Origin of the sequence: Streptomyces sp. NPDC051907, assembly GCF_040681075.1 — a bacterium.
Classification (GTDB): domain Bacteria; phylum Actinomycetota; class Actinomycetes; order Streptomycetales; family Streptomycetaceae; genus Streptomyces.
Map to the genome: position 1 here is coordinate 115343 of NZ_JBFAYB010000008.1, position 55682 is coordinate 171024.

Annotated in this window: 52 protein-coding genes and 7 pseudogenes (2 of these 59 running past the window's edge); 22 read left to right on the top strand and 37 right to left on the bottom strand. The window is 69.3% G+C overall.

Annotation, left to right across the window (positions count from 1 at the left end; translation table 11 throughout):
• On the top strand, positions 1-217 hold the 3' portion of the coding sequence (locus AB0M39_RS08005; RefSeq protein WP_365361379.1) for an amino acid ABC transporter permease. It extends 704 nt beyond the left edge of the window; 217 of the gene's 921 nt are visible here — the last part of the coding sequence; the start codon falls outside the window, past its left edge; it ends in the stop codon at positions 215-217.
• 9 nt (positions 218-226) lie between these two features.
• Here the strand turns inward: AB0M39_RS08005 and AB0M39_RS08010 are convergent, their stop codons facing one another.
• A complete protein-coding gene (locus AB0M39_RS08010) occupies positions 227-3142 on the bottom strand; it encodes an AAA family ATPase (protein WP_365361381.1) in 2916 nt (971 codons plus the stop codon).
• Between the two features lie 272 nt (positions 3143-3414).
• Between AB0M39_RS08010 and AB0M39_RS08015 the strand changes: the two genes are divergently transcribed.
• Positions 3415-4020: a hypothetical protein gene (locus tag AB0M39_RS08015; protein ID WP_365361383.1), complete on the top strand. Its 606-nt coding sequence runs from the start codon at positions 3415-3417 to the stop codon at positions 4018-4020.
• A 103-nt stretch (positions 4021-4123) separates the two neighbouring features.
• On the opposite strand, the gene AB0M39_RS08020 is transcribed toward AB0M39_RS08015, so the two are convergent.
• Entirely contained in the window at positions 4124-5119 is a 996-nt protein-coding gene (locus AB0M39_RS08020) for a LysR family transcriptional regulator (protein ID WP_365361385.1), read from the bottom strand.
• A gap of 85 nt (positions 5120-5204) precedes the next feature.
• The gene (locus AB0M39_RS08025) at positions 5205-5795 is read right to left on the bottom strand and encodes a dihydrofolate reductase family protein (RefSeq protein WP_365361387.1); all 591 of its coding nucleotides are present in this window, start codon (positions 5793-5795) and stop codon (positions 5205-5207) included.
• A 415-nt stretch (positions 5796-6210) separates the two neighbouring features.
• On the opposite strand from AB0M39_RS08025, the gene AB0M39_RS08030 reads away from it, so the two are divergent.
• Positions 6211-6747: a hypothetical protein gene (locus tag AB0M39_RS08030; RefSeq protein ID WP_365361389.1), complete on the top strand. Its 537-nt coding sequence runs from the start codon at positions 6211-6213 to the stop codon at positions 6745-6747.
• Positions 6748-6805: 58 nt separating this feature from the next.
• Here the strand turns inward: AB0M39_RS08030 and AB0M39_RS08035 are convergent, their stop codons facing one another.
• Positions 6806-7339 (bottom strand): hypothetical protein, encoded by a 534-nt coding sequence (locus AB0M39_RS08035; protein WP_365361391.1) that lies wholly within the window; start codon positions 7337-7339, stop codon positions 6806-6808.
• 235 nt (positions 7340-7574) lie between these two features.
• On the opposite strand from AB0M39_RS08035, the gene sulP reads away from it, so the two are divergent.
• On the top strand, positions 7575-9302 hold the full coding sequence (gene sulP / locus AB0M39_RS08040; protein ID WP_365361393.1) for a sulfate permease: 1728 nt from the start codon (positions 7575-7577) through the stop codon (positions 9300-9302).
• Between the two features lie 61 nt (positions 9303-9363).
• Here sulP and AB0M39_RS08045 read toward each other — a convergent pair.
• The 4 genes and pseudogenes from AB0M39_RS08045 to AB0M39_RS08060 form a co-directional block, all read right to left on the bottom strand.
• Positions 9364-9480: pseudogene (locus tag AB0M39_RS08045) on the bottom strand (universal stress protein); the annotation flags it as partial.
• A 274-nt stretch (positions 9481-9754) separates the two neighbouring features.
• A complete protein-coding gene (locus tag AB0M39_RS08050; RefSeq protein WP_365361395.1) occupies positions 9755-10159 on the bottom strand; it encodes a hypothetical protein in 405 nt (134 codons plus the stop codon).
• A gap of 150 nt (positions 10160-10309) precedes the next feature.
• Complete coding sequence (locus AB0M39_RS08055; RefSeq protein ID WP_365361397.1) at positions 10310-10537, bottom strand: hypothetical protein; 228 nt, start codon at positions 10535-10537, stop codon at positions 10310-10312.
• Between the two features lie 65 nt (positions 10538-10602).
• A complete protein-coding gene (locus AB0M39_RS08060) occupies positions 10603-10935 on the bottom strand; it encodes a hypothetical protein (RefSeq protein ID WP_365361399.1) in 333 nt (110 codons plus the stop codon).
• A 417-nt stretch (positions 10936-11352) separates the two neighbouring features.
• Here AB0M39_RS08060 and AB0M39_RS08065 point away from each other — a divergent pair, with 417 nt between their 5' ends.
• The gene (locus AB0M39_RS08065) at positions 11353-12309 is read left to right on the top strand and encodes a helix-turn-helix domain-containing protein (protein ID WP_365361401.1); all 957 of its coding nucleotides are present in this window, start codon (positions 11353-11355) and stop codon (positions 12307-12309) included.
• Positions 12310-12335: 26 nt separating this feature from the next.
• Here AB0M39_RS08065 and AB0M39_RS08070 read toward each other — a convergent pair whose 3' ends face one another.
• Both AB0M39_RS08070 and AB0M39_RS08075 read right to left on the bottom strand, forming a co-directional pair.
• Positions 12336-13703 carry a family 43 glycosylhydrolase gene (locus AB0M39_RS08070; protein WP_365361403.1) on the bottom strand — a complete coding sequence of 456 codons (1368 nt, stop codon included), beginning with the start codon at positions 13701-13703 and terminating at the stop codon, positions 12336-12338.
• Positions 13704-14442: 739 nt separating this feature from the next.
• On the bottom strand, positions 14443-15876 hold the full coding sequence (locus AB0M39_RS08075; RefSeq protein ID WP_365361405.1) for a hypothetical protein: 1434 nt from the start codon (positions 15874-15876) through the stop codon (positions 14443-14445).
• Between the two features lie 740 nt (positions 15877-16616).
• Between AB0M39_RS08075 and AB0M39_RS08080 the strand changes: the two genes are divergently transcribed.
• The 6 genes and pseudogenes from AB0M39_RS08080 to AB0M39_RS08105 form a co-directional block, all read left to right on the top strand.
• The gene (locus AB0M39_RS08080) at positions 16617-17240 is read left to right on the top strand and encodes a hypothetical protein (RefSeq protein ID WP_365361407.1); all 624 of its coding nucleotides are present in this window, start codon (positions 16617-16619) and stop codon (positions 17238-17240) included.
• 258 nt (positions 17241-17498) lie between these two features.
• A complete protein-coding gene (locus tag AB0M39_RS08085; protein WP_365361409.1) occupies positions 17499-18518 on the top strand; it encodes an RNA-binding protein in 1020 nt (339 codons plus the stop codon).
• Positions 18519-18945: 427 nt separating this feature from the next.
• Positions 18946-19698, top strand: a complete 753-nt coding sequence (locus AB0M39_RS08090) for a thioredoxin domain-containing protein (protein ID WP_365361411.1) — start codon at positions 18946-18948, stop codon at positions 19696-19698.
• A gap of 264 nt (positions 19699-19962) precedes the next feature.
• On the top strand, positions 19963-20106 hold the full coding sequence (locus AB0M39_RS08095) for a type I-E CRISPR-associated protein Cas6/Cse3/CasE (protein ID WP_365361510.1): 144 nt from the start codon (positions 19963-19965) through the stop codon (positions 20104-20106).
• Between the two features lie 1047 nt (positions 20107-21153).
• On the top strand, positions 21154-22524 hold the full coding sequence (locus AB0M39_RS08100) for a hypothetical protein (protein WP_365361413.1): 1371 nt from the start codon (positions 21154-21156) through the stop codon (positions 22522-22524).
• 644 nt (positions 22525-23168) lie between these two features.
• Positions 23169-23390: pseudogene (locus tag AB0M39_RS08105) on the top strand (transposase); the annotation flags it as partial.
• Here the strand turns inward: AB0M39_RS08105 and AB0M39_RS08110 are convergent.
• Positions 23388-23723 (bottom strand): annotated as a pseudogene (locus tag AB0M39_RS08110) (ABC transporter substrate-binding protein); the annotation flags it as partial. The pseudogenes AB0M39_RS08105 and AB0M39_RS08110 overlap by 3 nt on opposite strands.
• Positions 23724-23773: 50 nt before the next feature.
• Positions 23774-24514 carry a carbonic anhydrase family protein gene (locus AB0M39_RS08115; protein WP_365361415.1) on the bottom strand — a complete coding sequence of 247 codons (741 nt, stop codon included), beginning with the start codon at positions 24512-24514 and terminating at the stop codon, positions 23774-23776.
• A 508-nt stretch (positions 24515-25022) separates the two neighbouring features.
• Between AB0M39_RS08115 and AB0M39_RS08120 the strand changes: the two genes are divergently transcribed.
• Positions 25023-26303, top strand: a complete 1281-nt coding sequence (locus AB0M39_RS08120) for a DUF6777 domain-containing protein (protein ID WP_365361417.1) — start codon at positions 25023-25025, stop codon at positions 26301-26303.
• 433 nt (positions 26304-26736) lie between these two features.
• Entirely contained in the window at positions 26737-27399 is a 663-nt protein-coding gene (locus AB0M39_RS08125) for a GPP34 family phosphoprotein (protein WP_365361419.1), read from the top strand.
• A gap of 50 nt (positions 27400-27449) precedes the next feature.
• Here the strand turns inward: AB0M39_RS08125 and AB0M39_RS08130 are convergent.
• The 4 genes and pseudogenes from AB0M39_RS08130 to AB0M39_RS08145 all read right to left on the bottom strand — a co-directional run.
• A pseudogene (locus AB0M39_RS08130) lies at positions 27450-27599 on the bottom strand (IS5/IS1182 family transposase); the annotation flags it as partial.
• Positions 27600-27899: 300 nt separating this feature from the next.
• Positions 27900-28139 (bottom strand): hypothetical protein, encoded by a 240-nt coding sequence (locus AB0M39_RS08135; protein WP_365361421.1) that lies wholly within the window; start codon positions 28137-28139, stop codon positions 27900-27902.
• 24 nt (positions 28140-28163) lie between these two features.
• Positions 28164-28268 (bottom strand): polymorphic toxin type 17 domain-containing protein, encoded by a 105-nt coding sequence (locus AB0M39_RS08140; RefSeq protein ID WP_365361423.1) that lies wholly within the window; start codon positions 28266-28268, stop codon positions 28164-28166.
• Between the two features lie 196 nt (positions 28269-28464).
• A complete protein-coding gene (locus tag AB0M39_RS08145; RefSeq protein WP_365361426.1) occupies positions 28465-29163 on the bottom strand; it encodes a nucleotidyltransferase domain-containing protein in 699 nt (232 codons plus the stop codon).
• A gap of 409 nt (positions 29164-29572) precedes the next feature.
• On the opposite strand from AB0M39_RS08145, the gene AB0M39_RS08150 reads away from it, so the two are divergent.
• On the top strand, positions 29573-30268 hold the full coding sequence (locus tag AB0M39_RS08150) for a hypothetical protein (protein ID WP_365361428.1): 696 nt from the start codon (positions 29573-29575) through the stop codon (positions 30266-30268).
• 332 nt (positions 30269-30600) lie between these two features.
• Positions 30601-31032 carry a DUF5958 family protein gene (locus AB0M39_RS08155; RefSeq protein ID WP_365361430.1) on the top strand — a complete coding sequence of 144 codons (432 nt, stop codon included), beginning with the start codon at positions 30601-30603 and terminating at the stop codon, positions 31030-31032.
• A gap of 783 nt (positions 31033-31815) precedes the next feature.
• Here the strand turns inward: AB0M39_RS08155 and AB0M39_RS08160 are convergent.
• Positions 31816-33423, bottom strand: a complete 1608-nt coding sequence (locus AB0M39_RS08160; RefSeq protein ID WP_365361432.1) for an alkaline phosphatase family protein — start codon at positions 33421-33423, stop codon at positions 31816-31818.
• 347 nt (positions 33424-33770) lie between these two features.
• A complete protein-coding gene (locus AB0M39_RS08165; protein WP_365361434.1) occupies positions 33771-34064 on the bottom strand; it encodes a hypothetical protein in 294 nt (97 codons plus the stop codon).
• A gap of 349 nt (positions 34065-34413) precedes the next feature.
• On the opposite strand from AB0M39_RS08165, the gene AB0M39_RS08170 reads away from it, so the two are divergent.
• Both AB0M39_RS08170 and AB0M39_RS08175 read left to right on the top strand, forming a co-directional pair.
• Positions 34414-34926, top strand: coding sequence for a GNAT family N-acetyltransferase (locus AB0M39_RS08170; protein ID WP_365361436.1), 513 nt, complete (start codon positions 34414-34416; stop codon positions 34924-34926).
• A gap of 10 nt (positions 34927-34936) precedes the next feature.
• A complete protein-coding gene (locus AB0M39_RS08175; protein ID WP_365361438.1) occupies positions 34937-35407 on the top strand; it encodes a hypothetical protein in 471 nt (156 codons plus the stop codon).
• A 564-nt stretch (positions 35408-35971) separates the two neighbouring features.
• Here AB0M39_RS08175 and AB0M39_RS08180 read toward each other — a convergent pair.
• The 4 genes and pseudogenes from AB0M39_RS08180 to AB0M39_RS08195 all read right to left on the bottom strand — a co-directional run bounded on the left by AB0M39_RS08180 (position 35972) and on the right by AB0M39_RS08195 (position 39312).
• A complete protein-coding gene (locus AB0M39_RS08180) occupies positions 35972-36583 on the bottom strand; it encodes a GDSL-type esterase/lipase family protein (protein ID WP_365361440.1) in 612 nt (203 codons plus the stop codon).
• A gap of 445 nt (positions 36584-37028) precedes the next feature.
• Positions 37029-37557: pseudogene (locus tag AB0M39_RS08185) on the bottom strand (transposase); the annotation flags it as partial.
• Between the two features lie 150 nt (positions 37558-37707).
• Positions 37708-38097 carry a hypothetical protein gene (locus tag AB0M39_RS08190; protein ID WP_365361442.1) on the bottom strand — a complete coding sequence of 130 codons (390 nt, stop codon included), beginning with the start codon at positions 38095-38097 and terminating at the stop codon, positions 37708-37710.
• A 252-nt stretch (positions 38098-38349) separates the two neighbouring features.
• Entirely contained in the window at positions 38350-39312 is a 963-nt protein-coding gene (locus AB0M39_RS08195) for a helix-turn-helix transcriptional regulator (RefSeq protein WP_365361444.1), read from the bottom strand.
• Between the two features lie 199 nt (positions 39313-39511).
• Between AB0M39_RS08195 and AB0M39_RS08200 the strand changes: the two genes are divergently transcribed.
• Both AB0M39_RS08200 and AB0M39_RS08205 read left to right on the top strand, forming a co-directional pair.
• Complete coding sequence (locus AB0M39_RS08200) at positions 39512-39670, top strand: hypothetical protein (protein ID WP_365361446.1); 159 nt, start codon at positions 39512-39514, stop codon at positions 39668-39670.
• A 77-nt stretch (positions 39671-39747) separates the two neighbouring features.
• Positions 39748-40068 (top strand): annotated as a pseudogene (locus AB0M39_RS08205) (hypothetical protein); the annotation flags it as partial.
• A gap of 101 nt (positions 40069-40169) precedes the next feature.
• On the opposite strand, the gene AB0M39_RS08210 reads toward AB0M39_RS08205, so the two are convergent.
• Positions 40170-41237, bottom strand: coding sequence for a hypothetical protein (locus AB0M39_RS08210; protein ID WP_365361448.1), 1068 nt, complete (start codon positions 41235-41237; stop codon positions 40170-40172).
• Between the two features lie 127 nt (positions 41238-41364).
• Here AB0M39_RS08210 and AB0M39_RS08215 point away from each other — a divergent pair, with 127 nt between their 5' ends.
• A complete protein-coding gene (locus AB0M39_RS08215; RefSeq protein ID WP_365361450.1) occupies positions 41365-41760 on the top strand; it encodes a hypothetical protein in 396 nt (131 codons plus the stop codon).
• 757 nt (positions 41761-42517) lie between these two features.
• On the opposite strand, the gene AB0M39_RS08220 is transcribed toward AB0M39_RS08215, so the two are convergent.
• On the bottom strand, positions 42518-42877 hold the full coding sequence (locus tag AB0M39_RS08220) for a DoxX family protein (RefSeq protein WP_365361452.1): 360 nt from the start codon (positions 42875-42877) through the stop codon (positions 42518-42520).
• Positions 42878-43048: 171 nt separating this feature from the next.
• Positions 43049-43543 (bottom strand): cupin domain-containing protein, encoded by a 495-nt coding sequence (locus tag AB0M39_RS08225; RefSeq protein ID WP_365361454.1) that lies wholly within the window; start codon positions 43541-43543, stop codon positions 43049-43051.
• Positions 43544-43624: 81 nt separating this feature from the next.
• On the opposite strand from AB0M39_RS08225, the gene AB0M39_RS08230 reads away from it, so the two are divergent.
• Positions 43625-44476 carry a LysR substrate-binding domain-containing protein gene (locus tag AB0M39_RS08230; protein ID WP_365361456.1) on the top strand — a complete coding sequence of 284 codons (852 nt, stop codon included), beginning with the start codon at positions 43625-43627 and terminating at the stop codon, positions 44474-44476.
• A gap of 378 nt (positions 44477-44854) precedes the next feature.
• Here the strand turns inward: AB0M39_RS08230 and AB0M39_RS08235 are convergent, their stop codons facing one another.
• The 8 genes and pseudogenes from AB0M39_RS08235 to AB0M39_RS08270 all read right to left on the bottom strand — a co-directional run bounded on the left by AB0M39_RS08235 (position 44855) and on the right by AB0M39_RS08270 (position 49743).
• Positions 44855-45841: an alpha/beta hydrolase gene (locus AB0M39_RS08235; RefSeq protein WP_365361458.1), complete on the bottom strand. Its 987-nt coding sequence runs from the start codon at positions 45839-45841 to the stop codon at positions 44855-44857.
• A 503-nt stretch (positions 45842-46344) separates the two neighbouring features.
• Positions 46345-46671, bottom strand: a complete 327-nt coding sequence (locus tag AB0M39_RS08240; RefSeq protein WP_365361460.1) for a DUF1048 domain-containing protein — start codon at positions 46669-46671, stop codon at positions 46345-46347.
• Between the two features lies 1 nt (position 46672).
• Positions 46673-47029: a DUF1048 domain-containing protein gene (locus AB0M39_RS08245; protein WP_365361462.1), complete on the bottom strand. Its 357-nt coding sequence runs from the start codon at positions 47027-47029 to the stop codon at positions 46673-46675.
• Positions 47026-47352: a PadR family transcriptional regulator gene (locus AB0M39_RS08250; RefSeq protein ID WP_365361464.1), complete on the bottom strand. Its 327-nt coding sequence runs from the start codon at positions 47350-47352 to the stop codon at positions 47026-47028. The genes AB0M39_RS08245 and AB0M39_RS08250 overlap by 4 nt, the downstream gene beginning before the upstream one ends.
• 658 nt (positions 47353-48010) lie before the next feature.
• Positions 48011-48469 (bottom strand): SUKH-3 domain-containing protein, encoded by a 459-nt coding sequence (locus AB0M39_RS08255; RefSeq protein WP_365361466.1) that lies wholly within the window; start codon positions 48467-48469, stop codon positions 48011-48013.
• A 130-nt stretch (positions 48470-48599) separates the two neighbouring features.
• Positions 48600-49157 carry a hypothetical protein gene (locus tag AB0M39_RS08260; RefSeq protein WP_365361468.1) on the bottom strand — a complete coding sequence of 186 codons (558 nt, stop codon included), beginning with the start codon at positions 49155-49157 and terminating at the stop codon, positions 48600-48602.
• A 48-nt stretch (positions 49158-49205) separates the two neighbouring features.
• Positions 49206-49472: pseudogene (locus tag AB0M39_RS08265) on the bottom strand (GNAT family N-acetyltransferase); the annotation flags it as partial.
• 109 nt (positions 49473-49581) lie between these two features.
• Positions 49582-49743 carry a hypothetical protein gene (locus tag AB0M39_RS08270; RefSeq protein WP_327383085.1) on the bottom strand — a complete coding sequence of 54 codons (162 nt, stop codon included), beginning with the start codon at positions 49741-49743 and terminating at the stop codon, positions 49582-49584.
• Positions 49744-49826: 83 nt separating this feature from the next.
• Here AB0M39_RS08270 and AB0M39_RS08275 point away from each other — a divergent pair, with 83 nt between their 5' ends.
• On the top strand, positions 49827-50009 hold the full coding sequence (locus tag AB0M39_RS08275; RefSeq protein ID WP_327383086.1) for a hypothetical protein: 183 nt from the start codon (positions 49827-49829) through the stop codon (positions 50007-50009).
• Here the strand turns inward: AB0M39_RS08275 and AB0M39_RS08280 are convergent.
• The 4 genes from AB0M39_RS08280 to AB0M39_RS08295 all read right to left on the bottom strand — a co-directional run.
• Positions 49964-50837, bottom strand: a protein-coding gene (locus AB0M39_RS08280; RefSeq protein WP_365361470.1) for an IS5 family transposase whose coding sequence is annotated in 2 segments (ribosomal slippage) — positions 49964-50651 and positions 50650-50837 — 876 coding nt in all. Because the reading frame shifts where the segments join, the coding sequence is not laid out codon by codon here. The genes AB0M39_RS08275 and AB0M39_RS08280 overlap by 46 nt on opposite strands.
• A 206-nt stretch (positions 50838-51043) precedes the next feature.
• Positions 51044-52084 carry a hypothetical protein gene (locus AB0M39_RS08285; RefSeq protein ID WP_365361472.1) on the bottom strand — a complete coding sequence of 347 codons (1041 nt, stop codon included), beginning with the start codon at positions 52082-52084 and terminating at the stop codon, positions 51044-51046.
• Between the two features lie 235 nt (positions 52085-52319).
• Positions 52320-54731: a bifunctional serine/threonine-protein kinase/ABC transporter substrate-binding protein gene (locus tag AB0M39_RS08290; protein WP_365361474.1), complete on the bottom strand. Its 2412-nt coding sequence runs from the start codon at positions 54729-54731 to the stop codon at positions 52320-52322.
• Positions 54732-55202: 471 nt separating this feature from the next.
• A protein-coding gene (locus AB0M39_RS08295) for a LysR family transcriptional regulator (RefSeq protein WP_365361476.1) crosses the window boundary here: on the bottom strand, positions 55203-55682 show its 3' portion. Its footprint extends 465 nt past the window's final position; 480 of the gene's 945 nt are visible here — the last part of the coding sequence; its start codon lies beyond the right edge, outside the window; its stop codon occupies positions 55203-55205.

The following is a 55682-nucleotide window of genomic DNA, read 5'->3' on the forward strand; positions in this document are numbered from 1 at the left end:
GGTCGACATCACCAGGGCCGGACAGGACATCGCTTCGAGGACCTTCGAGAACGTTCCTGCCCTGATCGCGGTCAGCATCTGGTATCTGGCCGTCACCTCGCTGCTCATGGTCGGCCAGTACTACCTTGAGCGCCGGTATGGACGATCCGACCACGCCGTGTCAGGGCCCCGGGAGCGGAAAGAGCGCCTGTCCGTTCGGGGCGGTCGCGCGGCGTAAGTCGGGAGCCTATCCGCTCACGTCCCGCCGCGGGACGCCGGACGGCCTTGTGATGAGGGCGTCGCGCGGAACGTCCAATTTCTTGAGAACGCGGGCGACATGGTGCTCGACGGTGCGGACGGACAGGGATAGAGCGGTGGCGATCTCATGGTTGGACGCCCCGTCGGCGAGGAGATGCGCCACCTGCTTTTCTCGAGGGGACAGATCTGGGCCGTAGCCGCGGCGACCGCGAGGGGCGGGGCGGGCAAGTCCCTTTTCCCGCAGGGAGAGCTGACAACGGGCTGCGTCCGCGCTGGCTCCCAGTGCGGTGTAGGCGTCGGCGATCTCCGTCAGCTTGCGCCCGGCTTCATGCGGTGCGGACGGCATGAGCGTACGCGCCAGAAGTTCATGGGCTGCGGCCGCGTGATAAGGACGGCCGATGGCGCGGTAGTGCACGTGCGCGAGATCGAAGTGCTCGGCTGCCGCCTCGAGTTCGCCCTGGTGCTCACGGATCATGCCGTGGGCCAGGTGCAGGACGGCGACGACGGCAGGGGAGTCCTTGCCGCGAATACTGTCCTCGACTGCCGTCGTCAGGCGCTGAGCCGTGGAGTGCAGGCCGCAGGACAGAGCCGCTCGGACGGCCATGGGAAGGAGACCGGTGGCCCATGGCCGTGGCGCGACGGGCAAGGGCTCCACCGCCGGCTCCACGGCCGCCCAGGCGGCCGCCGGTTCTCCCTGGGCCAGCAGCACCTTGGTCCTGCCGGCTACCGCCGACAGCACATCGCCCGCTTCGGCGAACTGCTCTTCCATGCGCGCGGCCCGGTCGAACTCGTCCAGGGCCCGAGCCCATTGTCCCCGCGCGGCCGCCAGGTTACCTCTGACCAGCGCGGCGGCCTTGGTGACGGGCGCCATGTCCGGGGCTTCTGCGCCGAGCCGGACGAAGGCTTCCTCGAGGCCTGACCACCGGCCCCCGAGCCAGTCCAGGATCAGCGACGCCGAGCGGCTGAAGTACTCCATCGTATGAAAGCCGGACTGCTGACTCAGGTCGCGGCACTCCGTCAGCAGGTCCGAGGCACGCTGATCGAGTCCCCGCTCCATGGCGGCGAGGCCCACGTTGTTCAGCGCGCGCAGGTACTGGCGCATCACCTCGCGGTCCTCGGAGTACCGGGGCAACTGGTCGATCAGCTCCCACACCACTTCGTCGCCGTCCAGCGCCATACGGTCCAGGCGCGTGGCCCAGACAGCGGCGGTCGCACTGGCGCCGTGGACATGGAACGCTGCGTGCTCGGCCCGATCCATCCACTGCAGGGCCTCCTCCGCAGAGAGATGCGGCTCGCCGCGCGCCAGGGCGACCATGGCACGCACCGACAGGTCCGTTCTGGCTCCCAGCTCTTCGACCGATCGCTTCAGCTCCGCGAACCCTCGCTCGTCGCCCTGCTGATTGATCATGAAGAGGCCCAGAGCGAGACGGAGCTGGCCGCGTGTCTCCTGCTCCAGTTCGGGGACGGTCACGACCCGCCGCAGGGCTGCGGCGCCTGCGGAGTAGTCCACGCTGTAGTGCGCTATGCGTGCCAAGGCCAGCGCGACGCGTGAACGCAGTCCTGGATCGAGACGAGGTTCTTTGAGGATGCTGTGGAGCAGCGCTACGGCAGTGCCGTCGTCGCCCATCGTGAGGGCTTGATCAGCGGCAGCCTCCGCCTCGCCCAGCCAGACCGCCGTGTCACCCAGCGCATAGGTGTGGTGGGCTATCTGTACGAGTGGAGGGACGGGCTGCGCCTGTAGGACCCGGTGGGCCCGGCGGTGAAGGTCCTCACGCAACGGTCCCAGGATGTCCCAGTAGACGGCTTGCTGGGCCAGGGTGTGGCGGAACCCGTAGGTCGCCGGCGACGTCTCCCGCAGTACAGCGGCCCGAAGGCACGCCGCGAGCGCCTCGGTCGCCTCTTCCGGCTCCATGCCGGCGACTTCGCCGAGCGTGTGGGAGGTCGCGGGGACAGTCAGCACGGCGGCGGCTTGGGCCAGGGCGCATGCCGATGGCGAGAGCCCAGCCATGCGAGTGACCATCGCTTCCCGTAGCGCCCTCGGTACCTTGCTGCCGAGCACCGCCACGCCCGCGTCCGCGTTCCATGCTTCGTCGGAGCCCGGTCGACCGCCTCGCTCCCAGTCGGCGATGGTGAGGAGGTCTTCCTCCACGATCAGCGGCAAGCCGGCGCTGCGTGAGTAGACCGTCTTCACCAGGGTTCGCGTCGCCTTGGCGCCGAGGACGGTCCGCACCAGTTCTTGGACGTGCGGCTCCGCCAGCGGTTGTAGGTGTATCTCCGCGCCGTTCGTGTCCGGGGGGCGCCGATAGGGGGCGCCGAGTACCGGCGTGCCGGACGGGAGGTCCTCGTCGCGATAGGTGAGTACCAGTCCCAGGTTCTTGGGCATATGGCGTGCGAGCCAGAGAACGAGTTCGCGGGTGTGCTCGTCGGCCCAGTGCAGGTCCTCGACGATCAGGATGGCCGGCGCGACTGCCTCCAGCACCGAGCGAACCGCGCCGAGCACCTGGAACCGACTCGATCGCGGGTCCAGGAATGCCTCAGGGGCCGGCGGAAGACGGTCGGCGAGCCCGGGGAGCAGGGAGGAGAGCGCGCCTGCCTGCGGGTTGAGCGCTTCTGGGGAGGGCAGCCAGTCCCCTGCCGCCGTCAGCGCTTCCAGGACAGGACCGAAAGGCAGGGGTTCGCGCAGAGGATGGCAGTAGCCCACGAGGACACGCACATCACGCTTGCGCAGTGATTTCGCCGCCTCGTGGACCAAGCGCGATTTGCCCACACCGGCCTCGCCCTCCACAAAGGCCACAGCCGGAAGGCGTGCGATCACACTCGAGAGTAGTCCCAGCTCCCGTTCACGGCCGACAAGCGCGAACTCTGCTTCCGCGTCGGTCGTCGTGTACCCAAGAGGATCACCCATGAGTAGACCTCCGGGCCGGGATTGTTCTCCAGGCTACTACGTATGGTCGTCCTCGGCCCGTGATCGATTCGCACACTGCGCACGGTGGTGATTGACGCCGAAGGGATGGGTTGCGCCAACGCGGCAATGTGTCGCGGACGTGTGCGCATGGACGCCGGTGGATGGGCCGAGTCCGGCGTACGGTCGAGCAGTCGGCCGAGCCTTGCCGCCAGTGCCGCGCCTCTGGCTGGGGCCGGCCCTCCTCGACGTCATGACCGGAACAGGAGCAGCCGATGCTTCTCTACGCCCAGACGCCAGCACGGCGGAGCCGCCAGATCCTCGCGGACCTGATCGCCGTAGTCCTCATCGCCGCCGCGGTGTGGTTCGCCCTGGCCGTCCACGGCGCGATCATGCTGCTGGCCGAGCCGGGACGCAAGGTGGAGAGCTCCGGCGAAGGCCTCGCCACCGCCCTCGACGACGCCGGCGACACAGCATCGAGGGTGCCGCTCGTCGGCGACGTCCTGAAGAAGCCGTTCCAGTCCGCGGCCGACGCCGGCACCGGGCTCGCCGACGCCGGGCAGTCGATGCAGGACGTCGTCAGCCAGGTCGCCACCCTGGCCGCACTCGCCCTGATCGTCGTCCCTGTGGCCTTCGTTCTGCTGCTGTGGCTCCCCCTGCGCGTGCGCTGGATCCGTCGCAGCGCCTCCCTCCGACGTCTTCTCGACGCGCCCGGAGGCGCCGATCTGCTCGCGCTGCGCGCCCTCACCGGGCGGCTGGGCGACCTCTCGGCGATCCCCGCCCCGCCGGGCGGCCTTGCGGACGCCTGGCGCCGCGGCGACCCGCAAGTCGTCTCCGACTTGTCCGCGATCGCCCTCAGACGAGCGGGCCTGCGGCCCTGACGGGCGGACCAGGGAGAACCGACTTCCACGCCTATGAAGCTGAGGATCCACCCCCACACCGGCATCGCGCCCGTCGGCGAACGGGAGCTGGTGGAGGCTGCAATCAGCAGCCGGCCGAGTCACCCTTGTCGGTTTGGGTCCCGCGAGCAAGCGCGATGTCGCCGCGCCGTCGCGCCGTCGCCCAGGACGGGAGCCAGACCGTCTCGGGAGGCCTTGGCAGGCTCCGTAGATGGGTGACGACTCCACGGAGTCCTGGATGTGGATTCGTTCTGGGGAGGATGAGCGAGATGGGGTATACGAGTGCCGGATTCACGACCGGGATGCGGCGTAGGTCGTGGTTCGTCGGCCAGGTGTACCGGTCGCGCGCCCCGACGAGCGTGGCCACGTCCGCGGAGTCCGCGAGGGTGTCCAGGAGTACGTCGTCTCCGAAGTGCGGGCCTGCCGCGTCGATGCGCAGGTCGAATTCGGTGGCGAGCTGATCGTAGAACTCTGCCCATTCGCTTCGGGGCGCGATGCCCGGCACCCATATCCGGTGCCCTCGCAGCTGCGGTGGCGTCAGTCTCCGCGCGGAGGCGAGCGGATGTCTCGGGCCGACGAGGAGTTCCAGCGGAGAGTCGAACGCGTGCATCATCTGCACGTCGGGCGGCAGTGTGTCCGGGACGGTGACGGTACGGAACGAGGCGTCGACATCGCCCGCTGCGACCGCGGCGACCGCCACGCGTGGGTCGTCGACCCGGAGGGTCACTACGTCCAGGCTGGTCTCGGGATGCGACCGCCAATAGTCGTGCAGAACAACCGCCTGCGCGCTTCGCCGGCCGAGAACGTCGATCCGAAGCGCCCGGAAGCCCGGCCTGACCGCGGTGACGGCGCGCTCGACACTCGCGACGATGCTCCGCGCGTGGGGGAGGAACGCCTGACCGTCGAGCGTCAGCTCAACTCCTCGAGCGGTACGTGTGAACAGACGGACTTCCAGCTCGCGCTCCAAGGCGGCGATCCGCTTGGAGACTGCCTGCTGCGTCACGCCCAGCTCATCGGCCGCATGCTGCAACTGTCCGAGCTCGGCCGCCCGGACGAACGATCGCAATGCCTTGGTGTCCACTGGTTCACCCTAGGCGCGCACAACTGGGCGTTGTGGCTCGCCGGGGACCGGTTGTCCGATCACGCTCCAGCGTGGCCGGTGTGATTCAGGCATCCAACCCTCTGTGCAGGGTGGGCCGGTAGACGAGCTCTTGGATGTGGCCGTCGAGCGTCCGGCACTCGATCAGCTCGAGGTCGAAGTCTGCCGCACCCTGGAAGATCGGGTCCAACCCGGTCTGACCGGTGATCACAGGGAAGAGCGTCACCTGGACGCGGTCGACCAGACCGGCGGCCATCAGCGCCCGGTTCATCGACAGGCTGCCGTGCGAGCGCAACGGCACCTCGGACTCCTCCTTGAGCCGAGCCACGACGTCGACGGCATCGCCGCTCACGATGCTCGCATCCGGCCAGTCGAGGGGTCCTTCCAGTGTGGTCGACACCACCGTGGCCGGCAGACTCCTCATCCGTGTGACCCATGGGTCGCGCACCTCGGACTCCTCGGTGCTCGAGGCCAGCATCCGCGCGAACGCCCGATACGTGTTGGCCCCGAGGACCATCCGCTGCTCCTCGCCGTACAGGGCGAGGCGGTGGTCGAGGAGCTCGGGGCCCTGCTTGCCCCAGTAGCCGGTCCAGTCGCCGCCGGCGGCGCCGAAGCCGTCGAGGCTGGAGAAGACGTCGAAGGTGTAGGAAACGGTCATGATGCTCTCCTCCAAGGACGGGAGGTCAGTGCGATCGGCGACGCGGCGGGCGAGCACAAGGGCGTGAGGCGCGGCACGTCGATCCCCACGTCATGACTATCCCCCCTGTTCGCCAGGGAGGCAGAAGACTCACCGCAAGACCCGGTGCCGGCGGCGCGGCCACTGTGGAGATCGTCCCTATGGACTCACCGCGCTTCATCATGACGGCGTGCCAGATATCCCGGGTCCATTCGGTGGCAGAGGGGTCAGCCCCGGTGCCGTATCGGCCGGTGACATCGGTCCATGCTGCTGTCTCGAAGCCGCCGCTATGCCCTATTCGCGGGGGTCGTGGCCGAATATGCCTCTGGCGCCTATCGGGAATGGGGCGAGAGCATTCCCCTCGTTCGCACAACCATCCGCGAGACAGGAGTAATCCGTGCCGTTACGAGTGACCCGCGTCGCCGTCGCAGCCGTCACAGCCCTGCTGGCAGCAGGTATGGCCAACACCACCGCGAACGCCGCCGAGCCCGCGGACAACTGCGTCGTCAACGTCGACTCGGGCAGCAAACAGTGCTTCACGACCTTCCGTGCGGCCATCACCGCCTCCACCCACGGCCGTATCACCAACGCCCCGCTGTCCGCCAAGGACATCGACCAGAAGCTGGCCGAGCGGCTCACAGCCTCCTCCAACGGGGCGCAGGACCAGCTCGGCATCGTCTACAAGGACTCCAACTACGGGGGCACCTCGGTGACCTACAGCGGCAGCGGATGCCGGAGCGGAAACGGCCGGGACTACCAGTTCGACATCACCGGAAGCATGGACAACGCTGTCAGCTCACTCGTCACGCTGTCCTGCTGGCTGGAGCTGTGGGACTCGCCCGGCACAGGCGGCACCCACCAGGAGTACCAGCAGTCGACCTCGTACGTAGGAGACACGATGAACGACCGGGCGAGCTCGATCGCGCTCCTGTAAATCCCCGGAGAGCTCGGGTGACCGCTCCTCGTTCAGGAATGCTTGAAGTCGTCTGCCTCTAGAAGCAGCTCATCCGAGAACCGTCGGACGCGGCCTCGGCGGACAACGAGAACCAGATCCGGGAGCCGGGCCCGGCGGGATACGGGCCCGGCTCCACTCCGTAGAACTCGCGGAGATACTCCGGAGACTCAAAGGCGAGCGTGACGCTGGGATGCTCGCCGGATTCGAAGCAGAAGACGGACATCCGGCCGTCCGGCCCCGTGTCGAGGCTCTGCATGGGGCGCCATCCCGCCGCCGGCGCTTCCCGACCGTAGTACTCCAGCACATCCGTACGACTCCCGTCGTACGAGTACCACCGCTCGGCGGTCAGCCAGGCGTCCCCACTGTCGTCGGTGCAGTAGGCCGCGGCCCCCTCGCCGTCCAGGGGCTTGGCCCCCTCCGGGCGCAGTTCCAGCGCTTTGAGCTCATTGAGCCTGGCCACGGCGGCCTCGGTCCCCTCGCATGTCGTGAACGGGGATACGAGGGAGCAGCCGCTCAGCGTCGCCCCCACGAACAGGGCCGCGAGCAGCAGCCGCAAACCGAGCGTGTTCATGACGGAAGTATGCGGGGCGGCCTGCTGACTGGGAAGATCAAAGAGACGTCAGGCTGCCGGAGCAGTCGAGGAGCGGATCCGTCGTCCCTCGGCGTGCTGCTCCGATTGGGCCAGTGAATCCCTTCCTGGGGCCGACTGACCCCATGTGCGCGTGCCCTCCCGCTCACCCGTCCGGTTGACTTGCGCGAGGACGACGACGGCTTGAGATGTCTCCGGCCCTCGTAGGAAGGCGCCTATGGACACGTCGCACCGCACTGCCCCCTTGCTGCGTCGGCTGACGCCGGGGCTGACTGTTCTGACCGGCTACCGGCGCGCCTTGCTCCGAGGCGATCTGATCGCCGGGGTGACCGTCGCGGCCTATCTGATTCCGCAGGTCATGGCGTACGCGTCGCTGGCCGGTCTGCCGCCGATCAGCGGGCTGTGGGCGGCCCTGCCCTGTCTGGCGATCTACGCGCTGCTGGGCTCCTCGCGACAGCTGTCGGTGGGACCGGAGTCGACCACGGCACTGATGACGGCGGTCGTGGTCGGCCCTCTGGCTGCGGGCGACCCCGGAAGGTACGCCACGCTGGCCTCCGCTCTCGCCGTCGCTGTCGGACTGCTCTGCCTGGCCGCGTACTTGGCACGCCTGGGCTTTGTCGCCGATCTGCTGTCCCGGCCGATTCTTGTCGGCTACATGGCCGGCGTGGGCCTCATCATGATCGTCGACCAGCTGCCCAAGCTGACGGGAGTCCCTGTCAGCGGGACCTCGTTCGCGCAGCAGCTGGGCTCCTTCGTCACCGGGCTGCCGCAGGCGCATGCGGCCACCCTCACGCTGTCCGCCGTGGCTCTGGGAGTCCTTCTGCTACTGCAGTGGCGGGCTCCGAGCGTCCCGGCCTCATTGCTCGTCGTCGTGCTCGCGACCATCGCTGTCAGCGTCTTCGAGCTGGAGCGGTTCGGGATCCGGGTGATCGGGGACATTCCCGCGGGACTCCCCACTCCCGAACTCCCCAGTCTCGCCGACGTCTCCGACCTCGCGCTGCCCGCCGTCGGCGTCCTGCTCGTGGGCTATACGGACGTCATTCTCACCGCGCGGGCGTTCGCCTCGCGCAGGGGCGAGAGGATCGACACCAATCAGGAGCTCCTGGCCCTCGGCGTCTCGAACATCGGCGCCGGCGTCCTGCGCGGCTTCCCGGTCAGCAGCAGCGCGAGCCGCACCGCCCTCGCCGACGCGGCGGGCGGCCGAACCCAGGTCTACTCGCTGACGGCCCTGGTCGGGCTGCTCGCGGTCCTCCTCTTCCTCAGCCCGGTCCTCGCGCGTTTCCCGGTGGCGGTACTGGCGGCGATCGTCGTCTACGCTGCCCTGCGTCTCATCGACGTCCGTGCGTTCCTTCGGCTCGCGAAGTTCCGCCGAAGCGAACTCCTGCTGGCCGTCGCCGCACTCGCCGGCGTGCTCGCCTTCGACATCCTCTACGGCATCCTGCTCGCCGTCGGACTGTCCGTGGCCGAGATGCTGGCCAGAGTGGCCCGTCCGCATGACGCGATCCTGGGGCTCGTCGAGGGTCTGCCCGGCATGCACGACGTCGACGACTATCCGCGGGCCCACACGATCCCCGGCATCGTCGTCTACCGCTACGACGCCCCCCTGTTCTTCGCCAACGCCCAAGACTTCCAGCGCCGCGCGCTGGCCGCCGTGGACGAGCACAAGGGGGCGGTCTCCTGGTTCGTCCTCAATACCGAGGCGAATGTCGAAGTCGACATCACCGCGCTCGACTCCGTCGAGGAACTCCGTCGTCGACTCCACGAGCGTGGCATCGTGTTCGCGCTCGCCCGCGTCAAACAGGACCTGCGCGACGATCTGGACGCGTACGGGCTCACCGACTCAATCGGCGAGGATCTGCTGTTCCCCACCTTGCCGACAGCCCTCGAGGCCTACGACGACTGGATCCGCCGCCATGCGCGTCCATCAGGGCCCGCGACGGATTGAGCCAAGGGCGTCGAGCCCATGTGCCAGAGCCGTTCCACCTCTCGCCGGCCGCGGTTGTCGCCTAGCTCTGGCCCGCCTTGCTGTCAGGACGGACGATGACCACCGGACACGTGGCGTGCAGGGCGCACTGCTGACTCACCGAGCCGAGGAGCAGGCGGGCGAGCCCGTCCGGCCCCCGCCGGGGCCTGTCTCCGGTCCCGGCGGAATGGGTCACCACCATCCGCGCCCCCCCACGCACCCGTCGCCGAGCTCGTCGCCTTCTGCCACCAGCGGTGGGAGCCGTACGGGACGTCATCCGCAGGCGCCCGGGTTCCCGCGGCGTGTCCCGTCCATGACGACGGCATCACCTCGTGAGTGCCCGGCCGCGGCAGGAAACCCCGTGGCGTGAACCACGGGGTCCCTGGGTGCTGTGCGGGCCGGCCGGCGGCCGGCCCGCCGGGCGGGTCACCGCATCAGATGGACGTTCCGCAGGTGGCGGAGACGTACCTGACGTAGCCGTAGTAGTGGATGGCGTACCACTGGTCGCCGGCGCTGTCGCAGGCGGTGATGTGGCCGCCCCTGACCGTTCCGCACCCGGCCGTCGAGCAGGGCCACGACTCGCCGGGCTTGATCTCGCCGACGATCTCGGAGTCGCCGCGTGCGTACGCCCGGATCCGGGCCAGCTCCCAGCCGGCCTTGACGGTGACCCGGCTGCCGGCCGCGGCCGAGCCCTCCTCGACGCTCGCGACCGCGGCCGTCGTGGTCGCGGCGGGTGTCGCGGCTCCTGCCGCGGCGGGTGCGGCCAGTGACAGCAGCAGGGTCTGCGTCAGCACGGCCCCGGCCAGGGCGAGTCGGCGCATCGGCTTGTTCGTGTTCATGTGTCCTCCAGAGGTGTGAGTTGTTGTGGGGAGGGGCCGCGCGCCGGGCCGGGCCGTTCGGGGCGGCGCGGCGCGGCGCGCGGGGATGGAGGGGGACAGGCGGGGTCGGTCGTGTCGGTCAGGGCCGACCCCGCCTGTTCCGTGGGGCGCTCAGAGGTCGCGGATGTCCGCGGAGACTCCGTCGACGCCGATGCCGATGCCGACTCTGACGCCCAGGGCCGAGCAGCGAGCGCTGGAGCCGTCGGCGCTGACTGTGAAGGTGCACCCCTCGCCGCTGCCGGGCGGACGCACCGTGGGGGCTTCGGCCTGCGCCAGCTGCATGGCCGTGGCGAACGGCAGCACGGCCCCCAGGGCGAGCGCCCTCAGTTCTCTGCGCATGTCTCCTCTGTCTCTTGCTGCCTGTCTTGCTGCTTGTGCGGATCGGGGTGCGGCGCGGACCGTGCTCAGAGGTCCCGGACGTCGACCGCGATGCCTCCGACGCCTTCGCCGCCACAGGTTCTGGTGGCCCCGTCGCTCTGACCGGGCGCGAGGGTCATCCAATGGCTGTGCTGGTCGGGGTACCACCCGCAGACGACGACGATCTTGAACTCGATGGTGTGGTCGCCGATGTTCTTGCAGACGCCCGTGCCGCTCATCCCGTCGGCGCTGACCGCGTACGAACACGCCTCGCCGCTGCCGGGCGGACGCATTACGGCGGCTTGGGCCGGCGCCGCCTGTGCGGCGGCGCCGCTGAGGAGCAGGGCTCCCAGGGCGAGGGCCCGCAGTGTGGAACGCATGGTTCTCCTTCGGTACGTGGATGGGTCGAGGCGCACCCGTCACTTCACGGGCCGTCAGGCACGGCGGATCCCGGGCGGTGGTCTGGGGCGCCCGCCCCGCGGCGACGGCGGCCCGAGCCGGTCGGCGTCGACCTGTCCGGGGTCCGCGGGCGGTGCGGAGATGGGGCTGGTGCGCCGGCTCGTGAGGCGATCGGTCCGGTGCGCAGGGGTGCGCAGACAGCGCCTGAAGGGGCGGCTGCCGGGCTCCGGTGAGCTGGCGGTTCCGAGTTTGTGGCGGTGCGTCAGCCTTCGCAAGCTTGTCCCGGTTGCTTCACCGATGTCGGGATCCCTAAGGTTCTGACCTGCTGGGACGTGCTCGTCCCGGGACGAGGGACAAGCCGGCTGGAGCATCAGCCGCCAGGAATGGACGACGCCGACATGGCCGCAGACAAGGCGCCCGACACCGATGCCGCCCGCCGACTGGGCAGCGCGTTGCGGGCGCTCCAGCAGGGCTCCGGCTGCACCCTGCGGGATCTGGAGACACGGGTACGGATCAGCGACTCCTCCCTGTCGCGCTACTTCCGTGGGAGCACCGTCCCGCCCTGGGCCACGGTCCGGGACCTCTGCCGGGCGCTGGGCGCCGACCCGACGGAGTACCGCACGCTGTGGGAGGCCGCCGACCGGAGCCAGCCGCTACGGGAGGCCGTGGACCGGGGACGGGCCGAGCCGCCACGGGAGCCTTCGGACCCGGAGCAGGCCGAGCCGCCACGGGAAGCCGCTGAACAGGAGCGGGCCGAGGCGCGCACCGGCCCGGCGACGTCCGGCCGCAGGCTCGAGCCATGGCGTCGTATCGCCGCCTCCTTGCTGCGGACGCGGCGGGCGTGCGCCGCGGCCGGGGCCGTGCTCGGCGCGGTCGTCGGGGCGCTGTTGACCGCGGTGCTGCTGCCGGCGGACCAAGCCCTCGTCGGGCAGGGGCCGCAGACCCGGACGGCGGGCGCCGAGTCCCCCTCGGGCAGCGGGCTGGGGTCCTCAGAGACGGAGCGGATCTTCGTCAGCCGGGCGACCGGCGCCTGTCTGGACCACAGCCTCGACAAACAGCTGCGCAGCTACGCCTGCAACGGGATGAGCTACCAGCGGTGGACGGTCCGGCGCCTGCCCGACGGCACGCACCGGTTGAGGAACCACGCCACCGGCGCCTGTCTGGACCACGGCGAGCGGGGGCTGCGGGCCCTTCCGTGCGGATCCTCCGCGTCCCAGAAGTGGTCGCTGACCATCTGGTCCGACGCGTCGGCCGAAGTCAGGAGCGCGCACACGGACGTGTGTCTGGACGACAGCAGCCTCGCGGGGCTGCGCGCGCTGCGCTGCGACCGCACGGACCGGCAGAAGTGGGGCTGACGGGCCGCGTACAGCGGCCCGTCGGATCAGGCGACGTCGATGCTGTCCAGCTCGGTGTACAGCTCGCCCTTGGCGAGCCGGACGGTGTTCCAGCCGTCCCGAAGGGTCAGGGCCGCCTGCACCGTGTCCCAGCGGTCCCAGCCGGTGTGCGGGTAGGCGACGACGCCCGCGTCGCGGCCGTTGACCGAGAGCCGGTGCGAGGCGGCGGCGGGGCTCCCCGCGCCGTCGAGGGAGCCGTTGCCGAACCGTACGGACAGGGTGTGCGCGCCGGCCGAGGCGGCGAAGACGGCGAACTCGACGTAGCTGTCGGGGTGGTCGATGTGGCCGACCGCGCGGCCGTCGCCGGCGCCGACGGCGTCGCGGACGAGTGCGTTGTGCACGCGCGCGTTCTCCGCCTGGTACAGCACCTTGCTGCCGCGCACCACCGGGAGGCCGTTCGCGAAACCGAGGTCCGCGACGTACATGGCGCGGTGCCGGGCGCCGTCGCCGCGCCATCCGTGGAAGACGATGCGGTCTCGGCCGTCGGGCCCGGTCACCACGTCCTGGCCGCCGGGGCCGACGACCGTGCCGGAGAAGGAGGCGGTCGTCATCAGAGGCGCCGCGGCCTTGGTGTACGGGCCGGTAAGCCGGTCGGCCACCGCGTAGCTGGTCTTGTAGCGCTCGTCCACGTACGCGTCGGCGGAGTAGAACAGCACATAGTGGCCCGCGCGCTTGACGAGGGTGGGCGCCTCGACGAGTTCGCCCTCCCAGTCGCGGTCCTGCTTGACGAGCCGGACGGGCTCGCCGGTCGTGCGGGCGCCGTCCGGGGTGGTCTGCTGGAGGTGGAGCCATGTCTCGCCCTTGGAGCAGCAGTTGGCGTCGTTCTTCCAGAGGACGTAGCGCCTGCCGTCCTCGGTGTAGCTTCCGGCGTCGATCGCGCCGTCCTGGGCGACCGGGCAGACCAGGGGCCCGTCGCCGACCGGCCTGAACGGGCCGTCCGGGGAGGACGACAGGGCGGCTCCGATGCACTGCTTTCCGCTCGCCCGGTCGCGGGCGGTGTACTGCAGGGTGTAGCCGTCGCCGTTGTCGAAGACCTCCGGCGCCCACACCTTCCCCCGGGGCTCGACCGACGCCCAGGCGCCGAGGACCGGGAGGACGTCGGCCTCGTCGACGGTCCAGTCGACGAGGTCGCGGGAGGTGGCGTGCTGGATGTTCCTGCCGTACGCGTTGGTGGCGTAGGCGTGGTACGTGCCGTTCACCGCCAGGAGGTCGGGGTCGGGGAAGTCCTGGTCGAGAACAGGCCCGCCCGCCGCGGCCCCGGCCGGAGCGGCGGCGAGGCTCATCGCCAGGGCGAGTCCGCAGACGACCAGGGCGACCAGGCGCTCGAGCCGTCGGGCGGCGGTACGACGATGCACGGGACCCACTCCTTCGAACCGACCAGTCCAAGGAGAGCGTGGCACAGCGCGCGGGTCGACGCCGCGTGACAGCCGTACCGAGGCCGTTCGGGTCGCCCGGTCGGCTGACATCCCGAAAGCCCGTCGTAGACCCACCCGTTCGGTTCCCAGTCTGGTGAACACCGAGGACAGCGACTGCGACACCGACTGCTAGCCCATGGCCAACCCGGCGGCGCTCGCCGCGTCGTCCGGGCCGAGCGCGGCGCGACGGCTGCCGCTCACTACAGGGGTGTATGCGCCGACAGCAACTTCTCTAGCTGGGATGAAGGAACGATCAGCCCTGATTGAGCCTGATCGCCCAACGCCCAGTGAGGGTCGCTGCTGCCGGAGCCTCGTACTGCTTCCTCGGCCCGTCGCACCAGATGTGCGCTGCCGTCCGGGGAGGCGCTGCCATCCTCTCCGTCGCCGCGGCACAGCCTCCGGCGCGCCGGTCTCAACCGGCTGCGGCGGGGGCGGGATCCGGTCCGGCTCGAGTCCCATCTGTGCGGGTGCACGCACGCCGGTGTCCGCCGCCAGAGCAACACGAACGAGAGCGGCGCTCACCCCACAGCGACACGGGGTGAGCGCCGCTCGCTCTCACGGGCCCCGGGGATCAGCCATGACTGCCCCGGGGCCCGGCTCGGGGGGGCACACCGTCCGACCACGGTGCATCCCTCGTGTCACGCAGGGACTGGTTGCGGCTCCTCCAGTCCCCCCGGCGTCAGGAGCCTGATGCCCAGAACTCGATGGACATCGGCGGAACGGTCACCGTCAGCTTCGGCCCCTTCTTGGTTCCGATGCTCTCGTTGTTCGTGGACGGCCCGTAACGGTGGCCCTGGAAGTCGCCCTTGCTCTGGGTGTCCACGGTGTAGGTGAACGGCTTGCTGGCGCGGTTGGTCACGACGAAGGCGGGCTTGTTCTTGGGTGTGCGCCAGGCCATGATCCGGTGCTCGGTGTACGGCTTCTTCCCGGAGTGCTTGGGTTCGTCGACGTGGTAGCGGACGGAGTCCCAGGGCATGTACTTCAGGAATCCGGCCACAGCGTTCCAGTGCAGTGGGTTGAAGTCCCAGTGGCCCGTCTCAAGGCGCGGCGCGCCGTTGATGGGCTTGCCGCCGCCGTTGGGCCCCCAGTAGCCAAGCGCGTAGCCTTCTGCCTCGCCGTTGGTGACGGGCTTGAGGGCATGCAGCCAGAACCAGGTGGGCGCGTTCTGGAAGGTCATCCAGTTCATGATCGACTGCGCCGTGTTGATCGTATGCCAGGGCCCGATCTTTTCCTTGTCCCAGTGCAGGTACTCGAACTCATTGTTGAACACGGGCTTCCCGGCTGCGCCGGAGGTGTAGTCGCCCGTCAGCTGCTTCGTGCTGTCATGGCCTATCTTGTGGAACGCCCAGGCGTCCACGTGGCCGAGTGCTTCGGGGTCTGCCTTGAGCGCTTTGCCGATGTCCTCGGTCCAGCCGTGGTCGCTCTCCGCGATGATGAGTGCTTTCGGGTACTTCTTCTTGATCTTGGGCGCGATCGCCTTGAAGGCCTTACGGTACTGAGCGGCCGAGTACTTGCAGGAGGAGTACCCCGTCTTGGTTTTCGTGGGCTCGTTCTGGAGCCCCCACATGGAGATCGGCACGCCCTTGCCGGCGAGGAAGTCCAGGTCGTCCACCATGGCGTCGCCGAGGGCGTCCAGGAAGTCGGGTTCGAAGGAGGCGAGTCCTCCATCGATGTACTTCTTGTTGCTCTTCCAGCCGGGGGCGGGTGACCAGTACTCGACCGAGACGCCCTCGATCCGGGACTTCGCAAGCATGTCGGCCAGCAGCGCGGTCTGGCCCTTGTACCGGTCGACCATGCGCTTCTTGTCCTTGTCCAGGCCCCGGTGGTACAGCCCCATGGCCAGCCGGCAGTAACGGAACCCGCGGTCGCCGGTGCCGGCCCTGAGCATCTGGTCGTAGAAGCGTTGCCGCTCGGATTCGGTGAGGTCGTACGGAACGCCGCTCACCAGCTTGTCGTCCATGCCGTTGTTGCCGGAGCGGATGGAGTCGGACTGGATCTCGAACCCCAGGCCCCAGATGGTCTGCTTGCGGTCCTGGTCGAAGCGGATGGTGTAGGAGCCGGAGGTGATCTCCTGCCCGCCGATGGCGTTGGTCTGTTCGAGCAGGGGCCACACTGCTGCTCCGGCACCCGCTACGGCGGCTCCGCGGAGTACGGCCCTACGGGGCATTGGCTTGTGGGACGGCATGGTCATCTCTCCTAGTGGGGGATCGCGGTGGCGGGGGGCGGAGTCTGCGACTGTGTGCGTCGCTGGGGACCGGGGCGTTGGGCATGCCCGGGAGCGAGCGGCACGGCGTCTCTCCTTCGCCATGCGATGGGGCAGGGCGGCTGCTTGGTGGCCGGAAACGATTGGGCGCAACAGTATGCGATATACGAAGTTGTCGCCAGGGGTGTGACGGCTGGATTTCAAGGCGGCTTCCGGCGTTTTTCTGCGACGTGAACAGACATACGTGCAAGCCGCCTGAGGGGGCGTCACAGGGCATGGCGCCCCCGCTGCGGCCGCAGCTTGCCCGCGCGGACGCCGCGCTCATGCCGACGGGCGACGGCTGGCGAAATCCCGCCACTTTGCGACTTCTTTGCCATCGGGTGTGTCGACGCACGCCTGGCGAGAGCCAAGCCTTTGACGGCGGGCGGCCGACGAAACCAACAAGGGACGTGCCGACAGGGCGTCAGGCCGGGCAGGGGGCAGCGCGATAGAGCCGTCCGCCTACGAAGCGGCCCTGCTGGGGGTATGAGCTCTGATGACGTTGGTGATACTGACCTGGCTCCGATCGGAGGACGGTCGTCGGCTGGGGTCACGCTCGACTGGACCTGCCCGCATCGGGCTGTGTCAGTGGCTGGTGGCACTCTTACGGCGTGCTGATTCAGGGATACGACGACGGCCCGCTGGTAGCCGGGGAGCCGCTGCTGGGGCGCCCGGGCTTCTGGTCGAACTACCTCATGGCGATGTGTGCTGGCGGGACGTGTGCTGAGCGTCCACTTCCGGAGTGGTTCGGTGACGACGGCGCTGACGCCGATGCCTTGTCCGAGACACTCTTCGACCCCGAGCGCTGGCCTGTCTTCCGCGTGCCCGCCGCCGACGGTCCCGGAGTCGTAGTGATCTACCGCAACCTGGTCGGCGACTACGGCATCGACTACCTGCTCACCCACCCAGGCCGGAGCTACGCCCAGCAGATCGCCAACTGGGAAGGGCACCTGTCGGGGAGCGGGCTGACGTGGCAGGAAGTGGTACGTATCGCCGACACCCCATCGTGCGCGACCGAAGGGGTCTGGGACACGGCCGCACGCCTCCTCCTGGTCCTCCCGCTCTTCAACGACCTGGACATGACGTCGGCGGCGCTGACACGGATCAGCGCTGCCCTGACTGATGCCGGAGCACCGCTTGACACCGCGACCGAGACGGCACAGCACCTGATGGCCCACCTGACGAGAAGGACCACACACGATCCCAGGTGGGGTTCGCCGCTGAGCAACGGATAGAGGGCGGGCCAGCCTTCGCGCACGGCTTCGGCAGTCCGATCGAGGACCGGCCCGCGCGGCACGGAGCACAGCCATGATGGAGGCGCTGGCAGACCTGCCGCCCATGGTGATCGCCGATCTGTTCGGCATCCCCCCGGCACCGCCGCCCGGTGGGCGAGGTCCGCCGACGACAGCTGGGCCGACTATCTGACCACGCCTCCCAGCTGACGACGCGAATTCCCTCGACGTGGGAAGAGGTCTGTGCGGGAGGATGAGGCCATGCTGGCCTACGTCTACCGCGTCACGAAGTACGACCCCGCCGACCGCAACGAGCACGGCCACTACACCGGCCCAGAGGACACCGACAGCGACCACGGTGAGGTCGAGGCGGCGTATCTTCAGTCGGTCGCGGCGTTCGCCACGGAAACTGGCGTCGATCACCTGGTCATCCGTGAACCGGGGGTCCCTTCCGTCGCGCACTTCGGCGTCGAACCTCCGGTGGACGGCTACGGGCTGGACGGACTCTTCCCACCCGCTCCCAGCGCCGCAGCTGGCCCCAGTCTTCCGCCCGGCTTCCATGACGGGGCCCAGGTGTCGCTCCGCACCGGTCTTGAACTGGTCAGGGGCATGCTGCGCGGCAACGGGGCATGGTGCCGACTCGAAGCCGAGGGTGTGTTCGCGGTCAATGTGGGCTGGGACCAGTACCTCTACATCGGCAGCAACCGCCCCTGCGAGGAGGCGCTCGACGAGACCCGTGCGATTGGCCTGTTTCCTGAGCGCGTGACGTCTTCCCCGTACGACTTCGACTCGGACGCTGACGGGGCCGACCCTCCGCGGCCGGGAGACGACGACTTCTGGGACGGTCTGGGCTCGGCGGTTGCCTCCGGTCGTGCCGGGGTCTTGGAAGAGACGTTCGTCGAAGGTGCGACACGCTGGCACTGCCTCACCCACGACACCATCGCTGCGGTTCGGGCCGGCATTGCTCCCCGTGCCCGTCTGGCTGTGCGGCCCCCTCTGTCCTCTGACATTGACGCAGTTCTTGCCTCCCTCCCCGCAGACGGTCTCGTTGAGGGTGTCTGGCAGGACAAGGATGGCCGTATCCACAGCGCCATCTGCGACGAGGATGCGTTCCCGGAACTGGCCTCCCGGATATCGTCGGCCTCTGCTGCCGTACTCATCTCCGGCTATGAGGGCGAGGACATGCCTCTGTACACCGCTGTCATGCCTGACGACGACGGCGTGGTGCGAGCGCGTTGGCGTCCGCAACCCGCATCGGGCGACCAGGCCAGCAGACGATGAGCCAGTCGCACTGACGACGGGGCGGTCGCATCAGGCAGTCTGCGCCGGGCAATACCGGAAACGTCGCGTCGTTCGGTGGGACTGTCTGCGACGGCCCTCTCCCAACGCATCTCCACTGGCAGGTACGGCGGCCGCGAGATCTCGAACCACTCGCCGCCGACGTTGGTGGCGGCACAGCACCGGGAACAGGACAAGATCTCCAGTTCCCACGCAGTCGGCGACAGAGGGCATCGCCGCATCGTCCGCCCCCACACATCGCACTCCACGAGCGGATCTCACACACCTGCATGCGCGGCTCCAACCCGCCGGCATGGCGCGAGCAGCCGAACACCCCGCCGGACACAACCCACTTCAAGACACCTCCCTCGAAATCATGTGTAGATCGCACGCGGAGGAGCCTAGAGTCGGGTTTTTCAGGGAGGGGATCATGCAGGCGAAGAGCGTTCGAAGACCTTGTGCAGTGGCGGCGTTGGCGACTGTGGGGGTGATGCTGGCTGGCTGTGGGCCTCAGGCTCCGGCGGCCGCCACACCTGCGACCCCGGCCCCGTACGCGGGGGTTGCGGAACTGCCGGAGGCTCTGGATCCGGACGGCACGACGATCGTGGTGGGGGATCCGCGCGCCGAGACGAAGGTACGAGTCTATGAAGATCCGCGCTGCCCGGTCGTCGAGGAATACGAGCGAACCGGCGCCGGCGCAGCACAGGAGATGGCCCTTGCCCGCAAGGTGAGGAAGGAGTACGTCTTCGCGTCGTTCAGGGACGAGAGCCTCGGCGGCGACGGCTCCAAGCGGGCGGTCAACGCCCTGCGCGCCGCGCTGGACGCGGGCAAGTTCGCCGAGTACCACGCAGTGCTGTTCGAGAACCAGGAGGAGGTCGAGCTCAATGGAGGCTTCACCACGGCCTCCCTGCTGAGACTCGCCGACAAGGTGAGCGGACTGCGGAGCAAGACCTTCGACTCCGCCGTCACGACCATGAAGTACCGGTCGTTCGTCACCGCCTCCCAGGACGCCTACCAGGCGGTCGACGGGTCCGTGGGGGACGGGCCGGGCACTCCCTCCGTGACGATCAACCACAAGGAGGTCCCGGAGGACATCGGCGGCGTGATCATGGAGAGGGAAGTGTTCAAGATCCTGCTGAACGACGTCCACATCAGGCCCTGGGCCTGGAGGGCCAACCCGTAGCACCAGCCGCGGGCAGCCTCCCCGGACGGCCGCAGCGGGGAGGCCGGTGGCCGCCTCGCTGGTCCCCGCTCCGGGGAGGCGACGCTGAGACGAAGACCAGACCAGCACGTCGCCCAGGCTCCAACACTTCGCGGAACGACTCGAACTCCGCGGCGGCGGTGGCCTCGGGGCCGTCGGCCCGCCCGTAGATCGCGGACTGTTCGCGCTGAAGGGCCTGGGGGGAGCCTCACCCTCCACTCCCAGCCCCTCGGCGCCGCCCAGGGCATCCGCGGCAGCCGCAGCTCCGGCACACAGCAACGCGTACACCACGCATGCGTCCACTTCGACGGCACCGCTGCGATCATCGACCCGGACCCGCGCCGCACCAAGCTCATCGACGGCATCGAACGAGGAAAGGCCTACGGCTGAGTCTTCCGCCGGCCGGCAGCCGTTGCGGTACGGCCGCGCCGCCGCCCGGCGCGAGCCCGGCCGCGCCCTCGTCCCCGGGTTGCCGCCAGAGCATGTCGGTGAGCTCCAGGTCCGCGGGCCGCCCCGCCTGGAACTCTGTCCGGGACATGTCCCGGACAGGGCCGGCGGGCGCCGGAGCGGCTGCTTGCTGCGCACCGTACGAAGTGGCAGGCGTCACCGGGGCCACCGGCCCCGGGAGCGTCGGACCATCCGGCCGCCGGCCCGATCCTGGCCCGCCATGGGCGCCACTCGCAAAAGCTCCAGAACTCGTCCCGACCAGGGCCAGCCGACCATCGGCCTTCACTCCGCTCCCACCACCGGCTTCACCCCCTCACCAGCGCGCTGCGTAACGACAGCACCAGCATGACCAGGCGCGAGCTGATCGAGGTCAGTCGCTCCACATGCTTCCAGGCACCAACACCGCGGCGGTATGGCCACCGCTGGAGACCCGAGCCCTGCACCGTGAGCACCTGATCGAGCGGCAGCACAGCAGAAAGCCCCGGGCTCGCGCCCGGGGCTTCTCTGTTCCTCCTGGGATTCACCGGCGGTGGCCGGCGCCCCACGCGAAGGCCAGGTCGTCCAGCAGGACCTCCTTCAGCTCGGATGTGAGCGAGCGTCGCTGAGATTGCTCACGGTCGCTGAACTGGCCCAGAGAGGCTGCTGCTGCGGGCGGCTGACCGGGCCGGGCCCCGACCCGTGGCCTCGACGTCGCGGAGCCGTTCGGGGCTAACGCCGACGGCCCAGGAGGCGCACGGGGGGCGCAGGGCCCGATCTGTCAATGCCCCTTGGCGCGGTGCGCGCCCCAGGTGTTGCTGCGGCCCGGACCTGATCAGTGCACATACCTTCCCTGTTGGCAGGACCGCGCGAGCCATCGGTGATGCGACACCGAGGCCGACGCAGGCGCGGGCGCACCCGGGCAGCCGGAACCGCCACCGCGTCGCGGAGCCCCCCGGCCGACAGGCGGTCCCTGCGGTTACTCATCCGACAGACAAGGTAAGGCGGCAGTACATGGCTATGCGCAGCAGCGAGCCGAGGGTCGACGTCAGCACCGATCCGTGGACGGACGCGGACGGCGCCGAGGAGTCGCAGGGCAGCAGGCCGGAACCACTCAGGCAGGGAGTGCTGTTCACGCCCGCGCTGCGGGCGGACACGGCCCGCAGGGTGAACAAGCCGAATAAGGTGTGGGAGCTCACCGGCGCGTGGGACTACGCGGGGGAGACGGCCACCGGCACCGCCGCCGTCTACTACGGCCTCGCCCCCGACGGCACGCCCCACGAGGGCCTGGTCAATCCGATGATCTTCGCGGACGGGTTCAACTACGGCGAGAGCGACCTCGGTGATCTCTACGCCCACCTCGACTCGCCCTACAACGCCGACGGCAAGCGGCTGCTCAGCCAGCTGCTCGCAGCGGGCGTGGACGTCATCCTGCTGGGCTTCAAGGAGCGCCACACCCACATCCAGGCCAACGCCGCCGTCGCGGTCAGCGCCATCCGCAAGGCCATCGCCGACCGGCAGGAAGGCGGCGCCCCCCTGATCGTGGGCGGCGTCAGCATGGGCGGACTCATCACCCGATACGCGCTGGCCTGGATGGAGAACGAGGGGGAGGACCACAAGAGCCGCATCTACCTTTCCTACGACTCCCCGCACAACGGCGCCTGGATCCCTGTCGCTCTGCAGCAGCTGGCGTACTTCTTCGAGTCCGTCCCGGACCCCTCCGGCAAGCCGAAGCAGGCCGAGCTGATCAGGAGCGCCGCCGCCCAGCAGCTCCTGTGGGCCTGGGTGCCGAACGCCAAGGACTCCGGCGCCGTCGCGACCTGGAGCGACAAGCGCGGCCGGTTCCTCCAGGACCTGAAGGACGTCGGATGGTTCCCGTCCAAGCCGGGCCTGCGCAGGATCGGCGTCGCCAACGGCACCGGCGACGGCACCGCGGGCCCGCTGCTGCCCGACGAGCTGGTCTTCGACTGGACATCCCCGGGAATCGCCCGCGCGGTACTGCGCACCCAGCCGGCCTTCGGCCAGCTCCAGGAAGTCGTACGGATGTCGGCCCTGTTCCTCGGCTACCGTACGAGCCGTACCAGTGAGATCCCCCCGCTCGACGGCGCGCCCGGCGGCACCCTCGCCTCCTACGGCATGCTTGCCGACGCACTCGGCGCCACGATCGACGACCGCCACCGCTCCGGCTGCTTCGTACCCTCGGTCAGCGCCGTCGCCCTCAAGTACGACCCCGTCACCTGGGACGTCGACCTCACCACCAACCTGAACGACCTCCCCGCCGGCCGTAGCGAGCTGGACGCGTTCCACTGCGACACCGCCAACTCCGAGCACAGCCTGGTGACCGAGAGCCTCGCCGAGTGGATCCTCGCCGAACTCATCGGCTGACCACACCGGCCACCAGTGCGATATGCCGGTTCGGTGTCAGTGATGGCATGTCAGGTGGTGCTGGTGGCAGTTGGTTTTGGGATCGAGCCCTGACGCGGGGCGGTGTTCGTGGAGTGGCGCGGCGGCCCTGCCCACGAGCTCAGCGCCGCCTGACGTCCGAGCGACCGCAGCCGGGCAGGACGGCCCTGCCCGGCTGCGGTGGCTACTCCCAGGGCCGCGGTAGCGCGTGCCACAGGGGTCTGAGCCGGTCCGGCGGATGGGTGAGGAACGTGTCCACCAGCCGGGCCGTGATGGACCGCGCGACGAGCGTGGGCGGTGTCTTGGGCTATCGCGGCGGTCAGACCGGCACCGACAGCGGGCTGCTGCGGGACAGGCGCGGGGCCGGGCGGCTGGACGGGCACGGGAACGTTGTCCCGGGCCACGGTGCTGCTTCCCTTGAGAGCAGAGGGATCGAGAACAGAGGACACCTGTTGTGATGTTGTCCGCGTTGGGGAGGCGAGCGCCTCGCGGTCGGCGGTCCCGCTGCGGCTCTCTGCCTGGGAGCGTCACTGTGTAGCGGTGGACATAGCAGGAGCAGGCGGCCGTCCTCGTCGGTCTTCTTGATCCAGGTCTGTGGCCGGGACGGGTTCTTCCCCAGCCGGGCCCGCGCGGACCATGTCACGGGCCGCACCCGGGGTGCCAAGGGCGCGACTCCTATCGTCCGCCGCACCGGGAACCGGTTCTCCGTGAACCCGATGTCCGCGATCAGCACCCGCGGCCGGATGCACTTCATGGTCTTCACCGATTCGTTCGACGCGAAGGTTATGTGCCGCTTCGTCGCCCGGACAGTCGGGCAGTTCGACCGGAAGGTCCACCTGATCGTCGACGTCCGTGTCGATCTGCTGCGCGGTCGTCGCCAGACCGGCCTTGAGATCTCTCACCGAGCCCCCTCTCGTACTGGTAGGCGAAGTCCTGGAGCGTCACCTGGTACGCGCCGCCGTCGGCCTGTGCCGGGGTGGTGTTCGACTTCGGATGCTGCGCGATCTCGATGAACGCTTTGACTCCGGGCTCGATCTCAGCTTTGGCGACTTGAGCGACTCCAGTGTGGAGGGCACATTGCGGATCACGTTGGAGAAGGCCACAACCGTCTTCGTGTCGGACGGGTAGCCCTTGCCGTAGTCGGCGATCTGGTCGTCGGCAACGGGCAGCGGGGCGGGCCCGGGAGCATGAAGGGCGGGCGTCTGGGGCGCGGGCGTCCCGTCGGCTGCTGCTACCACCAACGGTGGCGGTCGCTCGCGATACGCCGGTCGCCGAGTGGTTGTACCGCGCGCGCGTTGCCTCTGGGGAAGAGCGTGCGGTAGTGGTCCAGCGCGGCGGCCGACGCCTGGACGGGATGGGTCAGCACGTTCCAGCGGACTCCCGGCGTGTAGGGGCAGACGGTGGTGGAGCCGAGGTAGCGGTAGGACTCGGTGCAGGCCGGCAGCAACGCGTCGAGCTCCACTGCCGGGACGTCCCAGGGGTCCTCGTCCCGGCGCGCCGAGGAGAGCAGCCGGTCCAGCGAGTCGTTGGACTCGCCGGGGTGGACGAAGACGCCGATCACCGCGTAGTCGCCGTCCCTGGCGGCGGACCCGCTGCCTTCCGTGGACCGCACGTATTTGAGGTGCTGCTCCATCGGGAAGGTCACTCCGCTGACGGTGTGCTCGGACGGGGTGTGCCAGTGCACGTCGACCAGCCGGTATGAGTCGCCGCCGATGCTCAGCCGACATTCCTGTCCGGGCAGCGGCTCGGCCTTGACCGTGCTCTCCTCGCCCCTTTCGCGCTCTGTCCGCTCTTCCTCGGGGCGCTGCTGCCGCGCACGCTCGAAGCGCAGCCGCATCGCGAGTGTCGCCGGGTGGTGGAATCGCAGAGGAGGAAGGACCGAACTGTCGGTGGCCTGCGGGCGGATGTCGACGGGGCTCTGCGAGAGCAGCGGACTGCTCGTGGTGGAGGGCGAGGGGGCGGTCAGAGACATGGGCGAGTGCACACCTTCGGCTGGGGCGGACGGCCCGGAGACGGGCCACGGATGTCATCTCCCCTCGACAGCGCCCGTGTCCGCACCCGTAACGGGCAAGATCACCTGTAGTGCTGAACCGGGCCGCCGCGGATTGACGTCCCGTACGTCTCGTACCGCAGTTCCGGCGCCCTGCGATCCGGATCCGGTCCGACAGCGCGGGCACCGGGACGTGCCAGACCCCGATCCAGAAACACCGGCCGAACACCCCCGGTCCTGGGCATCGCCGACGCCCTGGACACCCGGACACCCAGGGACTTCGATCAGGCCCTGCAGCTACGGTCGGCGCCGAGAGGGGGCGAGGTCGCCGCCCGCGTCGCGGTATTGGGACGAGACGACGTCCCAGGAGCGGGCGCTGCGCGCCCCGTGCGCAACCGAACGCTGTCGAGTGCGCCGGTACGCGGATGGCGGCGGCGGGTGCGCCTCCAGGACCATCGATGCTCCGTAACGCGGATCACGGGGGGACGTCATGGCGCGTGGGACCACTTCGGCATGCAATCGGCGGATTCTCGCGGTCTGTCTGGTGCTGTCGCTCTTCCTGGGAGCGACGGCGATGGCCTGCACGGCCAGGAAGGTCGTCAAGGTCGCCGCGGAATCGGTCGCCTACGCCACGGCGGACGCCTTCTTCACCGGTGGCCTCGGCTTCGGCAGGAGCATCGCCCCCACTCTGGCCAAGGGCGGTGTCTACAAGGGCGACAGAGCCGGCCTGTACGGCGGCACTCTGCGCAAGTCCAGCTGCGACGTGCGCGCTCTCATCTCCTTCCTCAAGAAGCCCGAGAACCGCGAGAAGGCCCGGGCATGGGCCGAGGTCCTCGACATCGACGGCGTCGACGAGATCGGGGCGTATCTCAAGAAGCTCACCCCGGTCCTCCTCGGCAACGACACCCTCGTCCGCAACCACGGCTTCAAGAAGGGAGAAGCCCACGCCTACGACGCCGTCCTCGAAGCCGGAACCGCAGTCCTCATCGACCTGCTCGGCCTGCCCGTCGTCAAGTGCAACTGCGGCAACCCCCTCGCCTCCACGCAGACGGGCCTCGGCGACTTGGAACTCGACTTCAAGGGCAAGAAGTGGAAGTACGAGAAGAAGCGGGCCGTGAAGGTCGAGGAGAGTCCCCGGAAGCAGTCCGTGGTGGTCCTCGCCGACGTGGAGGAGGCGGGCAAGGACATCGAGCGCCAGCCCGGCGCCGACGGCGTCGAGGACGACGAGCGGATCGCCTCTGGTCGGCCAGTCGCCGTACCCGACCTGCGCGGCCGTACGGAGGCCGATGCGCGCACCGAGCTGGGGCGGCTGGGCCTGAAGACGAGGACCGAGCCCGTCCCCGGCTCCGACGCCGAGCACGGCAGCGTCGTGGGCCTCGACCCCGAGCCCGACACGGAGGTTCAGGCCGGCTCGACGGTCACCTTGGAGGTGGCGGGCGAGGGCGCCGGAACGCCGCAGCCCGGGACAACGCAGCTCGGGACGGTGCCCGACGTCAGGGATCTGACTGAGGCTGAGGCGAAAGAGCGGCTCGCCCAGTTCGGACTGACCGCGGTCGTTCAGTACCAGGATGCCGCCGACGTCGAACGCGAAGGAGTAGTCGGGCAGGCCCCGGCACCCGGTGCGGAACTGCCGGAGGACGGCTCGGTCACGATCAATGTACGCCGTCCGTCGGGCCCGGATCCCTCGCCGACCGACGGGGGGAGCACCATTGCGGAGACCCCGTCGGAGCCTGGGGACGCGTCCACCGGCGGTGCCGACGGCGGGCAGTGAGCAATGAGAGCGGGCGCTCGACGGCGCCGCCCGCTGCTCGACGACGTCCTGATCCCGATCGACTGGCAAGGGGCGTCCGCCCTGCACGGTGGGCGCGCTGGGGCAGCCGTGAGTCCCTCGACCCGGTCCACGTCGTCCCGACGTGGTCGCGGAGATCAGCGCTGACACGGCCCAGGCCTGGCGTGCCACTGCGGTTCGGGTCCCTGGTGAGCTTGGGCGGCTCCGTGGGCAGGGGCACGGCGGAGAGCCTCGTCTGTACGTGTCCTGTGTGTAGCGGAAGTCGGGGGCTAGGCCGTTTCGTTCGGATCAGTCAGTGGGTCAGACCTGAGGTGAGAGGGGTACGACCAGGAGCCGGATTCAACGGGGAACCTCTTAGCGGCTCCGGGCGTCTGATCATGAGAGAGGATCACGGGCGTATGCGGGGGTAGTACGTATGGCGATCACGTTGGCTGAGGAGATCATGCTGCTGTCGCTGGACGATGAGTCCGGGTCGGCGAAGCAGCGGCAGGCCGCTGGGTGGGCGGTGTCGGGCGGGATCCTGCTCGAACTGGTTCTGGCCGGGCGGGTTTCCGTTGTGGGCAAGCACCTCGAACTGACAGACACGACGCCGACCGGGGACCAGCTGCTCGACAGCCGGACGGTATTGATTGAGACGTGGCTGCGCGGTCGCAAGCAGCGACGGGTTACGGATTGGCTGACGAGAGATCAGGCCAAGGCTGTCGGTGCGGCTCTAGAGAGCTTGTGCAAGCGCGGAGTGGTTGTGGAGGAGAAGCACAAGGCACTCGGCGTCTTCCCGATGCGGCGCTATCCCGAGGCCGATGGCGCCGTGGAGACCGAGTTGCGGGAACGGCTCCGCGCCGTCGTACTGGGCGGTGCCGAGCCGGACACACGGACTGCGGGGTTGATCGCGTTGATCCACTCCGCCAAGCTGCACCGCCTGGCCTTTCCCGACGGTCCGCGCAAGCAGGTCGCCGCGCGGATGGGAGAGGTGGCCGCCGGGCAATGGGCGGCCGAGAGTGTCCGTGCTGCCCTCCGCGACATGCAGGCGGCTATGGTCGCGGTCACCGTGGTCACGGCGACCATGGCCGGGAGTTAGACCATTGCTTCGGATCATCGGGCGGACCAGATGAAGATGCCTGCGGTGTAGAGTCCGGTGAGGTAGATGGTTGCGGTCTTCTCGTAGCGGGTGGCGATGCCGCGCCATTGCTTCTAGCCGTTGATGCACCGCTCGACGGTGTTGCGTTGTTTGTATGCCTCGCGGTCGAAGGCGGGTGGTCTGCCGCCTTGGTTGCCTCGCCGTAGGCGGTGGGCCGGCTGGCTGGCCGGGACGGGGATAACCGCGCCGGATTCCGCCTGCACGCCTACAAGTGCGGGCAGTCCAGCCGCCGTCTCTTTCAACCGAGCACGGAATTCTGCCATGCGTTGGTCGGCCTCGCCGAACGCTCGCCGACGCCGTCCCCCACGTGAAGGGACGTTTCCCGTCGGGCAACCGAGACCTGCCTGCCACAGTGAATGTGGAGCGCGCGGCCGGCCGGGCACCGCGGGCTCAACGCGTCCGTCAGGAATTCACAGGCACGCCCCGCCTCCCGAATACGCTCAGTAGTAGTCGCCCCGCTCGCGGTCCTGTCCCGTCGGTTCCAGTTCTTCCCGCTCGAACTGCACCAGGAAGTCGTGGTCGTCCAGCATCACCGCATAGGCCGGTGGAGTGTCAGGTCTGGTGGGCTCGGTGATTCCGAGGATGGCCCCCAGCTGGCCCATCAGTTCCGGACGCCTGGGCGAACTGACCACCCGGACTTCCGCATAGAAATGGAACGCGTCCTCCGCCGCCTGCCCCATGCCGAGGTTCCAGCCCTTCCCTTGTCACTTGTGCGTGATCTCTCCGTCGAGGGAGACATTCAGATGACTGCCGTCCCGGCTGAGCCAGCCCAGCTGGGCCCGCCCCTTCTTGCTGAGTGCATGTCCCACTCGAAGGGCTGCCCAGCGGTCCGTGCCGGACGTCCCCCCCGGGTGCCGGACCGCGAGATGATGCGTGAGGTGTACCCCGCATGCGGCTCAGGACAGGATCGCGCTTCTCCGGAGCGATGTCCCGCACGAACAACTGGCCTTAGCAGGCTGATCGCGGTCATGCCCGCCCGTGGCGGTGTGATCGCGCCCCACCGGCTCATCGGATGGCAACCCCGTCCCACAGCGGGCCGCCAGCCAGGTCTAGCACCTCTGACACGACTGTGGTGAAGACCTTCGCATCCCCGGCGATCGCCTGCGCGGCAGCTTGGGACAACGCTCGGTGCACCCCGGGGTCGGCCGCGGCCAGCCGCCGCGACAACCACTTGCCTCCGCCGAGCCAGTGCCCGCCGACCAGCAGGACCAGCTCCGAGGCGCGCTGCAGCATGTGCGAGACCAAGTACACCCGCTCTGCAGGGTCCGCGCAGCCACGCAGGTCATCGAGCAGGTCGGTCAGGACGTATCGCTGGTAGTCCCGCTCACGGTCCGAGAGCGGCGGCGGGCCCGCGGCCCAACGCTTTCGCGCCTCGTCCTGGAGCGAAGCGCCCAGCCCATCCGTGTCTACCAGGAGCATGCCGTCAGCACACATGGCGAGCAGCGGCGAACTCCGCTTCGCGGTCTCCTGGTCGGCGAAGCTGTGCCAGACGGCCTCGGTTTGCACGAACAGCTCCACCGGCCAGCCGCGGTACACCAGGTTCTCCCGGTTAGGCGCGGGCGGTCCGTCCAAGAGGACCACGATGTCCAGATCAGACGTGGGCGTCCGGCGGTCGGTCAGCACGCTGCCGGCGAGGAAGACCGCTCGGGCGGCGGGGAATCGGTCCCGCGCCAGCTCGTGGGCGGTGAGCACGGGGTCATCCATGATCGCAGCGTACGTGCCAGCGTTGGTCCCGTAGGAGGGTGGGTCCACCCACCACAGCGGGTGCACCTGCTCCTCATCAACTTTCATGCGTTCTATGGACAGCGAGTGATGCCGAACCCACCGACAAGTGCTTCGTTTCTTAGCCTACGCAGCCAATGGCGTCCTCGTGCTGCAAAACGTCTGCCAAGTTGGGGAGGTCGCAGCGTCACTTCTTGTGTGCGAAGGCGTCCGCGAGTTCGGCTGTCGGTTGGCGTGCACGGGTGGGCGGCATGTCCCTCGCATGCGCCCGCAGCGCAGGACGGCCTCTGCCAACACCACAGGCAGGCCGCGCTGTTGAGCGCCCACACACAATCTTCACGACGGGTGGGTTAGAGTCCGCCCCTACACCCACACATGTTCAGGAGCCCTCATGCCCGTGCAGGAGAACACCGACCTCAAATCCCAGTACGCCGACAAGGTCGCCGCCGACCTGGATCAGAACACGGCCGAACAGGGCCGCATCCGCGCCGAACTCGAAGCCCTGCAGACACAGCTCGCGACCCTGGAGCAGGACCACCTGCTCCTGCAGCGTATGAGCGACGCCCTCGCCGCCGCCAAGGCGGTCCCCGAGACTGAGACTCCCGCGACGCGCCACGGCGGCAAGCCCTCGTCCGCCCCGGCGGCCGAGGAAGCGCCGAAGAAGCCCGCCGCGAAGACGGCTACGGCGAAGAAGCCTGCGGCGAAGAAGGCGGCCGCCAAGAGGGCACCGGCCGCTCCGGCGCCCGCGGCCGCGAAGCAGAAGGCTGTGAAGAAGCCCGCGGCCACGAAGCAGACGACGGCGAAGACGACCGGCGGAAACGGTCCTGCGCTCGCCGACCTGATCCACGCACACCTCAGCTCCGAGGACGAGCCGCGTACGGCGGGCGAGATCGCGAAGGCTCTCGCCGCAGCTCACCCCGGCCGCAATGTGAACGACAACCTCGTGCGGACCACGACTGAGCGTCTGGTGGCCCGCAGCAGGGTCGAGCGTGCCAAGCAGGGCTCCACGGTGTACTACACGGCTCTCCCCGCCAGTGCCGCACCCTCCCCCGACGCCGCTGGGGGATCCGCAGCTGCCGCCGTTTGACCGGACGCGACTGGGCGGCCGGACGGCGGGGACAGCCGTGGCCGGGACGGTTGGGCGTACGGTGCGATGAGCCCTGACGGCCACTGCCTGTCAGGGGAGGAGCCCGGACTCTCATCCGCCCCTGCCGTACCCGCCCAGACGGTTGCCGTGCCGGGCTCGACCTTCTGGCTGTGTCGGTGTCTTCGGGAGCCATTCGGCAGCGAACCTGGAGTGGGAGTCCTGCGGCACCGCCAGAGGCTCGCGGGAGCGGACTGTTCCCGGTTCCCTCCCGCGCGGCTCTAGCGTGTGGATACCGGATTCCCCCGGAACCGTCATCGTGAAAGCATCAAGCGATGACCGAGACGAGCAGCGACGATGGCCGCACCTTCCTGCGCGAGACCGAACGGGTCGTCAACGAGATCGCTCAAGGGCTCCGCACGTTGGACGCTGGTGTGGGCTGGTTCTCCTGCCTCGCCCCGACAAGCCAGCAGGAGGTACTGCAGGAAGTCGCCGGCTATGCGATGCAGGCGCACGTTACAGCTGCGGACGGCCGTGCGGGGGTGGCGCGGTCCGGAGTGAAGCCCACGGCTAACCCCTCGGTAATGATCTGCATGGACCCGCCCCGCTACGGGTTCGCGGGCCTCCCCGCCGCCGAGTACGTCAAGGCATTCCGTGTTCTGGTTTCCGTGTTCGCCATTGCCGACACTCGCCGCCGCGAGACGTACTGCAAAGGCGTCTGCGGACATGCATGGCACAACCTGCCAGCTGCAACCGAGCAGCCGTAGCGGCCATTCCGGCTCTGGCCGGGCTGGATATCGGGCGGCTCCTCTCGTGTGACGCCCGGTCGGCTGGCCTGGGCTTGTTCGGCCTGGGCCTTGGTGTGAGTGAGGCGGTACGACTCAGTGCCGATCTGGATGATGGTGCCATTGAATTCGCGGAACTTGTACAGCCGGTGAACATCGAGGCCGGCGTGATGGCGAAGCCGGTGTCGGCTTGTGCGACCTGTCGCAATGCCTTGAGTCCGCCCTACCGGATCCGCCTCGAGTGCTCGGCGGCTCGGCAGGGCCTGTCGGCGATGGTGGCGGTGTCGGCGGTAGCGGGGCAGGTCGCTCCGCCACGTCGGTGAGCGCGGATCACGCTGCCGAGGGGCAGGCGCGACGCCTGTCCTGTAGACGTGTTCACTGTGCGATTGCCCGCGCTGATGGGTCATGTGGGTCAGTTGCGTCGGTCAGCATCCGCGCGAACCGGGGCGACGGGGCGAGGCCCCGGTTCCTCCTGCAGCTCGCCAGCGGAACGCCCGGTAATGACGCACCGCCTATTGCGCGGCACCGAGGCGAACACATGAGTCACGAAGAGCGCCAACGTCGCCCGTACACGGTTCACTTGGTGTGTATTCACACCCTCAACATGCTCCTGAACAAGCCCGACCGGAAGACCTGGCGGAGTCCTGCTAGGCACTGGGCGCGAGAACGGAGTGCTGGCCAAGAGAATGATCGACAGCGAGGATGGGGGACTGCGCTCCTCCATTCGTCAGTCAGCCCCCCCGCGAACATCGGGCGCCGGCAAGGTCAGTGACCGATCGCGGTCCTGGCGACTGCTGTCAGGGGGATGTCGACGCCTGGCCAGGAGACGCCCTGCCGGACGGTGACTTGGTCGACGGTCCAGAAGGCACTGTTGGCGCCGGTGTAGCGGAAGCGGAGCTGGAGGGTGCTGGCGCCCCGCGGAGGGGTGAGTCTCAGCTTTTCGTAGGTGTTCACTGCGTTCCGGTACGACTTGACGAGGACGGGTTCGCCGTCGTCCCACACCGCGTAGACCTCGCCGGTCTGGGGGCCGGCGAGCCGGTAGTGGCTCGCGTAGCCGACGGTGACGGGAGCGGCGCTGATCAGCTGGTGGTCCGGGCTGATCAGCGTCGAGTCGAACCGGCCCGCGTCGTGCCTTCTGTCGTCCCACTCGTCGGAGTCGGCGACGGCGAACACATTGCGTGCGCGAACGTTGGCCTCCCTGCCCTGGCCCAGTTGTGTGTTGGTCCAGAACTCGTCGGTGGCGAACGACCAGCCCCGCCATTCGGTGACACCGCCGGCCGGCGTCCTGGAGTTGTCGACGGTCCAGCCCTTCGGCGGTGTCGTGGTCCAGCCCTTGACGTCCGCGCCGGGGCGGGTCTCGTCGGCCCGGGGCTTGAGAGATCCGCGCAGGGAGTCGAAGGCGTCGGGGGCGAGGGCCGGGATCGCCTTGCCGTCGAGGTTCCATGCCGGACTGGGTGTGACGCCCTGGTGGGCCAGGACGGTGGGTGCGATGTCGGTGATCTTGACGTCGTGACGGACAGAACCGGCGGGAATGCCCTTGCCCCGAGCGATGACGAACGTCTTCCGCTCACCCGGAGTGTTGCCGCCGTGTCCGCCGAGCGGGGTGTGGCCGTGGTCGGCGGTGACCAAGACGAGCCAGTCCTCCTTGGCGTGGCGGGAGCGTGCAGCGACGGCGTCGAGCAACCGACCGATCCGGCGGTCGGCCTGCTTCAGCGCCGCGGTGTACTCCGCACTCGCGCTGCCGGACATGTGCCCGGCGAGGTCGACCTCGTCGAGGTGGACGAACACGGAGTCCGGGTTGCCGTTGCGCAGGTAGTCCGCTGCCGTGGCTGTGGTGGCCGTGTCGTCGTCGCCCATGAGGCGGAGGTCGGTCTTGGCGCCGAACACGTCCGTGGAGATCTCCGGCCAGTTGCCTACCACGAGGGTGGAGAAGGCCGGGTCGGCCGCCTCGAGACGGGTGGAGTAGTCGGGGTACTTGTCGAAGGCCGCGCCGGAGAAGTTGTTGTCTGTGACACGGTGCTTGTCGGGCCATACGCCGGTGGCGATGGACGACCACCCCGGTCCGGAGTAGGTGCCCGCGAGTGGGGCGGCGTAGAGGTTGCCGGTGCCGGTCATACCGCTCGTCATCAGTGACTTCAGCCGCGGCAGCTCGGTCTTGGCCAGGACGTCGAACGCCGCCCCGTCCACTCCGATGACCAGCGTCTTGGTGCTCCTGGTGCCGTTGGGCAGGGATTTGTACGTCATGGCGTCAGCGGCGGGCCTGTCCGCTGTCGTGGCCGGGGCGCCGGCCTGCGCGGGGCCAGCCGGGGACAGTGTGGCAGCTGTGACGACGAGGGTGGCGAGCGCGAGCCGGGCGCCTGGACTGAGAGCCATGGGCAGTCCTTCCGAAAGAGGGGGGATCGGGCGTCAACGACGCCCCGAGACAGAAGACTTCCGGCCCCCACTGATGAAACGGATGCGAAAGGATCACCGCCTGGTGAACAGACAAGGAAGGTCGGCCCAGACCCGTTACATATCGGTTATCACAATCTGCCTCGGATGCGAGCGCAGATGCAAGAGGCTGAGTCCCCGTCAGAACACCACCGACGAGGCTGCAGTTGTGGAAACGTGCGGCGCGCGCGCCACCGGTGCTGGGCCGGGATCCGGGCGGCCAGCAGTTCAGCGATGTCCTCGTCCTGGCCCGCTCCCTCGGAGACGTCTACCAGAGCCGTGGCGAGGAGTCAGTCTTCGACTCCGGCGCTCAGCCGTACAAACGCCTCGTCCTGCCGGCCGTGCCGGGCCGGCAGCCGCGCGAAGAACCCCAGCGCGGACCCTCCGACCGCTGCGTACGGCCGGGCCAGCGCGATCGCCCCCTCCGCCCGCCCCCAGCTCTGAGGCAGTTCCGCCTGGGCCAGGGCAGCCGGCCACCAGCGTATGGCGACGTATGGAGCGAGCAGCTCCGACGCCTCCGCCTGCCGCCCCTGCTCACCGAGCAGCCGCGTCCGCTCGCGCGTGGACAGCCTAGAAACCACCACTGCCATCGCGGTACGCAGCCGAGGCGGCCGCATCTCACCCAGCTCGCCCAGGCCTGCCCGCCACGACCGTCGTCTACGAACCCGCCCCTGGACACAACCGAGGCAGAGCAGGGGGATCCGTTGGCTCGGCTCCTGGCCGTGGGCGCCGAGCAGACCGGTGCTGCCTCGGGGCGGCTGTGTAGGTGAGACGGATGTGGGAGCGCACGTCGGCAGCGGCCGGCAGCCGGTTCTCGCCCGAGAGACCGGGGGTGTCGTGAGACGTTGCGGCGGCAGCGGATTTCACCACATGGCGGGGACCTGAACATGAAATCCTTTGGCCCGCAGGCTCCTTGGGTGGTCGGATGGGCGTATGAGTCTTCCTCCTGTCAGGGTGGCCGAGGTCGTCGTGCCGGTCTTCGTCCGTGACTTGACGCCCACTGATCTGCCGGCCTGTACGTGGTCCGGCTCGACCGCGCATCTGATGCAGGTGGAACGGGAGTTGGTACGTGCGGCAGCGGGGGATGTGGACTATCTGGCGGTGTGCACCCGACGCGCCGATGTTCCGGTGGCGATCGGGGGCGTCGACTACCGGGTCACGGCCGGCGTGGGCACACTCTGGCAGCTCGCGGTACTTCCGGCCGTGCAGTCGTGTGGTCTGGGCGCCGTGCTTATCCGGGCCGCGGAGGACCGCATCAGGTCACGCGGTCTGCACAGGGCCGAGCTCGCGGTGGAGGAGAGCAATCCACGGGCCCGGACCCTGTACGAGCGACTGGGCTACCTGGCCCACGGTCGCCGACCGGACGCCTGGGACGTCCAGGCGCCGGACGGCTCACTGCTCCGGTACGAGACCATGTGCACGCTGATGCACAAGGACTTGTCGTAGGGGGCGCCGGGTGGCGATGGAAGTATGGGCACCGATTTTCTCACTCGCAGGCGTTGCCCTCGGCGGCGGCCTGACGGCGCTCTCCCAGCGCGCCGCTCAGCGCTCCGCCGAACGGCTGGAGGAACGCCGCCAGGCAGCGGCCACCAGCGAGGCGCGCCGAGCAGAGCAGATGCAGGCGATCAAGGACTTCATCGCCTGCGCCCAGGATGCCGAACGGGCGGCCTACGGACGTCCTGAGGCCTGGGGCGACGACGAAGACTGGAACAGTACCGCCTCGGGCGTCATGACCAGGCTCTGGATCGCTGAACGGCACCTCGTGCTGCTCGGCGACGCGGACCTGCACGGCCCTGTGCACACGTACGGTCGGGCGCTCAACCAGGCGGTGTGGCGAGAGATCGGCGACGTCGAGGTCAACGAGCACATCGAGGAACACAAGATCGCCTTCATGGCCGCAGCACGCGCGAGCCTCGCATCCCCTTGAGTCCAGGCAGATAGGTGGGCCCCGTTAGCGGGGCCAGATGCCTTCAGCGGGGTCGAGGTCGGGTGCGTACGGCGGCAGGTTGTTAGATGGTCGGCCAGTCCCGGAGTGCGGCGAACTCCCGCAGGCCGGCGGCGGCCTTGTGGACGTTGAGACTGCCCCTATGTTGCGTCAAGCGGCAGAAGACGAGGAAGCAGGGCGACCGCGGCTGGATCTGACGGTAGATCTCGCGAGCGACGTATCCGACGCGGGACTTTGGAAGACGACTCAGGAGTTCCACGCGGTCGTTGCCACGGGCAGCCTCCTGTCGCGGCTGCTGGGCGGCAGAGCACGGGCGGGCATGGGCTGCGAGTACTGGGGGCGCACCTGTGCGGTGGCGGGAGAACATCGACGGCCCCTGGTCGAAGTCGCGGTACTCCTTGGGTGGCGCCGCTGGGCTTCCTGACGGTGTCCGCGCTCGACCTGTACGACGAGGAGCGGCACCGGCCGCAGGGCTGGCGGCTGGCGACGACGTTCCAAGAGAGTTCCCCGCGTCGTCCAGCCGCTGCGCCCCGCAGTGCCGGGTGCTCAGGTTCGGGGTTCCATGGCTCCGAGGCCCAGGACCCGGAGCGTGTGCTCGGCCATCTGGAGGTGGCCGACGGCGTTGGGGTGGGCCGGGTCGTCGAGCCAGGCGATCGGGTCGGCGCCGTCGAAGTGCTCGTGCCAGTGCGCCTCATGGTCGACCAGCAGTACGCCGGCTTCCTTCGCGATGTCCCGTACGGTCTGGGCGTACGCCGGGAGCGTGCCGCGGGTCTCGCGGCCGGCGATGCTGGTCAGGACCGGGGTGTGGAGGACGATCTGGGCGTCCTTGCCCGTACGGTCGATGAGTTGGTGCATGGCGTCGTGGAATTCCGGCAGTCCGGCCAGGCCGGCGCGCGCGTCGTTGGTGCCGAGCGATATGGACAGGACGTCGGGTGCGAAGCGTCCGATCAGGTGGTCGTAGGAGCCGAGCACGTCCACGGCACGCCAGCCGGAGACACCGGTGTTGACGACGATGTCGGTCAGCCGGTCCATCTGCCATCTGACCCGTTCCTGCAGGTGTTCCACCCAGCCGCGTGCGCCGTGGGTGTGCAGTACTGCCTGGGTGATGCTGTCGCCGGTGGCCACCCACGTCATGGGTGCTGCAGAGAGGCGGATCATGCCGTTCTCCTCCAGTGCGGTCGTGGCTCCGGCGGCTGCCGGGCGCCTGCTGTCCTGTTTCTAGATCAGAAACATAACGCCCACGCACCCTGCCGCCTTCCCGCTGCCCTCTTCACGGTGCGGTCCCCGCAGCTCCAGGCAGTCCTGCTGCATCCCCTGGAGCCAACAAGCCGACGCCGTGCCCATCGGCGTCGACACCGGGGCCGTCGGCGTCCGCCTCGTCGTCCTCAGTTCCGCTCACCTTGCCCATAACCGTTCTGCCGGAAGCGCCGTGCCGGGCTTGTGGGGTCACAGCGGAAGCCTGCCCACCCCGGAGCCTGACTTGGCAGGGCCTCTGGCCGTATCCACGAGCCACACATGCCTGGGTTGGGGGAGGCTGGCGGTGCCCAGCCCGGAGCGGCGGCAAAGGAGGCCATCCCCGAGCGTAGCGGGTGGCCGTCCGCCGGTTCTGTGAGCCAGGCGGGCGAGACCTGGCCGGGTGGTTTCGGTGCAGGGGCTGGCGTGCCCTCTTCGGGCGCAGGTTTCTGCCTCCGGCGGACTCGGGCGGGGGTCGGTCTGTTCGGTTCCGTCGGCCGCCCCTGGCCGGGGGAGTCCCGTGCGAGAGGGCGGGCGAGGCGGAGTTGGCGTGGCCGGCCAGGACGATCCAGGTCCAGCGGTCGGCAGCGGCGGAGTCCCGGAGCTGCGGGCGGGTCCGGCCGAGCGTCTGCTTGAGCTGCGGAAGGCGTGCTCGACCTCGAACGTTCACGGGAACGCCTGCCGGCATCGATCCACGTCCTGGGCGCTCGCGGCGGTGCCGGGCCACCAGAGCCAGACGGGTTTGTTGTCGCCGCCGCTGGGCAGCTTCGCGACGGTCAATCGGATCGCGGTGCCCTCGGTGATCGGCAAGGTGCCCTCGTGGTCGCCCTGCCCCAGGCTGCCCGCCTGGTCAGCCGGGGGTGCAGCCGGTCCCAGGCTTGCGCGGTCGCCTTCCCGTATCGGCTGGTGTGGGGAAATCCCGAACGGGTTCGAGTCCCGTTCGGCACCGTGGGATGAACGCCAAGCTCAACGGCATCGGCGCCGGGCCTTGGTGTCGGGGGCGCGGTTGCCCGCGCCCCCTTGGGGTTGCGCCGAGTCGGTGAGCGGGTTCAGACGATGTACTGGAGGTAGACCCTGATGGAGAGGTCCTCGAACCAGCCCGAGTCCACGCGGATGTGCACGAGTTCCCCCTCCAGGGGCACGACGTTGTGCACGGTCATGACCGCGTCTCCCATGAAGGCCTTGCCGGTGGCGGGGTCGAACTCCGTGATGCTGGCGGACACCGGGCTGTAGGGTCCCCCCAGGCCATCCGCTTCCAGCACCCTTTCGAAGACGCCTTGGCCCCGGAGGTCGTAGTAGTAGCCGATCTGCTGCAGATCCGCTTGTTCCGTGCCCCCGCTTCCGCCCGTGGGCGGGACCGCTTGCTCGGGCCCGGCCTTCACTGCGCTGCCGCTTGCTGTGTTCCCGGTCGCGGGTTCACGAAGATTGCTGTGGGTCATGTCCGTTCCCTTCAGTGAGGAGGGGATTCCCGACATGGCGCAGACATGTCAGTGTCCGCACGCCTGCCTGTGCGGGGATCTCCAGAGCACCGGACCGTTCGCGCGGGTGGCTCGACGAGGGAGGATGTCTCGGCCTCGCTGTGCGAGCCGACCGCGGACGTTCCGGTTTCCCCTCTCATGGTGGGCTGGATCCGTGTCGCTGCGGCCCCCTGAATTCAGGGATGTACAAAATGCGGATCAGAGGGCAGCGGATCAGCGGGTCAGCGCGGCGCTGAGTTCGTCGCGCCCGTCTGCTCCGGTCTTGCGGAAGACCGCCTTGAGATGGTCGTTGACCGTGTACGCGGACAGGCCGAGGCGGCGGGCGATCTGCTTGACGGACGCCCCTGTGCGGAGCTGCGTGACGACGTCGCGTTCCCGGGGGGTGATGCCGTACCACTCGCACAACGACGGCAGGACCAAGTCCCATGTGGCCCCCTGGACGACGAGGGCGACATCGCCTGTGGCGTCCGCGTCGAGCACCTGGCCCTGACAGGTGGTCCAGCGGCCGCAGGCGGCCGGGGGTGCGCACACCAGGGGAATGGACGCGTCCTGACGGCCTGCTTCCGCCCGAGCGACGAGGGAGAGCGAGACGAAGAAGGCTTCCGGGATCCACGAGGGGATGGCGTGCGCCGACCACTGGTCCAGCCACAGCTGCGCCTGGGGGCTGACAGCCTTGATCCGGTGGTCGGAGCCGACGGTGATCACTCCCGCCGACAGAGGGGGAACCTCGGGGCAGAGAGGACCGGCCGTCGCGTACCGGCGCAGGGCGGCCAGCAGCGCCGGTACGAGCCGGGCCGCCCGCTGGGCGTCGTCTTGGCCGAATGGCGCGGTGCCTTCGCAGCGGAGCAGCCCGAGAGCTCCCCACACGCCGCGCCTGTCCTGGAGAAGCAGGCGCAGCTCGGAACTCGCCCCGTAGGCGGTGAGAATCTCCCGCACACGCGGGTCAGGCGCGGGCGACCTGTCAGTGCCCGCGCCCACGACGACAGCCGGGGTCCGCAGGAGAGTCGGAATCGCCGACCGCTGCCGGTCACCCCCCAGATGCCGGTGCATGACGAGCTCCCTGACCAGCGTGGGGTCGTATTGGTGCCAGAAACTGAAACTGCCCAGCCCGGGACCGGTTGCCGGGTCGGTTCCCACCAGGCTCAGCGCGTCGTGGGCCACGATGGGGGCGAGCACGCGCGAAATCCCTGCGCCGACCTGTTCGGGGCCGGTGTTCTGGCTCGCAGCGGCATAGAGGTCACACGCCAGACGCCTGTCGTCGAAGAACGTAAGGCTCATATCGCCCAATTATCCCCGAGTGCGCGAGGTGCGGCCCAGGCTGGGAACAAAGTGTCTCCATGGGCCTTGCATGAAACGTCGTGGCTGCATGCTCTGCGTGAGACCGAACACCGCCGCAGCGGTCTTCCCCGACGACCCCACCAGCTTCACCGTCCCCACCGACGGCGAAGCCTCTGCGGCATCCCGCGCCATCACCGCCCACCTCCCCGGACTCGCGACCGCGCAGGCCTGCCGCTTCACGGGTTTCTCCGCATGAAACTGGCAGCAGGCAATTGCGTCGGAGCCTGGATGACGTCAAGCCGATGCTGACCTTAGGCTCTCGGTGAAAGGCAGGTGCAGTGGATCAAGACGTCTTGGACGAAGCAGTCTCGGGGCGGGGAGGCCGCTGCCCGCAGGAACGCGATGCCGGTCGGCTTCTCGTTGCCTCGGGTGCCCTCTGGGTTCGCCCACTTCGTCCAGATGTCCGAACGTGACGGCTTCGCGCCGCGTTCGAGCCAGAAGGACCTTCGCGAGATCGGTGTCAGCCTGCGGGACGAAGGCGGTCGGCTCCGAGTGCTCGCCCGTGTGGAGCCGCTCTTCGGGTTGCCGCCTCGGCCGCGCAGGCCGCCGGCGGTTCGACTGCTTCCCGGGCAGTGGGTCCGCTGTCAGCTCTCATCCGTGCCCTGCCTGAGCACTGAGAGACCTGAGCACTCTGGGAGGTACGCGGACCCCGGCCGGTCGGGGCAGATGCGTCGGCGACATGCCGACCTTTCTTCTCACACGTTCGGTCGCCGGCTCAACCGGTCGAGCGCGGCGGTGAGAACGTCGTCGGCCGCGGAGAGAACTGACCTCTCGCGCAGGCCGGCGAGCCGGGTCCGCTGCTTCTCGACGAGCCGGGAGAGGTCGGCGTCCCGGCGGATCGCCTCGGCTTGGGCCGCTTCGAGGTCTTCACGCAAGTGAGCGAGCTGGGCGTCCGCCTGCGCCTGGGCCCAGCGCCGGGTGTCCTCTGCCTCCGACTGAGCCCGGTAGAGGCGGTCCAGGAGCTCGTCCCTCGCCGCCCGCAGGGCCGTCACCTCAGCCGCCAATTCCTGCTCGCGCCTGCGCTGAGCACGTCTGATCACTCGCAGTGCACGCCAGGCCGCACGCCGGGCACGCAGTTCGTCGAGCTCGCTGCTGAGCGCGTCGAGCTGCTGGCTCAGCGCCCGGCCTGCGAACGAGAGCGACTGCAGACGCTCGCGGAATGCATCCGGCCAGCTGGGCGGGATGAGAATGCCGCGCTCCCGCGCGATGAACTCGGCCGGCTCGACGTCGTCCCGTACGAGCGCCGATTCACGGGTCGTCACCTGCTCCTGCACCTGACGGCTCAGCTCTGCGAGCAGCCGTCTCTCTCGTTCCTCGGCTGCGGCGAGGGCGCGCACTGCCTCGTCACGCGCGTCGACTGCCCTGTACAGGGAGGCCAGCAGGGGGACCTTCAGCTCCAGAGCCGGATAGTACGAGTCCCACAAGGCCTGCCGTCTCTCCGGGCCGGGCGGATCGGGCAAGCTCTCTGCAGCGATGTCGAGCAGATGCTGCACCACGTCGCGGGTGGGCATTCGCTCCCCGGCCATCTCCTTCTGCAGCGTCGTCTTGGAGACGCCCGAGGCATCGCGTAGCCGGCCGTCACCTCCGGTGCCTTCCCTCCCCTCGACGCGGAGCGCGAGCTCGTCGGCCATCCGCTGAATCGGCCACGGACTCCAGCGCAGCGTCCGCAGCGGGTCCAGCACCACCGCCCGCCAGGTGCGGAGCCACGCCTGGATCTCGGGCGGCAGGTCCTTGCTCACCGGATTCATAGGGCGACCGGCCATGCCTCCAGCCGCCCCTTCCATTGATTCCCCCCGGGAGCCGACCACGGTCCCGCTTCCGCGCCAATCGGGCCGTCCGCGACGCTTGGTCAGACGCCGAAACACCACGTCCCGAAGACAGGAGTCCACCATGCTCGATTCCCATCGCCCGGCGCAGAGGAATCCCGAATCCTCGCCGGCGCCGGCGCCTCGGAGCCCCCGCCCCCGCATGCTCGCGGGGGCCGGCATCGGCGGCGTCGTCGTGCTCGCGGCGGCCCTGAACGGCGCTCCCGGATGGGCGCTCGCGACGATCCTCCTCGGCGGCCTGGCCGTCGTCCTGGTGCAGTCCGCCTTGCACGCGCTCATTCCGCAGGAGTCCGGCGACCGCCTGGCATGGTGGATCGACCGGCGAGACCAGCGCTCCCGGCGCCGACGTGCACTGCGCTGCCGGAACGGGCCCGAAGAGCGCCCCCCGTGCCGGGAGAGCGCCGATCTGCGCTCTGAAGAGCGTCGCCGAGGGCACGCCGGCGGTATCCGCTCTGACTGACCGTCAGGACGGCTGGCTGCACCCGGCGGCATCGAGCGCGTGCGCGGGATCCAGAGCGTGGCAGGCGTTCCGGCTGCGTCCTCGCCGTCCGCGACAACGGCTCGTCCATCGCCCGCAGAGCCGCCGACCCACGAGGGCGTCCCCGTGCGGTCGGGGTCGGCCGGCGCACGCGCGGGGGAGCGGCCCGCTCAGCTGAGGCGGGAGCGGTGACGCGGGTCGAGGCGAGCGCGCAGCACCGGCACGGGGGAGGGCTCCCTGGCGCAGCACCCGTCCCGAGGCCAGCAGGCCGGCCACGGAGCGGGCCATGTCTGCCGGCAGCCACGAGACGGCCTCGCGGAGCCGCGCCGCAGGAGCCGGCGTCCCTGGCCGGGCACGTCTGGTCAGCAGCGCCTGGTAGAGGCCGACAGCTGGCGCCAGGGCGGGCAGACCGGCTGCGCGGCCTCTCTCGTCCGACTGTTGTGCGCACTCGAGCCGTCGAGGTCCAAGTCGGCGTACAGCAACAGGTGGCACGCGCGATGGGCTCGCTTGCGGAGCGAGTCCCACTGTCCTACGCCACGGCCCGGGCCATGGCCGAACGCAGCGACATCGCCCGCGCAGACGGGCTGAGCCCGCTGGCTTTGTTCATGAGTTGCGTCAGCAGATGTACGCCTCGTCGAGCAGCGCGTGGATGGCGGCGTGTTCGATGTTCATGAGAATGGCAGCGGCCGTGGGGCGGCTAGCCGTGCAGTGGCGCCCACGAGTCGAGGGCTGTGCTCGATCACAGCCCGGTGGCCAGCCAGACGGTCACCGCCGCGGTGGCGATGAGCCCGACGTTGAGTGCGATCCGGCGGTCTTCACCAGTCAGGTGGACAGCGACCGCACCGGTCTGCAGGAGTACGAAGCCGATGGCCGCTGCCGGTGCCAGCGAGGGAGCGATACCTGCCAGTGGCGGCAAGATCAGGCCGGTCGCGCCGAGTATCTCGATCGTCCCGAGTGCCCTGAGGGCGGGCAGGGGGATGCGGTCGACCCAGACCATCATCGGTCGGAGTTGATCGCGGCTGCGGATCACCTTCAGCGTGCCTGCGTAGAAGTAGAAGAGGGCGAGCAGTCCCGCGACGATCCAATAGGCGATGTTCATCGTTCCCTTTCATGGGCCACCGGTTCGCGGGGCCCGTCGATTGCGTCGATCGCCAGAAGGGCCCCTGGAGAAGGCCCGGTCCGTCGTCCGAAGGATCCGGACATGAGAGGCGGAGGCACCAGGCCCCGCCGGTCGAAAGGAGGGCGGCCGGGCCGTTCCGTTCCGCCGACTTCAGGCGAGGTCTGTGGCGGGCTCGGTCGCGTAGCGGCTCATGGAGTCGATATTGGCCTGCGGCGTCAGCGGCCGGCCGCCGGCGAGCACTTCCTGGAGGTCTCGGAAGTACTGCACGTACAGGTCGGGGGTGAATGTGCTGAGCATGACGGCGGGTTGGTCGGTCAGGTTGGCAAAAGTGTGAGGAGTACCGGGCGGAACCATCACGAGCGTGCCCGTGGTGGCGTCGTGGTCTTCGTCCCCGACGGTGAACCGCACGGTGCCGGAGAGGATGTAGAAGCCCTCGTCGTGTCGGCCGTGGCGGTGCTGCGGCGGTCCCTGGGTGTGCGGGGCGAGGACGGACTCGGCGATCGCGAGGCGGTGGCCGGTGTGGCTGCCGTCCTCCAGAACGCGCATGCGAGTGGTGCCCAGAAGGATCGTCTCGCCGCCGCCGGGAGCCACCACTGACACGGCGGGGTCGGTCTGCAGCTCGCTGGTCTTTGCTTCATCGGTCATGCTCACGAGTGCACCGCCCAGGCCCTGCCAGTGTCCAAGACCCATTCCGCAGCGCCGATACCTCATGGGTATCGTTGCAGCGTGGAGCTACGGACCTTGCGTTACTTCGTGGCGGTCGCCGAGGAACTCCACTTCGGCCGGGCCGCCGCCCGACTGCATATGAGTCAGCCGCCGCTGAGCCGGGCGATCAAGCGGTTGGAGGCCGATGTCGGGGCCCTGCTGTTCGCCCGCTCGCCTACCGGCGTCACGCTCACGCCGGTAGGCACGGTGCTGCTCGACGAGGCGCGGGCCCTGCTCGAGCATGCCGACCGCGTCGGTGTGCGCGTGAGCGCGGCCGCCGGCGGCGCGATCATCACCGTCGGCATCCTGGGCGACGGTACCGCCCCGGGCGTGTCCAGGCTGGCCGCCGCCTACCGCCGAAGCCACCCCGGCATCGACATCCGTGTCCGCGACACTGATCTGACCGACCCAACGTGCGGGTTGCGCGCTGGACTGGTCGACGTCGCCTTGACTCGGGCGCCGTTCGACGAGACTGCCCTGACGGTGCGTGTGCTGCGGACCGATCCGGTCGGAGTGGTCCTGCGCGCCGACGATCCGCTGGCCCGCCACGACCGGCTGCGGCTGGCCGATTTGAACCGCCGCCGCTGGTTCCAGTTCCCACAGGGCACCGACCCCGTCTGGCATTCGTACTGGAACGGCGGCAGGCCGCGCGAGGGCCCAGTGGTGCGCGCCGTCCAGGAATGCCTGCAGGCCGTGCTGTGGAACGGCACGGTCGGCCTGGCCCCGCTCGGGCACGACCTGCCCGCAGGGCTGGCCGCGGTGCCGCTGACCGACATGGCGCCAAGCCGAGTGGTGGCGGTGTGGAACGAGGGCGACACCAACCCGTTGATCCGATCCTTCGTCGAGATCGCGACAGCCGCGTACCGCCACTGAGCACCGGTGACCGGTGCTGCCGCAGCTCGTGAACAATGCGAGCGCTGCCGTCCTTGGGACTGTCTCCCGAAGTGGTGAACTGCTGCTGCCCTGCTCGCGTACAGAGGCTGTAGCTGAGCACTGCGTCTGGCGGACGAGCACTGGACGAGTAGTTCCGATTGCGGTGTCCATGGACGCAGGGAGGGTGTCCAACATCGGGTTGTGACGACCGAGTGAGACACCCTCTTGACCGCACCTGGCAGCCCTGACCAACGATGAACCGCATCTGACCGGTGACCGCCCGGGCCTGCTCATCCTGACCGACAAGGACAACATCGCCGCCGTCGGTCGACGACACTCTGAGCGGCCAGCTCGACCTGACTGCTCGGCGTGTCTGGTTCAGCCCTGGAGGGCGGTGAGCCAGTCGGTCAGCAGGCGGTTGACCTCGTCGGGGCGTTCCTGCTGGATCCAGTGGCCGCAGCCTTCCAGCAGGTGGGAGGCGGACAGGGCGGGGAGGGTGGAGGGGAAGGCGTTGACGGCGTCGGCCATCCAGGTGGTGGAGGCGTCCAGGGCGCCGCCGATGAACAGGGACGGCTGCTTGATCGGGGCTCCGCGGTGGGGGGCGAGGTCCTCCCAGTCACGGTCCATGGTGCGGTAGCGGTTGAGGGCGCCGGTCAGGCCGGTGCGCTCGAACTCCGTGGCGTAGACGTCGAGGTCGTCCTCGCTCAGCCAGGAGGGGAGCTTGCCTGCGGGGAAGCGGTCGCGCAGCTGGCCGCCGTGGGCGACGAAGTGCGGGTCGGGCTCGCCCTGGGCGGGCATGGTGTCGGCGGACAGCGCCGCATAGAAGCCGGCGAGCCAGCCCCGGACGTCGGGCTCGATCTCCGCCTCGGCGCGGCCGGGCTCCTGGAAGTAGGAGACGTAGAACTCCTGCTCAGGGCCGCCGATCTGGCCGAAGACGTCAGTGGGGCGGGGGCCGCCCGGCGGCGCGTAGGGGACGCTCAGCAGGCCGACGGCGCGGAAGACCTCTGGGTGGAGCAGGGCGGAGGAGGCGGCGATTTGGGATCCCCAGTCGTGGCCGACGACGACCGCGCTCTCCTCGCCGAGGGCGCGCACCGCGGCGAGGTTGTCCTCCACCAGGTCGAGCATCCGGTAGGCGTCGGTCGCGGCGGGCTTGGAGGAGCGGCCGTAGCCGCGCACGTCGATCGCTGCCGCCCGGTAGCCGGCGGCGGCCAGGGCCGGGAGCTGGCGGCGCCAGGAGTACCAGGACTCGGGGAACCCGTGCACGAGCAGGACCAGCGGGCCGGTGCCCTGCTCGACCAGGTGCAGGCGCCCGGCCGGGGTCTCGATGGTGCGGTGGCGGAGTTCGGCGGTCGGCTCAGGCTGCATGGGCTTCTCCTCGGTTCGCCGGCGGACGCGGGTACCCGTCGATCATGCGGCGCGGCGGCCGTCCGACGCGATCAGCGTTGCCGTTCCGGCAAACTCGCAGGACAGGATGGTGGAACGGTGCGGCTGGAGCGGGAACGGTGACAGACGACGACCACCTGATCTTGTGCGGGCCGCAGGGCGGACGACGGCGGCCGCGGACCAAGCCGGCTCCCGGTCGCGGGGCCGGTAGCCCGCAGCCCTCGTGACCGATCCAGACCCGGTGCCGCTCAGCGTCGCGCAGCGGACGCAGGCACCAGGCGCCTTCGGCGGCCCATGCCTGACCGTTGACCTGCGACGGCCGCAGGCGCAACGGCCTTCAGCACTGCAGGACTGGGTCAGCGCGCACCGGTCGACAGATCTGCAGCGGCTTCCGGTGGCCAGTCGGCCCGAGCCCGGTCGCGCTGCGCCGAGGCGGACGGACCGCGCGTGCGGGCTACTACGCCCCCTGGCATGAGGCGACGGTGTTACTTCTCGGCCGTACCGGGTTTCCCGCTGATGGACTCCTGGTAGGCGTCCGCATAGGTGCGTGAGTCCTTGACCAGGTCGTCGCAGAACGCGGCGACATCGTTGCCGATGTGTTCCAAGACCCCCTTGCCCGCGGCGGCGCCTTCCTCGAAGAAATCGACGATGCCGGGGAGCAGGGGCCCGTCAGGCAGGTCGACCGGTCCGACCTTGAACAGGTACTTCTGCATCTCCTTGTAGACGATCTGGTAGTCCGGCGGGAGCTTCTTGACCCGAGCCATGTGCGCCCGCCACTGCTTCTTGCCCTCGATGATGTCCTGGATGCCCACGTCAGCCTCCCAGCCGGTTCAGTTTCCTTGCGACGTTCCTGTTCAACTGCTCGCGCCACCGGTCGCGGTAGGTTCGAGCCCCCTCCCCGCCGGCCAGCGCCGTGCAGAAGCCTCGGATGTCGTCGCCGAGGACCTCGTGGACGCTCTGCCCGTCCGCCGCTGTTTCTTCGAGCAGCCCCAGGGCGGCGTCGAGGATCGGCATCAGGTTGCGGCCGGTGAAGTCCCCATGGGGAGAGAGGTGGGCGTTGATCTGTTCCCACGCCGCCCGGTAGTCGTCGGGCAGGGCCTCGGCCCTGGCTTCGAAAGCCTTCCATTCCCTGGTGAGATCGCTGCCTGTGATGGTCTCCCAGAAGTTCATCTCCCGCTCTCCTTGAGTCTGTCGATGCGTGATGAGACGTACTGCCATTTCGTCCAGAACTTCGCGAGTTCCTCGCGTCCGGCGTCGTTGAGCGCGTAGAACTTGCGCGGCGGACCGACCCCGGATGGTCGTTTCGTCACCTGGACGAGTTTGTTCCTCTCCAGTCGCAGCAAGATGGTGTACACCGTCCCCTCGACGACGTCGGTGAAGCCGAGCTCGTTCAGCTGACGGGTGATGGCGTACCCGTAGGTTTCCTCGCTGCCGATGATTTCGAGCACGCACCCCTCGAGCGTGCCCTTCAGCATCTCCGTCAGGTCGTCCATCGCGAGTCCTCCTCGGCCTAGCGGCGGTACTGCGTAGTACCGAGTACCACTATACGGTATCACCGAGTAGCGGAGGGTGTCAGCGCAGCAGGCTTGCCTTCTGCAGGCTTGGAGCGGCCGTCGCCGACATCGCCTGCGGCGCACTCAACTTCTTCACGGGCAGCCGCGGCACCTTTAGTCGGGCCAACCGGCGCCCCGACTGCACCGGCAAGCCCGTCGCGACGGCAGCTGCTGGAAGGCCGCGGTTCCCTTGCGGATCACCCCGAGTAACTCCTCGCGGCGCAGCGGATCGCGCTGTTCGGCTCGTCGGCAACTCGCTGGCCCTGGCCCCCATTCGAGACCCAGAGGACATGCGGTTCCGCGCAAGTGCGCAGACCCGTCCGTGATGGGCGGTCCGTAGTGCTGTGCTGAGGTGGTGGACGTACGGCGTGGTGGTGTGCGGTCGGATGTGTGCGGGCTGGACCAGATGGTCGCTCCGTACGCGGCGCTGCTGCCGTGCGGGACCGGCTGGTGCTCGGTGAGGGCTGGCCGCGGAGGTGGACAGCGCCTTGGCGGTCCGCCGGGGACGAGGTGATCTGGTCCGGTCCGAGATCTGGCGACGGCACCAGTGGGGGCCTTCGGAACCTGTCCGGCGGTTGACCTGGCGGGCCCGCCGGTGTCACCGTCCGGGGTCGGAGCTCGCGATCTCTTCCGGGCGGATGCCCTGGGCAAGTTTCTCTAGAGCCTCTGGGACAGGGCCGAAGGTCGCGAGCCAGGTCTCAACGAGATAGACCTCGCTGTTCTCATCGATGCCGAGGAAGAACCGGCCCTCGTCGAGTTCGCCGATCGGGAAAAGGTCGTGTCCGACCGTCTGGCTCCACTCGGCGAAGCGGCCCTCCTCGCCGGTGAGGAGCTCGGGATCGAAGTTGAAGGGCGTCTTGCTGCACGTAATACCCGGCCCGCTGATCCACACGTTCAGACCGCCGAACTCCGCCAGGAAGCGCTCGGCCGCATCGTGCATGCGCACCAGTCCGCTCTCCTCCAACGTCTCGCGCCAATGCTCGACGGCTACACGCCGCCCGGGCCACCAGCCGGCCGCGCGCAGTGTCACCTCAGTCTCCTCGGTGAAGCCAGTCACTACGTCAGCTCCCTGCAGGGGAGCCGCCGTCGCGTCAACCCACGCCTGAGCCGATGCCGTGCTCTCAGGAATCGGCTGCCCTCTCTCGGCCTGCCAGCCCGGCCGCCACTTCGCCTGCCATCGGTCGAAGTCATCGCGCAGGAACCTGGGGTCCACCGGTTTTGAGCCGCACCTGCGGCCGCTCGTCAGCCCACCAGACCTCGAACTCGGCAGCCGCCCCTTCGACTGGCCAGCGTTCCTCGGCCGTCGGCAGCAAGAGCACGTCGACGAAACCGCCGACCGGAAGGCCGATGTCGACGAAGATCCCGATCGCTCCCAGGGCTGGGACACCTGTCACCCTCCCCTGGAATCGCTGGCCAAACCGCAGGTCACAGCGGACGCGGTCCCACTCCCTCATGTTCACCACCCCGGCATCCTCGCACTCTGCTTGCACGAAGCGCATCCGAGCGGCCGACTTGTCAGTCCAGCTCTGCAGAGTGCGCCTGTGAGCCTCCACTACGAAGTCGTCTTCACGTGCTTCCTCCGGGACAACACACCCGAACCGGTCCTCAACGCGCTTCGCTGGCATCTGGGCCTGCAGACAGAGCGCCCCGAGGAACTCGATCTGGCAGAACGTCCCTACCCGCTGCCTGTTCCAGAAGCCAACAGCTGCCTGCCCGGGGCGATCTAGGGCGTGTATCGAAAGCACGGACAGGCCGGGCGTGGTGAAGTCCCGGTCCGGCCCGTCCGCTCTCTGCTAAAGGTCGAGCTGATACTGGTGTGTCGTGTGCGTGGGTGTGTAGCCGAGACCGTCGTTGACCCGTCGTATGTGCGCGTTGCTGTCGGCGGTGTCGGTCAGGAGGCCACCGAGGTCCGGATAGTCCCTGTGGGTCTGTCGGATCGACTGGGCCTTCATCCATCGGCCGAGGCCGTGACCTCGGTGCTCGGGCAGCACCCCCGTGTCGTAGTGCTGGCCGTCACCTGTGCCGTTGCCGGGGATGACGAGTTCGGTGAAGGCGGCGACGAGCGGCAGAGTTGAGCTCGGCCGCCTCTTGACTGACCCCTGACCTGACACGATCTCTGAGACGGCGAAACGCCGCGGCATGCCGGGGCGTTTCGTGCGTGCGCTCAGTTCAGCGCAAGCCGTCTGTGTCGTCGTGCTCTTCGCCGACTGGGAGTGGCCGACGGTCCTCCCCCGGGTCATCGCTGTAGATGACCGCGGAGACCGCGCTGTCGTAGGCATCGTCGAGGCCGTTACCGCTTGCGCCGAGTATGTTCTCCCAGTCAATTCCCATACCTACGAGCCTACCCGTAGTGTGCCTCGGGAGGTTGTGGACGGCTGGGCAGTTGCGTCCTATGGGTCGGTACAGTCGCGTGCATGCTGAAGCCAGTGCTGCGTGTAGCTGAAGCGGGCGGTCGTACCGTGGACGATCCGACCAAGGAGGTTCTGCACGACCTGCTGTCTGAGATGGCGGGAGGCGTTGCCGTGGACCCCGATGCCTTTTCAGTGAAGGATTACAGCCACTCGTTGATCGCCGCGACCAGGACTGTCGCCTCGTAGCGGACAGCGAGCTTGTCGTACCGCGTGGCGACAGCGCGGTTCCTCTTGAGGCGGTTGATCCCACACTCGACCGCGTGGCGCTCGCGGTAGTCGGCCGGGTCGAAGCGCGGCGGCCGGCCGCCGCGGGAACCGAGCCTTCGGCGGTTGCGGGCCTGGTCGGCCTTGTCCGGGATGGTGCAGCGAATCCCGCGGCGGCGCAGGTAGCCGCGGTTCCTGCGGGAGGCGTACGCCTTGTCGGCCCGCACTCGGTTGGGGCGGCCGCGTGGCCGTCCCGGACCGATGCGGGGCACGCGGATCTTGTCCAACACGGGTTCGAACTGCGGCGAGTCACCGTGCTGCCCGGCCGTGATCACGATCGACATGGGTTTCTGACCCTGCTCGACGGCCAGATGCAACTTGGTGGTGAACCCGCCGCGTGAGCGACCCAGTCCGTGATCCTCGGGTTCGGTGAACACACCGCCTGGCGGTTCCTTCTGCAGGTCACCCTGCCTGCGGGGCCCAGCCGCATGCTGATGAGCACGACAGACCGTGGAGTCGACGCTCAGGTCCCACGTGATCCTTCCCTTCGCGTCGGCCAAGGACTGCAGCCGGGTGAGGACCTGATGCCAGGTGCCGTTCCGCTGCCACCGGCGGAACAAGTCGTACCCGGCCCCACGGCCCGTACTCGACGGGCACGTCCCGCCACGGAACCCCTGTACGGACCCGAAACCGTATGCCATCGATCAACCGCCGCCGAGGCCAGACAGGTGGCCGACCCGCCTTCGTGCCCTTCGGCAACAACGGCTCCAGCACCGCCCACTGCTCATCCGTGAGATCTCCCCGACCCATGAACCGTGATCATCCACAGCATAAGATCCACTTTCGACACACAGCCTAGTCGCCTTCCGACGCCAGGATCGCGGCACCACCTCCGTCTGGGGGCAACTGCCGCACCTTCTGGCTCGACGACATGATGGGCGAGCTCGTCATCATCTTGACCTGCTCGCTCCTGCTGGAGGGGGAGTTGAACGAGCGCCGAAGCGGCGCCGTCCCGTTCAGTGCTCCCAGTCCTCGTCGTCGCCGCCGCGCATGGGGCGCCATCCCTCGAGGTCTTCCAGCGCCTTCCGCGTCAACTGGGCGTACTGCACGGGGCATTCCCACAGCTCGCGGGCCGAGAGCTCGGCGGGCACGGGGGTGTCGGGGTGGTCTTCCGGTGCGTACAGGTGGACGACTGCGCGGTACCGGGACTGCACGGTGGAGTCGGCGGTGGACCAGGGGTGCTTCGGATGCTCGCAGGAGACGTCCAGGTCGATGGTGGCGAGCGCGGCGGCCAGGTCGCGCGCGTACGAGGGCGGCAGACCCCCGTACGACTGGGCGATGCCCATCCACAGGCACAGGAACAGGCCGATCCGCTCCTCGTCCCGCATCTGCCCGGCGAGCCAGCGGCGGGCGGACCACAGGGCGACCGGACCGGCGTTGTCCTCCCAGCTGCGGCTGATCGCCTCCTGCATGGCGACGACGTCGACGCGGCCGTCGTCCTGGACGAACCGCGTGTCCAGATGGGAGACGTCGACGCCGCCGAAGAGCTCCCGGTGCGCCTCGTGCAAGCGGGCCAGGGCCTCGTCGGCGAGGTCCGCGAGGAAGCCCTCGCAGTCGAACACCGCCGACTCCTCCTCGTCGAGACCGTAGTCCTCGGCGAACGCGGCCCGTCCGGCCTCGGTCAGCATGCTCACCCCGGCCTCGACCTCGTACTCCGAGTCCAGGTCTGCGGGGTGGGCGCCGGCCGGGCAGGCGCAGGAGGCCCGGTCCAACTGCGCACGGAACCCGTCCAGGGCCTGTATGTACGACGCGAACAGGGACTTGCTGAAGATTCGTGCGCTGACGTACCAGCAGGTGGCATGCAGGAGGATCGTGTATCCGGTCCGCTCCCGGCGGCCCTCCGGGGCGGCGACGCGGCCGAGCGCCTCCGCCGCGTCGCCGGCGAGGACGGCGAGGGTCGACTCGGGATCTGCATAGGGGTAGTCGCTGACGATCCCGGACAGGTCGGAGATCAGTTCGCGGTGGTCGGCAGGCAGCGTGGGCGTCACTTCAGTCACATCCGTAACCGACGATCGCGCAGCTCGGACGGTTCCCCCCGGCCCACAGTCCTCCGGAGTTCAGCTCATCCGGCAATGGGCAGACAAGCCAACGGACCCCACCGGCTGTTCGCCGGTGGGTCCGGTCGGTGCACGCGGTCCTGCCCGAGGGCGGGTGCGACCGCCCTGCACAACGGCGGCCTCGGTGTCCGTTCGGGCGTGTCCCGGTTGCTCGAACCGGTTCGGTGGGCGGGCGTCAAGGACTGGCGGGGCCGCTGGTCACGGTGGTCCATTGGCCGGCGGCCACCGAGTACACCGTCAGATGCCGGTTGCGGGTGTCGCCGTACTCGTCGAAGGCGACGTGGCCGGTGACTCCGTCGAAGGCGGTCCGGGCCACGGCCTGTGGCATCTTCGCGCGCGCGTCCCGGGGGAGGGCGCCGCCGTTGGCCGTCACAAGGGACTTCACGGCCTCGATGAGGCTCCAGGTCGCGTCGTAGGCGTACGGCCCGTACCAGCCGGCCGCATCCGGGTAACCCGCCTTGCGGTACCGGGCGAGGAAGTCCGCCCCGCCCGCCTGGTGTTCGGCGGGCATGCCGATGTTGACGGCGAGGTCGCCGTCGGTCTTCGGGCCGGACGTCGTGAGGAACTGCTGGTCGAAGATGCCGTCGCCGCCCATCAGGGGGATGTCGACCCCGGCCTGCTTGAGCTGCTGAGAGAGCGGCGCGGCGGTGTCGTAGTAGCCGCCGAAGTAGACGGCGTCGGCGCCCGAGGCCCGGACCTTCGCGGCGAGGCCGGGGAACTCGCGCTGCGCGGTATCGACCTGCTCCGTGCCGACCACGGTCCCGCCGAGCTTCTCGAACTCGGCCGTGAAACCGGAGGTGAGGCCGGTGCCGTAGGCGCTCTTGTCGTCGATGACGTACAGCTTGCTCTTCCCGGCCTCGGCGTGGAGGTACCGGGCGGCGAACGGCCCCTGGTCCACGTCCGTGGTCACGGTGCGGAAGTACGTGTCGTACGGACGGGACTTGGCGCCCGCGGCCCAGTCGGGGCCCAGTGTCAGTGCGGGGTTGGTGTTGCCCGGTGAGACGTTGACCAGGTCCGCCTGGGCCAGGGGCTCCACGAGGGTCTGGGCTACGCCGGAGTTCAGCGGTCCGACGACGCCCAGTACTTTCGCGTCGGACACGAAGCGGGCGGCGTTCGGGCTGCCCTTGGCGGGGTCGGCGGCGTCGTCCAGGGCCTTGATCTCGAAGTTCACGCCGGGGACGTGCCGCTTCTCGTTCGCGGCCCTGGCTGCCAGGTCGGCGGAGTTCCGGATACCGAGGCCTATGGCGGACAGACTGCCGCTGAGCGGTGCGTCCACGCCGATCACCACCGTGACGGCAGAAGCCGCGGCGCCGCTGCCGGCCGCTCCGCCGCCGCGGGGTGTGTCGTCCTCACGGGAGAGGGACCAGGTCAGGACGGAACCGGCCGCGAGCGTGGCCAGGGCCGCGGCCAGGACGACGGAACGCCGGGTGAGGGCGCGCGTCCGTACCGGCCGCTGCTCGCCTGCCTCCACCTTGGCCGTCGTCCCCAGCGAGACCAAGTCCTCGGTCGGGGGGACGGGTACGGGGACCGGCGGCGGGTCGGTCGGCCGGTCCGGGGCGGGGCGCGGGGGGTCGTGTGGGGCCTCCCCGGAGTCCAGGACCGTGGGCGTGTGCGGTGTCGTGGGCGTAGGAGGCGTAGGAGGCGTAGGAGGCGTTGGGGGGAGCGCCTGCTCCGTCGCGGCGTCCGGCGCCGGTTCCGGTGCGGGATCACGCTCGGAGTCCGGCTCCGGCTCCTGCGTGGAGGCCGCGTCGTCGCGGGCCGGGATGGAGCGCAGCACCGACGCCAGCATCCCGGCGGCCTCGGTGGCGCCGACCCGCTGCTCCGGGTCCTTTGCGAGCAGCGCCTCCAGTACGGGTGCGAGCGGCCCGGCGTGGACCGGCGGCCGGTGCGGGCGGGTGAAGACGGCCACGGCCAGGGCGTGGAGCCCTTCCGCCTCGAACGGCGGGTGCCCCTCGACGGCGTGGTACAGGGTGGCGCCGAGCGCCCACAGGTCGTTGGCGGGGGTCGGGCGCCTGCCCTCCAGCTGCTCCGGGGGCATGTACTGCGGCGTGCCGATGACGATCCCGCTGTGGCTCAGCTTGGTCGTGGCGTCCGCGAGGTGCGCGATGCCGAAGTCGGTGAGGACGACCCGGTCCTTGGTCAGGAGCACGTTGTCCGGTTTGATGTCGCGATGGACGATTCGTGCTTCGTGCGCCTCGGTAAGCGCGTCGAGCATGGCGGCGCCGATCTCGGCCACCCGCTGCACGGGCAGTCGGCCCTGCCGGCGGATGGCGGCGGCCAGGGACTGCCCGCGGATGAACTCCATGACGATCACGGGGGAGCCGCGGTGTTCCACGACGTCATGGATCGTAATGATCCCGGGGTGGCTGAGTGTCACCGCCGCGCGGGCCTCGCCGGTGAAGCGCCTGAGCAGCGTGGCGCGGTCGTCCTCGTCCATCCCCGGCGGGAAGAGGATCTCCTTGATGGCGACCTCGCGTCCGAAGAGCTGCTGGTCCAGGCCACGCCAGACCCGGCCCATACCGCCCTGGCCAATGCGTTCGACCAGCTGGTACCGGCCGGCGATGAGTTCGGCGTTCTGCTCGGTCACGCGCATACTCTAAGCGGTCTTGCGTAGGCCGGGTGCTGCTGTGTGGAGGAGAGCGTCCGGCTGTGTGGGGGCCTGCTCGGGAGCGGCGTGCGGTTCTTCGATCCAGGGGCAGGTCCGGAGGGGGATGTCCTCGTTCACCGACCGTCAGACGCGCTCGATCTCGTGGCGTTCGGGGCTGTGGCGACGACGTGCCGGAGTTCCGCTTCTGGTCCGGTCGGGCCGAGCACCAGGCGACCCGCGCCGCCATCCGCAGCGCCCTCGGCGGCATCGAGACCTTGCTGGCCGTACTCGCCCTGTCGACCCAGCTCAGCCACGCCGCCGACGCGCTCGCCACCGGGTGCCGGGCCGCGCTGTCCCGGCCGATCCTCTCCGAGGGACAGGCGTCGACCGGCATCTGCCTGCCCACCTTCGGTGAGGGATACGTCGATCCCGACTTCCGTCAGCAGCCGCGGTTTTCCCTGGGCGTGTCCGTCACTGCCCGGTCCGGTTGGCGAGGGGCTGTTGAGAGGCTGTCGGTGGTGCGAATAGTGCCTGGACGGTTTCGGTGGCCAGGTCTCGCAGCCAGGTGTGGGCGCGGTCGTTGTCGTAGCGCTGGTGCCAGAGCAGGTACAGGGGGATGCCGGGCAGCGGGAGTGGGAGCGGCAGCGAGGCCAGGCCGAGTTGTTCCCGGGCCGTGCGGGTGACCGCGTCGGGGAGGGTGACGACCAGGTCGGTGTCGAGGGCGAGTTGCAGGGCGAAGGCGGCGGTGGGCCCGGCGGCGACGACGCGTCGTTCGAGGCCGCGTGTGGTCAGGGCGTCGTCGATCGGGTCGCGCAGGTTTCCGCGCCGCGAGACGGTGAGGTGTTCGGCGGCTGCGTAGCGCTCGAGGCTCAGCGGGCCTTCGGCGAGCGGGTGGCCTGGGCGGACGGCGACGATCAGCCGGTCCCTGCCGACGAGGCGGTGGCGGATGTC

What these genes read in the sequence shown, in the direction of transcription:
- AB0M39_RS08010 (WP_365361381.1), bottom strand. Translation starts at nt 3,142, where the DNA reads ATGGGTGATCCTCTTGGGTACACGACGACCGACGCGGAAGCAGAGTTC.
- AB0M39_RS08015 (WP_365361383.1), top strand. Translation starts at nt 3,415, where the DNA reads ATGCTTCTCTACGCCCAGACGCCAGCACGGCGGAGCCGCCAGATCCTC.
- AB0M39_RS08025 (WP_365361387.1), bottom strand. Translation starts at nt 5,795, where the DNA reads ATGACCGTTTCCTACACCTTCGACGTCTTCTCCAGCCTCGACGGCTTC.
- AB0M39_RS08035 (WP_365361391.1), bottom strand. Translation starts at nt 7,339, where the DNA reads ATGAACACGCTCGGTTTGCGGCTGCTGCTCGCGGCCCTGTTCGTGGGG.
- sulP (WP_365361393.1), top strand. Translation starts at nt 7,575, where the DNA reads ATGGACACGTCGCACCGCACTGCCCCCTTGCTGCGTCGGCTGACGCCG.
- AB0M39_RS08050 (WP_365361395.1), bottom strand. Translation starts at nt 10,159, where the DNA reads ATGAACACGAACAAGCCGATGCGCCGACTCGCCCTGGCCGGGGCCGTG.
- AB0M39_RS08055 (WP_365361397.1), bottom strand. Translation starts at nt 10,537, where the DNA reads ATGCGCAGAGAACTGAGGGCGCTCGCCCTGGGGGCCGTGCTGCCGTTC.
- AB0M39_RS08060 (WP_365361399.1), bottom strand. Translation starts at nt 10,935, where the DNA reads ATGCGTTCCACACTGCGGGCCCTCGCCCTGGGAGCCCTGCTCCTCAGC.
- AB0M39_RS08065 (WP_365361401.1), top strand. Translation starts at nt 11,353, where the DNA reads ATGGCCGCAGACAAGGCGCCCGACACCGATGCCGCCCGCCGACTGGGC.
- AB0M39_RS08085 (WP_365361409.1), top strand. Translation starts at nt 17,499, where the DNA reads ATGCTGGCCTACGTCTACCGCGTCACGAAGTACGACCCCGCCGACCGC.
- AB0M39_RS08090 (WP_365361411.1), top strand. Translation starts at nt 18,946, where the DNA reads ATGCAGGCGAAGAGCGTTCGAAGACCTTGTGCAGTGGCGGCGTTGGCG.
- AB0M39_RS08100 (WP_365361413.1), top strand. Translation starts at nt 21,154, where the DNA reads ATGGCTATGCGCAGCAGCGAGCCGAGGGTCGACGTCAGCACCGATCCG.
- AB0M39_RS08115 (WP_365361415.1), bottom strand. Translation starts at nt 24,514, where the DNA reads ATGTCTCTGACCGCCCCCTCGCCCTCCACCACGAGCAGTCCGCTGCTC.
- AB0M39_RS08120 (WP_365361417.1), top strand. Translation starts at nt 25,023, where the DNA reads ATGGCGCGTGGGACCACTTCGGCATGCAATCGGCGGATTCTCGCGGTC.
- AB0M39_RS08125 (WP_365361419.1), top strand. Translation starts at nt 26,737, where the DNA reads ATGGCGATCACGTTGGCTGAGGAGATCATGCTGCTGTCGCTGGACGAT.
- AB0M39_RS08135 (WP_365361421.1), bottom strand. Translation starts at nt 28,139, where the DNA reads ATGGGGCAGGCGGCGGAGGACGCGTTCCATTTCTATGCGGAAGTCCGG.
- AB0M39_RS08145 (WP_365361426.1), bottom strand. Translation starts at nt 29,163, where the DNA reads ATGGATGACCCCGTGCTCACCGCCCACGAGCTGGCGCGGGACCGATTC.
- AB0M39_RS08150 (WP_365361428.1), top strand. Translation starts at nt 29,573, where the DNA reads ATGCCCGTGCAGGAGAACACCGACCTCAAATCCCAGTACGCCGACAAG.
- AB0M39_RS08155 (WP_365361430.1), top strand. Translation starts at nt 30,601, where the DNA reads ATGACCGAGACGAGCAGCGACGATGGCCGCACCTTCCTGCGCGAGACC.
- AB0M39_RS08160 (WP_365361432.1), bottom strand. Translation starts at nt 33,423, where the DNA reads ATGGCTCTCAGTCCAGGCGCCCGGCTCGCGCTCGCCACCCTCGTCGTC.
- AB0M39_RS08170 (WP_365361436.1), top strand. Translation starts at nt 34,414, where the DNA reads ATGAGTCTTCCTCCTGTCAGGGTGGCCGAGGTCGTCGTGCCGGTCTTC.
- AB0M39_RS08180 (WP_365361440.1), bottom strand. Translation starts at nt 36,583, where the DNA reads ATGATCCGCCTCTCTGCAGCACCCATGACGTGGGTGGCCACCGGCGAC.
- AB0M39_RS08190 (WP_365361442.1), bottom strand. Translation starts at nt 38,097, where the DNA reads ATGACCCACAGCAATCTTCGTGAACCCGCGACCGGGAACACAGCAAGC.
- AB0M39_RS08210 (WP_365361448.1), bottom strand. Translation starts at nt 41,237, where the DNA reads ATGGCCGGTCGCCCTATGAATCCGGTGAGCAAGGACCTGCCGCCCGAG.
- AB0M39_RS08215 (WP_365361450.1), top strand. Translation starts at nt 41,365, where the DNA reads ATGCTCGATTCCCATCGCCCGGCGCAGAGGAATCCCGAATCCTCGCCG.
- AB0M39_RS08220 (WP_365361452.1), bottom strand. Translation starts at nt 42,877, where the DNA reads ATGAACATCGCCTATTGGATCGTCGCGGGACTGCTCGCCCTCTTCTAC.
- AB0M39_RS08225 (WP_365361454.1), bottom strand. Translation starts at nt 43,543, where the DNA reads ATGACCGATGAAGCAAAGACCAGCGAGCTGCAGACCGACCCCGCCGTG.
- AB0M39_RS08235 (WP_365361458.1), bottom strand. Translation starts at nt 45,841, where the DNA reads ATGCAGCCTGAGCCGACCGCCGAACTCCGCCACCGCACCATCGAGACC.
- AB0M39_RS08245 (WP_365361462.1), bottom strand. Translation starts at nt 47,029, where the DNA reads ATGAACTTCTGGGAGACCATCACAGGCAGCGATCTCACCAGGGAATGG.
- AB0M39_RS08250 (WP_365361464.1), bottom strand. Translation starts at nt 47,352, where the DNA reads ATGGACGACCTGACGGAGATGCTGAAGGGCACGCTCGAGGGGTGCGTG.
- AB0M39_RS08270 (WP_327383085.1), bottom strand. Translation starts at nt 49,743, where the DNA reads ATGGGAATTGACTGGGAGAACATACTCGGCGCAAGCGGTAACGGCCTC.
- AB0M39_RS08275 (WP_327383086.1), top strand. Translation starts at nt 49,827, where the DNA reads ATGCTGAAGCCAGTGCTGCGTGTAGCTGAAGCGGGCGGTCGTACCGTG.